General features: G+C 54.2%; 58 protein-coding genes and 1 pseudogene. 42 read left to right on the top strand and 17 right to left on the bottom strand.

Annotated elements, in window-relative coordinates; all coding sequences use genetic code 11:
* The 6 genes and pseudogenes from Q1A48_RS14030 to Q1A48_RS14005 form a co-directional block, all read left to right on the top strand.
* Positions 1–1,226, top strand: a pseudogene (locus Q1A48_RS14030) (hypothetical protein); the annotation flags it as partial.
* Between the two features lie 20 nt (positions 1,227–1,246).
* Positions 1,247–1,612 (top strand): hypothetical protein, encoded by a 366-nt coding sequence (locus Q1A48_RS14025; RefSeq protein WP_299945990.1) that lies wholly within the window; start codon positions 1,247–1,249, stop codon positions 1,610–1,612.
* Positions 1,613–1,873: 261 nt separating this feature from the next.
* Entirely contained in the window at positions 1,874–2,248 is a 375-nt protein-coding gene (locus Q1A48_RS14020; protein WP_366523419.1) for an ATP-binding cassette domain-containing protein, read from the top strand.
* A 54-nt stretch (positions 2,249–2,302) separates the two neighbouring features.
* Complete coding sequence (locus Q1A48_RS14015) at positions 2,303–2,500, top strand: hypothetical protein (protein ID WP_299945987.1); 198 nt, start codon at positions 2,303–2,305, stop codon at positions 2,498–2,500.
* A gap of 95 nt (positions 2,501–2,595) precedes the next feature.
* Positions 2,596–2,868: a hypothetical protein gene (locus tag Q1A48_RS14010; RefSeq protein WP_299945985.1), complete on the top strand. Its 273-nt coding sequence runs from the start codon at positions 2,596–2,598 to the stop codon at positions 2,866–2,868.
* 360 nt (positions 2,869–3,228) lie between these two features.
* Positions 3,229–3,468, top strand: a complete 240-nt coding sequence (locus tag Q1A48_RS14005; protein WP_299945982.1) for an HNH endonuclease — start codon at positions 3,229–3,231, stop codon at positions 3,466–3,468.
* Between the two features lie 297 nt (positions 3,469–3,765).
* On the opposite strand, the gene Q1A48_RS14000 is transcribed toward Q1A48_RS14005, so the two are convergent.
* Together Q1A48_RS14000 and Q1A48_RS13995 are read right to left on the bottom strand one after the other, a co-directional pair.
* The gene (locus Q1A48_RS14000; RefSeq protein ID WP_299945980.1) at positions 3,766–4,809 is read right to left on the bottom strand and encodes a tyrosine-type recombinase/integrase; all 1,044 of its coding nucleotides are present in this window, start codon (positions 4,807–4,809) and stop codon (positions 3,766–3,768) included.
* Positions 4,796–5,131, bottom strand: coding sequence for a helix-turn-helix transcriptional regulator (locus Q1A48_RS13995; protein WP_299945978.1), 336 nt, complete (start codon positions 5,129–5,131; stop codon positions 4,796–4,798). Before Q1A48_RS13995 ends, Q1A48_RS14000 begins: the two co-directional genes overlap by 14 nt.
* Before the next feature lie 203 nt (positions 5,132–5,334).
* On the opposite strand from Q1A48_RS13995, the gene Q1A48_RS13990 reads away from it, so the two are divergent.
* From Q1A48_RS13990 to Q1A48_RS13945, 10 genes are all read left to right on the top strand, one after another.
* Positions 5,335–5,532, top strand: coding sequence for a hypothetical protein (locus tag Q1A48_RS13990; RefSeq protein WP_299945976.1), 198 nt, complete (start codon positions 5,335–5,337; stop codon positions 5,530–5,532).
* 29 nt (positions 5,533–5,561) lie between these two features.
* Positions 5,562–8,291, top strand: a complete 2,730-nt coding sequence (locus Q1A48_RS13985) for a toprim domain-containing protein (RefSeq protein WP_299945973.1) — start codon at positions 5,562–5,564, stop codon at positions 8,289–8,291.
* 256 nt (positions 8,292–8,547) lie between these two features.
* Positions 8,548–8,823 (top strand): hypothetical protein, encoded by a 276-nt coding sequence (locus Q1A48_RS13980; RefSeq protein ID WP_299945971.1) that lies wholly within the window; start codon positions 8,548–8,550, stop codon positions 8,821–8,823.
* A complete protein-coding gene (locus Q1A48_RS13975) occupies positions 8,820–9,257 on the top strand; it encodes a hypothetical protein (protein ID WP_299945969.1) in 438 nt (145 codons plus the stop codon). The genes Q1A48_RS13980 and Q1A48_RS13975 overlap by 4 nt, the downstream gene beginning before the upstream one ends.
* Positions 9,244–9,459 (top strand): hypothetical protein, encoded by a 216-nt coding sequence (locus Q1A48_RS13970; RefSeq protein WP_299945967.1) that lies wholly within the window; start codon positions 9,244–9,246, stop codon positions 9,457–9,459. Before Q1A48_RS13975 ends, Q1A48_RS13970 begins: the two co-directional genes overlap by 14 nt.
* Before the next feature lie 13 nt (positions 9,460–9,472).
* Positions 9,473–9,688 carry a hypothetical protein gene (locus Q1A48_RS13965; RefSeq protein WP_299945965.1) on the top strand — a complete coding sequence of 72 codons (216 nt, stop codon included), beginning with the start codon at positions 9,473–9,475 and terminating at the stop codon, positions 9,686–9,688.
* Entirely contained in the window at positions 9,685–10,800 is a 1,116-nt protein-coding gene (locus Q1A48_RS13960; RefSeq protein ID WP_299945962.1) for a hypothetical protein, read from the top strand. Before Q1A48_RS13965 ends, Q1A48_RS13960 begins: the two co-directional genes overlap by 4 nt.
* A gap of 82 nt (positions 10,801–10,882) precedes the next feature.
* Entirely contained in the window at positions 10,883–11,416 is a 534-nt protein-coding gene (locus tag Q1A48_RS13955) for a hypothetical protein (protein WP_299945958.1), read from the top strand.
* A gap of 52 nt (positions 11,417–11,468) precedes the next feature.
* The gene (locus Q1A48_RS13950; protein ID WP_299945955.1) at positions 11,469–12,338 is read left to right on the top strand and encodes a DNA adenine methylase; all 870 of its coding nucleotides are present in this window, start codon (positions 11,469–11,471) and stop codon (positions 12,336–12,338) included.
* A 305-nt stretch (positions 12,339–12,643) separates the two neighbouring features.
* Positions 12,644–12,886, top strand: coding sequence for a hypothetical protein (locus Q1A48_RS13945; protein WP_299945952.1), 243 nt, complete (start codon positions 12,644–12,646; stop codon positions 12,884–12,886).
* On the opposite strand, the gene Q1A48_RS21865 is transcribed toward Q1A48_RS13945, so the two are convergent.
* The 3 genes from Q1A48_RS21865 to Q1A48_RS13935 form a co-directional block, all read right to left on the bottom strand.
* Positions 12,883–13,134 carry an ogr/Delta-like zinc finger family protein gene (locus Q1A48_RS21865; RefSeq protein ID WP_366523418.1) on the bottom strand — a complete coding sequence of 84 codons (252 nt, stop codon included), beginning with the start codon at positions 13,132–13,134 and terminating at the stop codon, positions 12,883–12,885. The genes Q1A48_RS13945 and Q1A48_RS21865 overlap by 4 nt on opposite strands.
* A 78-nt stretch (positions 13,135–13,212) precedes the next feature.
* On the bottom strand, positions 13,213–14,253 hold the full coding sequence (locus Q1A48_RS13940) for a phage portal protein (RefSeq protein WP_299945949.1): 1,041 nt from the start codon (positions 14,251–14,253) through the stop codon (positions 13,213–13,215).
* A 13-nt stretch (positions 14,254–14,266) separates the two neighbouring features.
* Positions 14,267–16,027 (bottom strand): terminase family protein, encoded by a 1,761-nt coding sequence (locus Q1A48_RS13935; RefSeq protein WP_299945946.1) that lies wholly within the window; start codon positions 16,025–16,027, stop codon positions 14,267–14,269.
* A 157-nt stretch (positions 16,028–16,184) separates the two neighbouring features.
* Between Q1A48_RS13935 and Q1A48_RS13930 the strand changes: the two genes are divergently transcribed.
* From Q1A48_RS13930 to Q1A48_RS13810, 25 genes are all read left to right on the top strand, one after another.
* Positions 16,185–17,132 (top strand): GPO family capsid scaffolding protein, encoded by a 948-nt coding sequence (locus tag Q1A48_RS13930; RefSeq protein WP_299945943.1) that lies wholly within the window; start codon positions 16,185–16,187, stop codon positions 17,130–17,132.
* 58 nt (positions 17,133–17,190) lie between these two features.
* Entirely contained in the window at positions 17,191–18,237 is a 1,047-nt protein-coding gene (locus Q1A48_RS13925) for a phage major capsid protein, P2 family (protein ID WP_299945941.1), read from the top strand.
* 83 nt (positions 18,238–18,320) lie between these two features.
* Positions 18,321–19,001: a phage terminase small subunit gene (gene gpM / locus Q1A48_RS13920; RefSeq protein ID WP_299945938.1), complete on the top strand. Its 681-nt coding sequence runs from the start codon at positions 18,321–18,323 to the stop codon at positions 18,999–19,001.
* 98 nt (positions 19,002–19,099) lie between these two features.
* Positions 19,100–19,876, top strand: coding sequence for a site-specific DNA-methyltransferase (locus tag Q1A48_RS13915; protein ID WP_299945935.1), 777 nt, complete (start codon positions 19,100–19,102; stop codon positions 19,874–19,876).
* A 3-nt stretch (positions 19,877–19,879) separates the two neighbouring features.
* Complete coding sequence (locus tag Q1A48_RS13910) at positions 19,880–20,344, top strand: head completion/stabilization protein (RefSeq protein ID WP_299945932.1); 465 nt, start codon at positions 19,880–19,882, stop codon at positions 20,342–20,344.
* Complete coding sequence (locus Q1A48_RS13905) at positions 20,344–20,832, top strand: phage tail protein (RefSeq protein ID WP_299945929.1); 489 nt, start codon at positions 20,344–20,346, stop codon at positions 20,830–20,832. The genes Q1A48_RS13910 and Q1A48_RS13905 overlap by 1 nt, the downstream gene beginning before the upstream one ends.
* Positions 20,816–21,478, top strand: a complete 663-nt coding sequence (locus Q1A48_RS13900) for a phage virion morphogenesis protein (RefSeq protein WP_299945927.1) — start codon at positions 20,816–20,818, stop codon at positions 21,476–21,478. The genes Q1A48_RS13905 and Q1A48_RS13900 overlap by 17 nt, the downstream gene beginning before the upstream one ends.
* An 82-nt stretch (positions 21,479–21,560) precedes the next feature.
* Complete coding sequence (locus Q1A48_RS13895) at positions 21,561–22,676, top strand: DUF2586 domain-containing protein (protein ID WP_299945924.1); 1,116 nt, start codon at positions 21,561–21,563, stop codon at positions 22,674–22,676.
* A gap of 368 nt (positions 22,677–23,044) precedes the next feature.
* On the top strand, positions 23,045–23,491 hold the full coding sequence (locus tag Q1A48_RS13890; RefSeq protein WP_299945922.1) for a phage protein: 447 nt from the start codon (positions 23,045–23,047) through the stop codon (positions 23,489–23,491).
* A gap of 9 nt (positions 23,492–23,500) precedes the next feature.
* A complete protein-coding gene (locus Q1A48_RS13885) occupies positions 23,501–23,710 on the top strand; it encodes a TraR/DksA C4-type zinc finger protein (RefSeq protein ID WP_299945920.1) in 210 nt (69 codons plus the stop codon).
* A 5-nt stretch (positions 23,711–23,715) separates the two neighbouring features.
* Positions 23,716–24,300, top strand: coding sequence for a hypothetical protein (locus Q1A48_RS13880; protein ID WP_299945992.1), 585 nt, complete (start codon positions 23,716–23,718; stop codon positions 24,298–24,300).
* Entirely contained in the window at positions 24,297–24,782 is a 486-nt protein-coding gene (locus tag Q1A48_RS13875; protein ID WP_299945918.1) for a hypothetical protein, read from the top strand. The genes Q1A48_RS13880 and Q1A48_RS13875 overlap by 4 nt, the downstream gene beginning before the upstream one ends.
* Positions 24,779–25,051, top strand: coding sequence for a hypothetical protein (locus tag Q1A48_RS13870; protein WP_299945916.1), 273 nt, complete (start codon positions 24,779–24,781; stop codon positions 25,049–25,051). The genes Q1A48_RS13875 and Q1A48_RS13870 overlap by 4 nt, the downstream gene beginning before the upstream one ends.
* Positions 25,052–25,091: 40 nt before the next feature.
* Positions 25,092–25,379, top strand: a complete 288-nt coding sequence (locus tag Q1A48_RS13865; RefSeq protein ID WP_299945914.1) for a putative phage tail assembly chaperone — start codon at positions 25,092–25,094, stop codon at positions 25,377–25,379.
* 181 nt (positions 25,380–25,560) lie between these two features.
* A complete protein-coding gene (locus Q1A48_RS13860; RefSeq protein WP_299945912.1) occupies positions 25,561–27,861 on the top strand; it encodes a phage tail tape measure protein in 2,301 nt (766 codons plus the stop codon).
* Positions 27,861–28,196 carry a DUF2590 family protein gene (locus Q1A48_RS13855; RefSeq protein WP_299945910.1) on the top strand — a complete coding sequence of 112 codons (336 nt, stop codon included), beginning with the start codon at positions 27,861–27,863 and terminating at the stop codon, positions 28,194–28,196. Before Q1A48_RS13860 ends, Q1A48_RS13855 begins: the two co-directional genes overlap by 1 nt.
* Positions 28,193–29,362 (top strand): baseplate J/gp47 family protein, encoded by a 1,170-nt coding sequence (locus Q1A48_RS13850; protein WP_299945908.1) that lies wholly within the window; start codon positions 28,193–28,195, stop codon positions 29,360–29,362. The genes Q1A48_RS13855 and Q1A48_RS13850 overlap by 4 nt, the downstream gene beginning before the upstream one ends.
* Positions 29,359–29,883 (top strand): phage tail protein, encoded by a 525-nt coding sequence (locus Q1A48_RS13845; RefSeq protein ID WP_299945907.1) that lies wholly within the window; start codon positions 29,359–29,361, stop codon positions 29,881–29,883. The genes Q1A48_RS13850 and Q1A48_RS13845 overlap by 4 nt, the downstream gene beginning before the upstream one ends.
* Positions 29,884–29,892: 9 nt before the next feature.
* Positions 29,893–32,070 (top strand): phage tail protein, encoded by a 2,178-nt coding sequence (locus Q1A48_RS13840; RefSeq protein WP_299945905.1) that lies wholly within the window; start codon positions 29,893–29,895, stop codon positions 32,068–32,070.
* A gap of 11 nt (positions 32,071–32,081) precedes the next feature.
* Positions 32,082–32,720, top strand: a complete 639-nt coding sequence (locus Q1A48_RS13835) for a hypothetical protein (RefSeq protein ID WP_299945903.1) — start codon at positions 32,082–32,084, stop codon at positions 32,718–32,720.
* Between the two features lie 19 nt (positions 32,721–32,739).
* Positions 32,740–32,949, top strand: coding sequence for a hypothetical protein (locus tag Q1A48_RS13830; RefSeq protein WP_299945902.1), 210 nt, complete (start codon positions 32,740–32,742; stop codon positions 32,947–32,949).
* Positions 32,950–32,955: 6 nt separating this feature from the next.
* Positions 32,956–33,864: a hypothetical protein gene (locus tag Q1A48_RS13825; protein ID WP_299945899.1), complete on the top strand. Its 909-nt coding sequence runs from the start codon at positions 32,956–32,958 to the stop codon at positions 33,862–33,864.
* Positions 33,861–34,424, top strand: coding sequence for a hypothetical protein (locus Q1A48_RS13820; RefSeq protein ID WP_299945897.1), 564 nt, complete (start codon positions 33,861–33,863; stop codon positions 34,422–34,424). Before Q1A48_RS13825 ends, Q1A48_RS13820 begins: the two co-directional genes overlap by 4 nt.
* On the top strand, positions 34,411–35,112 hold the full coding sequence (locus Q1A48_RS13815) for a hypothetical protein (RefSeq protein WP_299945895.1): 702 nt from the start codon (positions 34,411–34,413) through the stop codon (positions 35,110–35,112). Before Q1A48_RS13820 ends, Q1A48_RS13815 begins: the two co-directional genes overlap by 14 nt.
* Positions 35,097–36,074 (top strand): hypothetical protein, encoded by a 978-nt coding sequence (locus Q1A48_RS13810; protein ID WP_299945892.1) that lies wholly within the window; start codon positions 35,097–35,099, stop codon positions 36,072–36,074. The genes Q1A48_RS13815 and Q1A48_RS13810 overlap by 16 nt, the downstream gene beginning before the upstream one ends.
* A 19-nt stretch (positions 36,075–36,093) precedes the next feature.
* Here Q1A48_RS13810 and Q1A48_RS13805 read toward each other — a convergent pair whose 3' ends face one another.
* Positions 36,094–36,774, bottom strand: a complete 681-nt coding sequence (locus tag Q1A48_RS13805) for a hypothetical protein (protein ID WP_299945889.1) — start codon at positions 36,772–36,774, stop codon at positions 36,094–36,096.
* A gap of 222 nt (positions 36,775–36,996) precedes the next feature.
* Between Q1A48_RS13805 and Q1A48_RS13800 the strand changes: the two genes are divergently transcribed.
* Complete coding sequence (locus Q1A48_RS13800; RefSeq protein WP_299945887.1) at positions 36,997–37,287, top strand: hypothetical protein; 291 nt, start codon at positions 36,997–36,999, stop codon at positions 37,285–37,287.
* Here the strand turns inward: Q1A48_RS13800 and Q1A48_RS13795 are convergent.
* The 11 genes from Q1A48_RS13795 to Q1A48_RS13745 form a co-directional block, all read right to left on the bottom strand.
* A complete protein-coding gene (locus tag Q1A48_RS13795) occupies positions 37,284–38,606 on the bottom strand; it encodes a three-Cys-motif partner protein TcmP (RefSeq protein WP_299945885.1) in 1,323 nt (440 codons plus the stop codon). The genes Q1A48_RS13800 and Q1A48_RS13795 overlap by 4 nt on opposite strands.
* Before the next feature lie 21 nt (positions 38,607–38,627).
* Positions 38,628–39,410 (bottom strand): phage Gp37/Gp68 family protein, encoded by a 783-nt coding sequence (locus tag Q1A48_RS13790; RefSeq protein ID WP_299945884.1) that lies wholly within the window; start codon positions 39,408–39,410, stop codon positions 38,628–38,630.
* Between the two features lie 559 nt (positions 39,411–39,969).
* On the bottom strand, positions 39,970–40,584 hold the full coding sequence (locus Q1A48_RS13785) for a hypothetical protein (RefSeq protein WP_299945881.1): 615 nt from the start codon (positions 40,582–40,584) through the stop codon (positions 39,970–39,972).
* Positions 40,585–40,586: 2 nt separating this feature from the next.
* On the bottom strand, positions 40,587–41,168 hold the full coding sequence (locus tag Q1A48_RS13780; RefSeq protein WP_299945879.1) for an AHH domain-containing protein: 582 nt from the start codon (positions 41,166–41,168) through the stop codon (positions 40,587–40,589).
* A gap of 617 nt (positions 41,169–41,785) precedes the next feature.
* Positions 41,786–42,106, bottom strand: a complete 321-nt coding sequence (locus tag Q1A48_RS13775; protein WP_299945877.1) for a HigA family addiction module antitoxin — start codon at positions 42,104–42,106, stop codon at positions 41,786–41,788.
* Between the two features lie 46 nt (positions 42,107–42,152).
* A complete protein-coding gene (locus Q1A48_RS13770) occupies positions 42,153–42,446 on the bottom strand; it encodes a type II toxin-antitoxin system RelE/ParE family toxin (RefSeq protein WP_299945876.1) in 294 nt (97 codons plus the stop codon).
* A 263-nt stretch (positions 42,447–42,709) separates the two neighbouring features.
* Complete coding sequence (locus tag Q1A48_RS13765; protein ID WP_299945874.1) at positions 42,710–43,681, bottom strand: hypothetical protein; 972 nt, start codon at positions 43,679–43,681, stop codon at positions 42,710–42,712.
* A gap of 125 nt (positions 43,682–43,806) precedes the next feature.
* On the bottom strand, positions 43,807–44,025 hold the full coding sequence (locus tag Q1A48_RS13760; protein WP_299945872.1) for a hypothetical protein: 219 nt from the start codon (positions 44,023–44,025) through the stop codon (positions 43,807–43,809).
* Between the two features lie 51 nt (positions 44,026–44,076).
* Positions 44,077–45,180 (bottom strand): hypothetical protein, encoded by a 1,104-nt coding sequence (locus tag Q1A48_RS13755; RefSeq protein ID WP_299945870.1) that lies wholly within the window; start codon positions 45,178–45,180, stop codon positions 44,077–44,079.
* Positions 45,177–45,629: a hypothetical protein gene (locus Q1A48_RS13750; RefSeq protein ID WP_299945868.1), complete on the bottom strand. Its 453-nt coding sequence runs from the start codon at positions 45,627–45,629 to the stop codon at positions 45,177–45,179. Before Q1A48_RS13750 ends, Q1A48_RS13755 begins: the two co-directional genes overlap by 4 nt.
* Positions 45,630–46,014: 385 nt before the next feature.
* On the bottom strand, positions 46,015–46,836 hold an 822-nt coding region (locus Q1A48_RS13745), incomplete at its 5' end, for a DUF2786 domain-containing protein (RefSeq protein WP_299945866.1).

The following is a 46,836-nucleotide window of genomic DNA, read 5'->3' as shown; positions in this document are numbered from 1 at the left end:
TCGGTGGCGGTGCGGCCCGCCTTAACGACTATGTGGTAATGCACCACCGGGATAAGGTGCCCTTTGATCCCGATAAATTGTATCGGATTGAAGCCCGTGTTTATTTCTACAATCATAGCGACACCACCCGGACCCTCTACGCGGGTCTGGCCGGCTTCGATGCCAATGGTAATTATTGCAATGCCAGCGGAGCGAACAGCACCGGCAGCCAACACTATGTGCTTGCGCAAAACCTGAACCTGGTGGGGGAGTATTGGCAAAGGCTGGTGGCCTATGTAAAGGGCAATGCCAGCGGTAATGCCGAGTACAGTGTCGCTCGCGAAGGTAACCATATCGGCAACCCCGCCAAACTGCAGGCCAATGTGCGTTTTATGGCCCCGATGTTTCGTGGGAATTACTCCAACAAAGAGGGCTCAATGCTGATCGACTACGTCAAGATCGACGTAGTGGAAGTGCAGGACCAGCGCAACCTGCCGTTGATCCAGTCCGGTATCGCCAGCCTGCCCACCAGCTCCGCACTCTCCGCTGTGGATGCTGGTAGCACTGCCAGGATCAACATTGCCGCCCACTCGGTGCAGTTTGATTTTGGTTTGGTGAACTATAACGCCGGCAGTATTAGTGGCTTGTCGTTCAGCCGAAAATACTATGTCTATTGCGATGATCCAGGCCCCAAAGGCGGAGCCGTCACCTACAAGGCCACCACCATCTATTCCCAGCAGACCGCCGGTACCTGGCGCCGCTCGGTCGGCACCATCCGGACACCTGCCAATGGCGGTGGCGGCACCGTGCCGGACGATCCCTGGTGCGTGGCTGCCGGCACCTGGTTGACAGAAAAGCTGCAGGCGGATCACTGCAAAGCGGGAGATCTGATCGACTGCTGGGATATTGGTGACAGCGATACCCATCTGGGCGCGATTCAGGCAGTAAAACCCCAGGACGAAGTGCCTTGTGTACTGCTCACCATGGCAAGCGGTGCCCAGGTGATTTGCAGCTGTGAAACCCCGGTGACTGATCCACGCGGCACAGTGTACGAAGCCCAGCATTGCCAGGGGGTGACACTGGGTGTGCTGCATAAAGAGGAACCGCTCACCTGGGAAATCGTCGAGCGGGTCGAATGTGCCGGCCTGCGCACCGTGTACAAGATCAGCGTGGGTAATATCAGCTATGCCGCCGGTGTGGACAGAGCGCACCGGGTTATTACCCACAACGGAGCCCACAAGCCCTAATAGCTAATTAAGGAAGCAACATGATTGAATACATTCAAGCCACTGGCATCAGCAATGCCGGAGAAGGCGAACACTTTTACGAACTGACCAGCGGCATCTATGTCGGTGATATTGTGCGCATCTCGCAGGTACGCAATCCAATTGATCTGGACCAGGACGGCAGTCCCGACCAGTTTGCCTACAAGATGTTCGGTGCCTTCGTCACCACGGATAACCAGCTGCGCAGCAATGCTGCCGGCACCCCCTGGCAAACACCGGGCAAGGTGGAAACCCTGCAAGCTTCCGCTGTGGCCGAGGGCACGGAGAATGAAGAGGTCAACAAAGGGGCCTGGCGCATGGAGTGTATCCAGCGCACAGTGAACCTGCGGGTGGTGATTGGGGAGTGAAAGGGCTCCTGTATGAACGCCTGAAAGAAGTAACCAACTGGCGGCTAGTTTGAAGGATTTACGGCGACCGGAAAGAGCTGAGTTCAAAAATGAACACCGGAATAAACTGACTCAGCGCAGCCCGCTGAATCAAGCTTGCACCCACCCCATACAAATGCTCATTTCTTTGAGCAACCGCCATAATAGCTTGTAATTCCATTTCGTTGAAGTATGACGGATGAAATGATAAAAAGTGCGCCGTAACATAATCAGCGTGCCTAGATCATTAAGACTTCCCAAGCGGGAGTTGTTAGTAATCTGCAGGCGGTCGAGGGCCAGCAGGCACAAACTGATAGCCCGGTTTTATCCCTTGTGCCAGAAGATCACGCACTTACAGCACAATTACTGTTGCCTGTGCGCTCTGTGGGTTTTGTCAGTGCTGGTCATATGGGCACCAGCCTTAGTGGAGGGCAAAAGCAAAGAATTGTGATGACCTGCACCTTATATCGCGCACCTTGCATCCTGTTCATGGACGAAGCAACCAGTCATCTGGATATGGCGAATGAATCGCTGGTTAACCAACATATTCAACAACTCGCCATTACTCGGGTATTGGTTGCTCATAGACCGGAAACAGTCAAATCTACAGGGAGGTAGATAAATCTAGCTGACAATGTGTTGGCATAATATTTAACTTAATGAGACAATAAAATGAAAGAACTTACTATGAATGAGGTTGAGCAGATAAACGGAGGATGGGTTAATGTATTCTTGCCTGTCGCCGTTTCAGTTGGCTCAAGATTTCTATCAAGTCAACTCGCAAAACATGCACTCAGTAGTGGCTCTTTGGCTTATGGAACTTTTAGAGCTGCAGTAGGGGCTCATGAGAAAGTTTTTGAAATGCCTTAATGGTCAAGTCTATCATTCTTTGAAATAGTATGATATTTACAGCCAGGTTGTAGATATTCAGCCTGGTTTGTGCTATGCGCTTGAATGGTGTTTTTATGAAAACTTACAGACAGTGCCCAGAGTGTAAAAAAAATACAATCAATATAGCTGAGTTAAAAAAAGGAACATTTTGTTCATCTTGTGGTGCAGCTGTTTTAATTGGAGCTTTGCATTCTGGGTTGGTTAGCATTAGTTTGGCTCTAATGATATCAATATTAGTAGAAAGAGATTTTTTAGGGCTTGCTATCGTTGTATTGTTCATGCTTGCATTGAGAGCATTTTTCTTAGAGGAATTTGATGCCCGATTCCTGCCTATAAGTAAGATATAGATAAATTCAGGAATTGGCATATTTTTGGATTCAGTAAGCTCACAGCTGAGCAGACTCAATTTGTCATGGATCGGTTGAACAATAGACCAAGAGCAAGTAGAGGCGCCCGGTCACCAAATGTAGTGGCATAGTGAATTTGGCTACCTGATTTTGAGTGTATGATCACTCACCTATGACTGGGACGATCTTGGCAACCTTAAAAGCCGTGAGGAGCAAAGCGGTGATAAAAGCCTGCGCGAAGACTTTGTCTATGACGAATTAAACCGCCTCACCAGCGCCCAGCTGGCTGGCCGAGAAGCTCAGACCCTGCGCTACAACGCCATCGGCAATATCACCTATAAAGCCGGCGTGGGCAATTATGTGTATGGCCAGAACGGTGCTGGTCCCCAGAGGCAGTTTGCAGAAGACCCTGAGAACCTATGGCTGGTTGATGATGGCCGGAACCAGAGTAAAGGGGACAAAGGCCTTGATAAGTGGATGCCACCCTATGAGCCAGTGCAGGCCATCTATGTTAAGCGGTTTATGGCAATTGTTGAGAAGTATGGGCTGCGCTTTTCGGAGCAGGAATCTACACAGATTTTGGCGCGGGTGAAGGAATAAAAAGATAGGAATAGATTGGCTAATAGAGGCTGGGATGGCCAGAATGCCAAGGTTGATCTGTTATTTTTGGCATTATTTTTTGGCAACAACAAAAAAGGGCTTACGCCGATTGACGTAAGCCCTTGATCTATATGGCGCGCTCGGGAGGATTCGAACCTCCGACCGCCTGGTTCGTAGTCCAGCCACAAGGGGGTATAAAGGTCGCTAATGTGCCGGAAGCCCGCATGAAATCTAGTTTTCTATTACCAATAGACTCCTATAGTTTTGTTCCATGTGGACACTTTGTGGACACCTTGGTTAGTTCTTCATGTGCGCCAGGGGATTCCGTGTGACGGCATCTTCTAGGTGTTCGGGTGCCAAGTGCGCATAACGCATAGTCATCTTAATGTCAACATGGCCTAGTATCTCTTTTAGCGTCAGCAGGTTGCCGCCATTCATTACGAAATGGCTGGCGAAGGTATGCCGGAGTACATGGGTACACTGCCCTCGGGGCAGAATAATACTGCTCTTTTCCAGTCCACGGACAAAGGAACTATAACAGTCCTGAAATAGGGGGCCTGTGTGAGGGTTTTCAGCAAATATCTTGTCTTCCAGTTCCTTGGAGATTGGTACCGTTCGAGTTTTGCCGCTCTTGGTACCTGCATAGGTGATCCGGCAGTTCCGTATCTGCTCACTGCGCAGTCCTTCGGCTTCTCCCCATCGAGCACCAGTGGCGAGGCAAATATTGGCTACCTGGAGCACATGCTTAGACCGGCTCTTTGCCAGTGTCGATAGTAGCTTCTTGATTTGGTCCAGGCTGAGGAAAGACAATTGTGCCTGGTCGAACTTGAGAGGGCGTATTTTCGCCAAGGGGTTTTCTTTGCGCCAGTTCTCTAGGCGGATCAACTCGTTAAACATGGATTTGAAATAGCTCAGATCATGGTTGCAGGTGTTTTCCGTGCATGGCCGAGATTTTCGTTTTCCCCCGTTTATTCCCGGCGTTGTTTCAAGCCCGCCAGCCATGCGCTTTCTGCGGAATTCGGTGTAGAACTCAGAAGTGACCCTGTGAGCAATGGGATCACCCATCATTTGACACAAAGCTAGTAAGTAGTCTTGTCGCTCTTTACCCCCTTTTAGGGTATGTCCGTGCAATTTGTACCAGGTTCTCACCAGCTCGCTTAGCTGCCTTCTATCTCGTTGAGGCGGTGACCATTCTCCTTTGTCGGCAGCGGCAAGTTGGGAACGCTCCCAACGTACAGCTTCTGACTTGGTATCGAATGTGCGGCGTACCCGTTTGCTGTCGCGTCCCAGGGGTCGACAATTGGCCTGCCATCGGCCACTTTCAAGTTTATTTATCGCCATTGTTCGGTGGCTCTAGGAATGCTGGAGTAGATAAACCGATATCGATTCGTGCAGCTATCAGCTTGCACAGAGGTTTCTCGCTGTCCCGTACAGCCTCAATCTTGGTTAGGCCGCCATAGACCACCCACGGTAGCAGCTCCGGAATAGCCTTACCGATGGATGCAAATACTTCCTCGGTAATCCTGTGCCGACCGTACTCGATATTCTGAACCTGGTGGAACTTGAGTCCTAGTTTTTCGGCGAATTCCGACTGAGTGAATCCTAGTGTCTCACGGATGATTCTCAGCCGCCCTCCGGCACTGTCTTCCGTTGATTCCTTCACCTTTGCACTCCTCTATCGCTGTTTGCGCGCGAAATTTAGCCCATTGCACACAAAAATTACAAGAGAAAACGCTTATTTAACACATAACAGATGAATATCACGCCTTATAAATTGATTTAACGTAAATATGTGTTTAAATAATTTTCCAATAAGTTTTTAAAACGTACCATCGCAACGTCATCAAGAGTAATGGAGTGCAAAAAATGGCCGCAAAACTAGATCCACCACCCCTCAAGTCACCCGTAGCATCCATGGAACAGTTTGCTATTGATACCGGGCTAACCCTGCCAACTATCCGGCGTCAAGTGCAGAGGGGGTACTACCCCACAGTGAAGGTAGGCCGGTACAAGCTGATTAATGTAATCAAGCTGGCCCAGCGTTGTCTGGAAGAAAAGGAATGACAAGTCAAGCCACAACTAGGGTGCAGACAATGGACTACACCCAGATCAACCGGGATGTGGTGGCGGCGCTTGAGGGGGATCACTCCTTTCAGTTCAAGCGCCAGGAGAGGCACTTTCAGCAGGGGCGCTGCCCACAGTGTGGTAAGCGCTCCGCCTGGATCAGTGTTGAAAGTCCCATAGTGGTCCGCTGTAACCACAAAAATAATTGTGGCTATGAGGAGCCGGTACGGGACATATACCCGGATATCTTCGAGAACTTCTCCAAACGCTACCCGGCTACACCAGAAGATCCGAATGCCACAGCACGGGCCTATATGGGTCATGTACGCCAGTTTTCGTTAAGCAAAATTGGTGATTGGTTCGAGCAGGGAGCGCGGCTGCTACCGGGGGGCGGCTACGCCCCTACCGTGCGTTTCCATCTCGACGGTGGCTACTACTGGGAACGGATCATCAATAAAAACGATGAACGATCTCTGGGTGAGAAAGCCTTCTTTAAAACGGGGTTTCGTTACGCGGACGGTAAATCGTGGCAGCCGCCCGGCCAGGTGCTGGAAAAAAGTGATGTGGTGTATATCGTCGAAGGGATTTTCCACGCAATTGCACTGTGGCTGTGCGGGTTTAAAGTCGTTGCCGCTTTCAGCAGCAACAATCTTCCCTGGCAAGTAATCGAGGCCCACAAGCAGCAGGACATCACCTGGCGTCTGGCCTATGACAACGATCCCGCCGGGGAGCGCATGGGCCGGTACTTTGAGCAGCTGCAGGATAAGGGGGAGCAGGTGGATACCTGCCTGGTGAGGGGTTCCGAGGATTGGGACGATCTCTACCGCCTCGACAGGATCACGCCATCCTTTATTGAAGAGTGCCTGTATCGCGGGCGCTTGTTTACCGCCAAAAGCATCGAAGAAAAAGCCTACCACTGGTACTGCAGAAAACGCCGCAGCTATACGGTGTTGGAGTTTGACAACCGCCTGTACTCGGTTGAGGTGGAAGAGGCCCTGAGCCGGTATCTCAGCGAAGTGAGCGAACAGCTCAACCAGGATGACATTGAGGAGGGTGACAAGGAAAAGCCGGCAGTTAAAACCATTGAGGATGCCCTGGCCACCGAGCGTGGCCGCGAGCTGTTCGACCGCAGCCTAAACACCACCAGTATCAGCAACTGCCTGCCCAGGTTCCTCTACTGTGAAATCAATAAAGAAACCCGTGAGGTTGCCTACTATTTCAATATTGCCGTACCCCGTGGTATAGGGCTGCAGGTCGCCTTTACCGGTTCCCACCTGGAAAGTCCCAAATCCTTTAACAAGGCTCTGTTAAATCAGGCCCCCGGCTCCACTTTCGACGGCAGCGAGCACCAGTTAAAACTATTGAGAGACCGCTGGTTTGACGGTGGTGTCAAAACCGTGGAAACCATCAATTTCCTGGGCTATGAGAAACGCTGCCAAGTGTATGTCTTTCAGGACTTCGCCTTTCACAATGGTCGTAAACTGAAGCGCAACCGCCAGGGCTATTTCACTGCCGGCAAACAGCGTATCAAAACCAGCTTCAAGAGTTTTAAGCACTACCACAATACCGATTTCGCCCCCGCCTGGATCGGGGACTTTCACGCGGTGTTTTCTAACCCGGGCATGGTGGCTTTGGCATTCTGGTTGGGCTCCCTGTTTGCCGAGCAAATCCGTATAGAGCTGAAAGCCTTCCCGTTTTTGGAACTCACCGGTGAGCACGGCGCCGGTAAATCCACGGTGATCGAATTCCTATGGAAACTCTGCGGCCGCGATGATTACGAAGGGTTCGACCCCGGCAAGGCCACTTTTTCCAACCGCACACGCAACTTTGTGCAGGTCTCCAATCTGCCCCTGGTGCTGATCGAATCGGACCGCAATGACAAGGCCAAGAAGGGCGCCTTCGACTTTGAAGAGCTGAAGACCGCCTATAATGGGCGCTCACCCCGCGGTACCGGTGCGCGTAACAACAGCAACGACACCATCGAGCCACCGTTTAGAGGCTCCATTGTGATCGCTCAGAATGACACCGTAGACGGCAGTCCCGCGCTGCTCTCGCGAATTGTCCACTGCCATGCCACCAAAGACCATTTTTCACCGGCCACAAAACTGCTCGCACAACGTTTTGAACGTGTGCCCGTAGAGGAGGCCAGCGGGTTTCTACCGGCTGTGCTGCACAGAGAAAAAGCCATTCTGAAAAAAATCCTCGGTGATTACCCAACACTGGATGCGGAGTATGCCCACCGCGGCGAGATACACGACCAGCGTGTGGTCAAGAACCACGCCATGGTATCCGCCATGGTTGGTGTCCTGCCCCTGGTGTTTCCCGCGTTGAGTGAGGCCACGGTTAAAGACATCCAACACTATGTCTACCTGCGCGCGGTCAATCGCCAGGGCCGGCTCAGTGCCGATCACCCGGAAGTGCAGAAATTCTGGGAAATCTACGACTACCTCAATGTGCGCTTGGTGGATGATCCACAGGCCCCGTCCATATACACCGATCACAGCGGCAAAGTGGAGGCACAAACCCTCAACCACAGCAAAGATCCCACGAAAATTGCCGTCCATTTGATTCATTACAAACGCGAGTGCGAACTGGCCAAGGTGGATCACCCCGATATCAACAACCTGAAAAAACTGCTGCCAAACAGCCACCGCCGCAAGTTTCTCAGCTGCAAAAACGTCAAGTCCGCAATCGACGATGACCGCACCCGCTTTTGTTGGGTTTTTGGGAATCCAGACGCCAAAACGGGGGGCGCTTGAAAAACGGAGGGGGGTATCGGAAAGACTGAACCGAGCGCACCAATAGTAGTAACTGGCCGGAAAGCCACACGGGGCAAGGGTTTCAGAGAATGGGGCCAAACGCACCTGGGGTGAACCGGGAATGCACCAGGTTCAGTAAACAGGAAAAACAAAACTGAACTTTTTACTTTTAAAAAATGCTTGTAAATCAATTGGTTCAGTTTTCGGTTCAGTCTGGTGCGTTTTATAACCGCACCGGAAAACAGGCGTTAAGTGCATGAAAAATCGAGTTTTTTGTACAGCACTCAAGGGTGGGTTCGCTCAGTTCAGTCTTTCCGACACCCCCCTCCTTATCCGGGATCCGCAAGATCCCAGCAGCGAAGCCCACCGCCGCAACTGTCTGGCTTGGCATTTGCTCAGCACCCGTACCCGCGCCCAGATATTGGAGTGGCTCAGCAAACAGCCAGTCGCCCTGCGCGGGGATATGCGCGCACGCCTTAACCGGTTGCGCGAGCAATTCAAGGAACAGCGCAGGGAGAGTGCGCACCCATGAACCAGTACCGGCTGCGGCTTTTCCACTGCGTGAGCGAAATGCAGGTCTATCACGCCTGGCTCAACAACGCTGCCGTGCATCGCGCCTCCAGCTGGAGTGCGCTGGTCTGTGACGAAGTGCTTTTCGGTTGTCTCGCCCGCGAGGCCGCCTACACCCACCGCGGGCAAAGTCCGCGGGCATTTTCACCACTGGAGGGACACCCAATGGGAAATGAGATTGTTGTACTGGATTTGGCCCAGGTCCGGCAGATTCGCCTGGCGCTGGCCTTGTGCCGCGAGCGCATCGCCTGTCCTGCTACCACCACGGTGGTTCAGGAAGAGGCCATGCGCGAGCTGCGCGCCGCGCAGGCAATTTTTCTGGAGCACGAGGAGCGTGTGAGCCAACTGCAAACCCTGAACCGGGAACTGCTCGGAGGTGGTCATGTGCGCGCTTGATATCCATATCACCCTTTTTCCAGAGATGGCCGACAAGGTCCGCGCCTGGGTCCGCCGCCGCAAAGAGCTGGAGATGCTGGGAGAACTGGGCAAATTGTCCCTACGGGAGGCACAGGAACGCCGCCAGATTGACTTCCAACTGGCAAGATTTACTAGCGCGATGATGCAACTCGTAGAGCCGGTGCAGCCGACGCTGCATTAATGGAGGCACCACCATGAGCACTCAACTGTATGCGGCCATCCGCGAAGACTCCAGATACTTTTACCAGAACCCGCCTCAGCGGGCCTTGCCGTTCCCGGTGAAAATCCTCAACACCACGGATTGCTACCGCGTCAAGGGGAACGGCGATCAGTACCGCCTTGCCGACGTTTGCCTGTTTGTAAAAGCTGGTAACAGTTATCGGCCCCTGAATGGGGAGGCGGTGGGATGAAATTCTGGCGTTATGTGATTGGCCTGGCGGCACTGATTTTCTGCGGTACCTCGCTGGTGTTTTCCGTGGGCCTGTGGATCTCAATTCCCGCCGCGGGGGCTGGACAACTGGTGGCGGGATTAACCGCCTGTGCCCTGGAGCTGTGCAAGTTCGCATTCGCGCCTTTCGGATTGTGGCTGCGCGCCCAGGGGCGCCCGGTGGGCTACGCCTTGCTGCTGCTCTGGCCGTTGCTGGTGGTGATCAGTATCGCGGCCACGGTGGGGTTTTTGGCCGGCCATACAACCCAGCAGCAACAGTTGAACGTTCGCGGCAGCCTGGAATACCAAACGTTTAAACAGAAGCTCGCCAGTATTGAGCAGCAAATCACAAGCCTAAACGGTGTCATCAAAACCGACGCAAAGAACGGTTATCGGCAGCGGGCGTTGAAAACGGTTGAACGGTTGGCCGAACTGGAACAGCAGCGCAACCAAGTGCTGGCCCAGCTCAACACCCTGCGTGTGCCGGCCACAGACAGCGCCCAGGCCGCCTTTGCCAATCTTGCGGCGCTGATCCATATCAATCCCGCAACGCTGCAACAGGGCGGCCTGCTGGCTTTGGCCATTGTGACGGATGTGGTTGGTCTGGTTGCACTGCTTGCGTTTAATTGTTCAGGAATATTCAGCGCCCGAATTGAACGTTTAGCTCCCAGCGCTGAACGTTCAACCCCAACCCTTAAACGTTCATGCCAGACCGTTGAACGTTCAGGCTCAATTTCTAAACGTTCAGCTCAAACCGTTGAACGTTCAACCCCAACTTCTAAACGTTTAGCCCAGACCGCTGAACGTTCAGCAGTCACTGTTGACCAGAAAAAAACGGTTGTAGATAACGCCAAAAACAATTCTAGGCTTAACCCTCAACAGGTGGAACTCGCCGCCCGTATCCGGCTCGGTGAGTTCGGCCGGCAACCGGTGCTGCGCAAGATCAACCGAGCAGTACGCGGTGGCAATCTGGTGGTCAAGCCCGTGTTCGATTCCCTGCTGACCAGTGGTGAGTTGATACGCAAGGGGCGCGGCTACGCATTGGTAGCGATCCAGGGGAAAGGCGCGCAATTGAACGGTAGCAATCTTGAATAATTTTTCTCGCGCTTCGGCGCATTCATCCAGCAGTAACTACCAGGGCTGCAGGTATCGAGCCCATTTTTAAAAGGATCTGACTATGGAAATCCAACTAGAAAGCACCCAACCTCCCGTTACTACCCAGAAACCAGTACAGCCTGAAACCCCCGAATGGACAAAATTTGCAGGAAACGAGACTGGTGATCTTCCGGCAGGGATTGAAGCAGATACCCCAATCGCTATTCGCCTGCGCGAAGGTAAAGAACTGTTTGCGTTTGCTGGTGACTCGTTTGACCTGCCCCTCGGGGATTGGGATCACGACGACCATGAAAAAGACATCGTGGCCTACCGCCTGCTGTCCCCCAAAGACGCGCGAGAGTTTATCGGAGCCCAAGCTGTTATCAAATACGTCTCCAGACACCTGGAAGAAGACATTGATCACTGGGCACGTCTTACCCATGCTCTAAAAGCAAGATTCGACAATCCCCTGTTGGAATACATGCTGCCCAAGCTGGTTGCCGCCCTCCGTTCCCCTGAAGGCTGCGGACATAAAGCAGTCGCTGCAAACGTCACTCAATCCGAAGCCTGGGTTTTACAGCAAGCCATGCCGGCGTTTAGCGAACCATCCAAGTAAGAAAAGCCCCGAGCCGGTGAAAGGCCGGCACCTATTAAAGGGAGTAACGCACATGAGCGAAATTTTTAAATCAACAGTGCGGGCACCAGTGATCCGCTACCACGGGGGAAAATTTCGCCTCGCCCCCTGGATCGTAGGATTCTTCCCACCGCACCAGCTTTATACTGAGGCTTACGGGGGAGCGGCAGGGGTTCTGATGCGCAAGGTACGCAGCCACGGCGAGGTATACAACGACTTGGACGAAGACATAGCCAACCTCTTCCGCGTACTTCAGCAGCCCGATAGCAATGCCCGTCTGCGCGAACTGCTGGTGCTTACGCCCTACGCCAGGTCCGAGTTTGAATTGTCCTGGGAAGAGACAACGGATCCCGTAGAACGCGCCCGGCGCACTGTGATCCGCGCTCATCTCGGATTTGGCAGTGCAGGCGCCACCAAAAACAGTACCGGATTTCGCATAGACACCCGTCGTCGTTACTCTACCGCAATGCAGGTGTGGTCACGGTATCCCGACAATTTGGTGGGAGTCCTCGACCGCTTGCAGGGGGTGTTGATCGAGAACCGCCCGGCAATCGAAATACTGGAGCAGCATGACAGTAACGATTCCCTCCACTTTGTGGATCCACCATACCTGCACGAAACGAGGAAGATGGGCTATGGCGCCTGCTATCGACACGAAATGACAAGAGATGACCACAGGGAACTGCTCTCAGCTCTGTGCAACTTAGCTGGCATGGTGGTGCTGAATGGCTACGACTCGGATCTGTATCAAGAGGCATTACCAGATTGGCGTATGTACACCAAACAAGTCGCAGCGAGTGGTGGACGCGGCAGTGTAAGGCGCACGGAAGTGCTGTGGCTAAGTCCGGCCTGTGAAGCGAGACAGAAACAGCAGGGACTCGATTTAGTCGGGGGTGGTTTGTGAGATACGGCAGCGTGTGTAGTGGTATCGAAGCGACCAGCGTTGCGTAGGAACCACTCGGGTGGTCCCCTGAAAAAGCGCGTGAGCTTGAGGATAATTCCAATTACACTGGCTGAGGTAAGCGTAAGATTTTTTTTGATGGTTAAAATTTTTCAAAAATATTGAGGTCAAAGACTATTTGTTGCTTTTTCAAGAACTAGAAACTAAAAATTTGGTTGCAAATCAAAAATCATTTGGTAAATTGTTATCCGTTAGGATTTGCTTGTAAGTCAGAATAATTCTCTAACAGGAAACTGGAGAATAACGCCATGGATAACTTTTCTGTAATTTCTATTTCGGCATCTCAGGCTGAGCAGTTGGATTTGTGTCGAACAGATTTGATTGACGAAGTATCGACTGTACGGCTTGCTCTTGCCTCTCTAAATCTTGACTCTCCGAAGAAATCAAGTGCAGCATTCTTACAGCTGATTAACGAGAAACTGTATCGTATAGAACGGCGCATAGACAAGGAAATGAAACCAGTCACAGACTGGTATGTTAAGAATATCTAGTGATTTTTTACCGACTCCAACAGAGTCAGGCGGTCCTTTTCTGGCAGTGTCATGATCAAGCCCTTGAGCGCTGTGTACTGATCACTTTTGGGCGGGCTGATGGTATGGCAGAAACTGAGGTCACACACAAAGGTGTGGCCGCAGTCTTTGTTTTTGCAGGCGCAATATAACTGGGTGAGTTTGGGATCTATCCTGTTGCTACTGGTGATAACTGCTCTGGACTCACATTTAATACAGGTTATCAGCATGTCGGGAGATCTGGCCCTGTGAACTCTATCTTCCATTATATAACATTGGTCTAAAAAATATATCTTCCGAGTGCTCATTTATTGCTTAAATTCCGGCTTTGAAAATTGAATCCTGCGCCCCTGGGGTAAGTGTGCATTCAAGGCCAGAAACACATCCTGCATCGGCACCACCTCGTTTTCGTAGTAGACGCGGCTGATCTTTTCGATATCGCCGAAGCCGCCCACGTTTTCCGGCATCACACCGGCCAGTACGGGCTGGATGCGCCACATACTGATCACATCGTTGCGGCTTAAATTCTTGACCCGCTCGAATTCATCTCTCGTCGCAATATCCCCCACCGGGATAATCTGCACCGACTTTTCCCTGCCATCTGGAATATTCACAAACAGGGAGCGGAAATTGCCCGCTCCCTTGCTCTGGCGCACCTGTTCCTTGATCAGCTTTTCGTCTTCTTCACTCAGGTTTTTATCGGCTGTGTAGAAGACATAGCCCATATGGGCGCCGTTGCGGTAATACTTGCGTCGGAACAGGGTGCTGTCTTCATTCAGTAACACTGCCTGTACACCGCCGAGATACTGGGGCCTGCCATAGATCTGTTGCTTGGGGTCGTACTCCCTGAGCTGGATCACTTCCCCAAGGGCGAACAGCACCGGGTTGTCGCCGTTGGGTTGCAGCAAGCAGTAGCGGTCCGCTTCTTTGCGGCGGCGCATATTCAGTGCGGGCAGGTGCTGCAGGCGCAGTACCTGGCCAAAGGGGTTGAGAATTTTCTTGAAATAGCAGTGCCCGAATACCGCGTGATCAAAGCCGGCATTGGCCAGGTCTTCAGGCGGGAGAACGTCGCTGGCGATATACCACTTGCGCAACATATTGCGCTTAAAATAGGGAATGGTGCCGTGGTAGGCGCTGGCGCCAAGTAGTTTCATCAGCCCGCTCAGGGACACCGGCGGCACATAATAGTCGCCGTGGGGTTCCAGAAAGGTGCCCAGGTAATCGGCAAGATTATTATCCAGCACCGGCTCGGGATCGCCAAAATTGAAGACCCTGGAGCTGTTGCCGCCGTGTGCCGCTGGCTGTGCCGTCTTCGTCTTGCGGTGGTATCTGCGTTTGCGTTTGCTCATGGCAGGGATCCGGTTAAGCGGCGAAGGCCCAAGTAGACTTGCGCCGGTTGCGGTTCAGGGGTTCGTTGCTGAGCGCGTGCATCACCGCCCAGGCCACATCGGCATGGCCGGTGGTGCTGGTGCGGTTGGCGGCATAGGTGATCTGGTCCTTGCCGGTGGTGGTCTGGTGGATCTGCAAAAACGCCTGGGGAATATCCGTGTGTTCGGCGTCCCACTGGATACGCTGGCTTTCGATCACATCCTGGGTCTTGAGTACCAGGGCGGTTTTGGTTTCCAGACCGTAGTGAATGGGTGTGGCGCGGCGAAAGAAATTCTGTACCATCTCGAACACACCGTGACCGGGACCGGTGCAGTCGATACCGATAAACTGCACATTGTATTTTTCTGTCAGTTCCCGTATCCGGTTGGCCTGGTACTGCCAGGCGCGGTTGCGCAGGACAATTTTTTCCAATACCCGGAATTTGTCTCCCTCCTTGAGCGGCGGTGCCACCACCACAATGGCGGCGCCGTCGCCACTGCGGGAGGGGTCGTAACCGATCCAAACCGGGTGGTTGCCGTAGGGGCGTTCCTGTCGAATTTTAAAATCTGCCCAGACCTCATGGGTGTCCACTGCCGCGGCGAGCAGATCGTTGAGATTGAAAACCGATAGCCCGGCCTCCAGAAACCGGCACAGATATTTATTGTTAAAGGCGGCTTCGCTGCTGGCCTCATCCCGCAACTCGTCGATATCGAACAGGTTGCAGCCCTGCTCCTCGGCATCCGTTACGGTGATGATATTGCGCCATACCTTGTCCGGTCCCAGTTGCCCATACTTGAGTGTGGCATGGCTGAGGTCGAAGGCGATTTTTCCCTTGCGCTTTTTGGCGTAGCGCTCGCCGCTCCAAAATGGGTAGGCACCATGGGTTTTCATGGACGGCACCGAGAAATAGGTCCGCCGCCACTTTTTATGGGACGCCATACCCGAAACTGCATCGTCCAGACGCTGGAAATCCGGTATCCAGAACACCTCGTCAATATACAGGTGACCGTGGTAGCCCTGGGCGGTGCGGCCATTGGTGGAGACAAAGCGCAGTTCGGCACCATTGGACAGGGCGATAAAGTCCGCGCCCTTTAATTCAATCCCGAAGTATTGGCTGGCGAAGCGGAGAATGTAGGCTTTGAAAATCTCCGCCTGGCTGCGGCTGGCGGACAGGAATACCTGGTTGTCGCCACTGACAATCGCGTCCTCGAACGCCTCCCAGGCAAAATAATAGGTGGCGCCGATCTGGCGGCTTTTGAGGATAAAGCGGGTGCGCTGGTTTTTGTTGGCATGCCAGCGGTGCTGGTATTCAAAGAAGAGTTCCTTGCGGATTTCCTCCAGTTGCTCCGGTGTGATCTCGCTGATATCGTTTTTGAGTTTGCGTTTTTTGTGCTTGCCACCACTTTCACCACGATTGCCTGCGGCCTTTTCCCTGGCGCTGCGCGCTTTTTTCAGATCGATGCCGGCCAATTTGTCGAGCAGATTGCCGAGCTTTTCAATCTCTTTGTAATCCTCAGAGGATTTGTTGGGCTTTTCCGCCAGCACAATCAGGCGCCGCGCCGTGGCCTGCTCCACAGTTTCATGCTGCAGCAGGGTTTCCCACTGGCCCTTCTCGGCCCACTGGTACACCACCCGTACATTGTTCAGGTTCAGCTGTTCCACAATCTCTTTTGCGGACAGTCGGCGCAGCCACATCATTTTCGCAGCTGTCTTGATTTCTTGCGGGTAACTGGTCATGGGCGGCAGTGTACGCAATTCGCCGCTGTTACCGAGGGGGCAAAATTCCTAAAAATTCCTGGATCGCGAAATTAGGAATTTTCAGGAATCAAAGGGTTTGTTTCCCCCGTTTTCGGCCCTTAGTCTCGCGCCCATTGGCTGAATTCCAACAGACAACACACACGGGGAAACCTCGATGCCGCGAAAGCTCACAACCAACTGGGTCAAGGTGGCCACTAGCGGTCCCACCGTCGATGGCCGCGAGGTTCCCGCCCGGGATATTGTAGATATGGCCGAGGGCTATGACCCACAAGAGTACACCGCGAATATCTGGTATGAGCATATCCGTATTTTCGGCAACCTGGGCAAGGTGGTGGCGCTGAAGGCGAAGGTGGACGGCAAGGGCCGGCAGTGTCTGTTTGCCCGATTGGCACCCACCGATGAATTAATTTACCTCAACAACCACGGCCAGAAACTGTTTACCAGTATCGAGATCCAGCCGGAGTTTGCCGGCACCGGCAAAGCCTATCTGGCCGGCCTGGCCGTGACCGATTCCCCCGCCAGCCTGGGCACCACCGAACTGCAATTCAACCGCGTACAGAAGCCGGACAATTATTTTGCCAAGCCAATTGCGCTTTCCGCGCTGGAACTGGAAGACAGCCAGGGGCTGCTCAGCCGCCTGCTGCAATCGTTTGGCAGGGATGCCCACTCTGAACCCCAACCGCAAGAGAACAAGTCCATGGACGAGCAACAATTCAATATCCTGAAAACTACGCTGGAGAATTTGCAGGAACAATTTGCCCAGCTGGAAAACCGCTTTGCCGGTCAGCCCGAAGCCAGTGGCGGTGATCACCGTCAAGACAGCGACAATGCTGCAGATGACAGTGCCCCGGTGAGTAAAAAAGAATTCCAGTCCCTGCTTGCGCGGGTGGACGCCCTGGCAGAAAAGTTTGGCAAGGGGGGCGATCCCGCACAGGGTGCAGGGGAACCGGCCCCCGCAGCTGCAACCCAGGCCGAGTTTGCAACGCTGTCGCAACAAATTCAGACCCTGAGCGAAAAATTCAACAAGGCCCTCAACACCGAAACCCCCGGCACCAGAGTGCCCCAGGGAACGGTCGACGGCGGTAATCCTCGCGTGCTTTAAGTAGGCATCTCTCTTTTTTGAATTGGACATTCTTTTTTATTGTACGGAAACACAAGCCATGCAACCGAAAACCAAACAACTGTATACCGCTATGCTGATCGCCATGGCCACCACCTACGGCGTGGAGTCGGTGGCGGAATCCTTCAGTGTGGTGCCCACCATCGCCCAGGAACTGCAGGACAGGATCGTCGAGAGTGACGGCTTCCTGCAGGAAATCAATGTGGTGCCGGTGGACGAGATCAAAGGCCAGAAGGTGATCGGCTCCGCTGCCGGCCTGGTGCCCAAGCGCACCGATACCGACAACAACGACCGCCAGACCAGCGATGTGTTGTCCCTGGGCAGCAAGGACTATGAACTCTTTTCCACCGAGTTCGACACCCATATCAAGTGGGCCACCATTGACGCCTGGGCCAAGTTTCCCGATTTTCAGGAGCGCTACGGCAAATGGGTGCGCAAGGCCATTGCGCTGGCGCGTATCCGCGTGGGCTGGGTGGGCACCAGTGCCGCAGCGGCAACCATTCCCGCCGGCAATCCCAACGGCGAGGACGTGAACAAGGGCTGGCTGCAGCACCTGCGCGAGTATAACAGTGGCGCCCAGTGGTTCGACGGCTCCAGCGGCACTGCCACAGTGGGGGAAATTCGTATCGGTAAAAGCGGCGATTTTGAAAATCTGGACGCTGCCGTACACGCGGTAAAACAGATGATCAACCCCTTGCACCGCGGTGCCCAGGATCTGGTGGCGATTGTGGGCGAGGAACTGGTGGCGGAGGAAAAAGCGACCCTGTACAAGGCGCTGGGGCAAACCCCCACAGAAAAAGAACGCATCGAAAACGAAGTGGTGACGCGGGTCTACGCCGGCCTGCCGCTAAAAACCGATATCCCCTTTTTCCCGGCGCGGGGCATTTTAATCACCAGCCTCGACAATCTCTCCATTTATTACCAGAGCGACAGCTGGCGCAGGTCGGTTGCCGACAACCACAAGCGCAACCGCGTGGAGGATTTTAACTCGGTCAACGAAGGCTATGTGGTCGAGGACGAGGAAAAGGCCGCGGGGGTGGAATTCGCCAATGTGCGACTACCCAATGGTGAAGGGGGTTGGGCCTAAGCCAACAGGATGCTTGCGGCTTCGCTTTCCCTTGCGGGCGCCGGAGGTTTTTTTAACCAGGATCAATACCACAGGTTTGCACCATGCCGTTTATTACTTTGCAACACCAGGCGCGCGCCCGCGCCCGCACAGCAGCACAGGCCGCCGCTGCTGCCTCCACTGCCGTCGCTGTTGCCGCGCAGACCACAGTGCTGCAAAGCCCGGACCGCACCGTGATCGAAGCGGCTCTGCAGGCAGATCTGCAACTGTTGTCCGAGCGCGCGAACGTGCAGGAAAAAATCGCCCTCAAGCGCCAGTTGCTGCCCAAGTATCTGCCCCATATTCAGGATTACCGTGAAAGCGGTGCCCAGTACCCGAACCCACTGCTGGTGTACTGCCTTATTTGGCTTTTGGATGTGGAGGATATCGAGCAGGCACTGGAACTGGCGGCACTGGCCATTGCCCAGCAGCAACAGTTACCGGCGCGCTTCAATCGCGATCTGCCCACCTTTGTGGCGGAAACTCTGCACGACTGGGCCGAACGCCAGTACATGGCCAACCGCAGTGCCAGCCCCTATTACGAGCAGGTGTTGGAAAACGTGGAGCAGGGAATCTGGCCGGTCACGCAAATTATTGTGCTGGGCAAACTGTACAAATTGGCGGGGCTAATTTGCGATCAGCAGGAAGACTTTGCCAGAGCGGTGCATTGGTATGAAAAGGCAACGGCAGCGAATGATAAGGCGGGCGTGAAAACCCGCTTGGAATCTGCCAGGAAAAAATTGTAACGATCCCCCCACCCGCGCGGGCCAGTGGGGCGTCTGTCGCCCGGTGCGATCAGGCAAACCACTTGGCACCGCGTTTTTACAGTCAATCAGCAGTGGAAATGGAGGTCGGTTTTCAGATGGCGATCAAGCGATTTTCGATAGGCAATATTGTGCTGTTTCAGGGGGAAGCGCTGGAGGTATTGGGGCGACTGGGGAATCAGAGTGTCGGCGCAGTGATTACCGATCCACCCTATGCGAGTTCCGGCGTTTCGGCAATCACCAAGGCGCAGGCACCAAGCCAAAAATATCAAGGCATTCATGTAAAAAATAAACACCCGGAATTTAATGGGGAAAACCGCGATCAGCGCAGCTTTCACTTCTGGAGTTCCCTGTGGGCGTCCGAGTGCTACCGGATTGCCCGGGAGGGTGCGCCGATCTGTGTATTCAGTGACTGGCGTCAGCTGCCGACCACGACCGACTATCTGCAGTCCGGTGGTTTCACGTTTAACGGCATTGTGCCCTGGGATAAAACCGAATCCTGCCGCCCGGCAAGAGGGAAGTTCCGCTGCCAAGCGGAGTACATTGCCTGGGGCTTCAAGGGGCGCTGCCAGAGCGACAAGCACCCGGTGTATTTGAGCGGGGCCATCCGCGAGCGGGTAAACCCGAAAGAAAAACTGCATATGACAGCCAAACCTGTTGCGGTCATGGCGCACCTGATTCAGGTGGTGCCGTCGGGTGAAACGGTGCTCGATCCGTTTATGGGCAGTGGCTCAACCGGAGTGGCGGCGATCCACGCCGGGTTGCCTTTTATCGGTATCGAAGCAACCGTGGAGTATTTTGCGGTGGCCAAAAAGCGTCTGAGCTCCGCTTACAAAGCGCACCATAAAGGGCAATAGACAATGAGCTTCACCGGTAAGCCCGATCACTACCTGACAACCACACTGGAGAACAACGGGTTTTTTCCGGATCTGGTTTTAGGGGATCTGCAGAAAATGTACCGGGTACCGGCGGAATACGATCAGGCAAAAGTGGAGCACCTGCTGCGCCTGGCCATGATCGATGTGAATGACAGCCTGGCGCAACAGCAGGACACCTGGCAGCGGGTCGGATTGTCCACCCTGGCTGAAGTACCGGCACCGATCATCGGTGGCAAGCACGCGCTGCTGGTGCAATACCAGCGCGCCGTGTTCGCCCTGGTCACCGCCATGGCCTTTCGTCAGTTCGCGACGGTGACACGCCGGGAGGTGGGCGAGCACCAGGCCAAGGAAAGCCCGCACACCGAACAGCTGTACCGCGCGGAATCGGATCAGGCCCTGCGCCGCCTGCGCGGCATCACCACCAATATCACCGCGGAGCTGCTCTGATGGCTTTGGAAAAACTCACCGCTATTACCGCACACCTGCTGGCTGCCAATCTGGTGTCCGCGGAGCAATTGGACAGTTGGATGGAAAATGGCCAGATGGAGCCTGCCAGCAAGCACCTGGGCCAGGGCCTGCGGGTGTGCCGGCAGAGTTACGACGCGGTGATCCAGATTGAGCGCTATGCCGGTGATCCGGCGCTGCTGTTTGCCCTGGTGACCACCTGGCTGATGGAGCACGACAAGACACGCTTCGATCAAGACCTACCGGCACCGGATGTGGATGTGGACGTGATCGACGAGCGTGTTGCGGATGTGGAAATCACCATCCGCTTTGCCGAGGACGTGGATCTGGTGGAGGACGACAACGGCCCCATTGCCTACCGGGGCGCCCGCTGGGCGGTGGCAGCGGTGCCGGTGGACAGTGCGGACCAGGTGGCGGTGGGGGACAACAAATCCCTGCCCACAGATGCCCCCTATGCGCGCGACCCTTGATATCAGCGGGCACCTGACCCTGCGCCGGCAGCTGCAACTGCTGACGCTGAAGCCGGCCCAGCGCCGGCGGCTGGCGGCAACCCTGGGGCGCAAGGTGCGCGTGTACAGCCGCAAGCGGTTGCGGGCACAAAAAGATTTGCGCGGCCGCACCTGGGCACCGCGCACTAAACCCCGCAAGGGCGGCCGCAAACTGTTGCGGGGTATGAGCAAGCGCATGGGCCTGCACAGCGACCCCCGCGGTGCGGAGGTCGGCTACGGGGCCAACGTCACCGGCAAGATTGCCTACGCCCACCAGCACGGGGTGCCCGAAACCTGGAACGCCGCCAAGGCGCACAAGCTGCGCGGCAGGCCGGATTACGAGGCGCCGGCCACGCGGCGCCAGGCGCGGGCATTAAAGCGGGAGGGCTATGTGGTGCGCCGTAAAGGCGGCAAAAAGAAAAAGCCCACCATGCGCTGGATTACCGAGCAGATGACCCAGGGCCAGGCGGGCCTGATTTTGAAACAGATGCGCGAGGGCGGGCAGTCGAAAAAAAGCTGGGTGATCCCGCTGCCGGAGCGCAGTTTTCTCGGCGTCGACGGGCGCGAGATTGAGGCGCTGACCAATACGATTTTTGATGAAGCGTTACAGCGGATTCAACGGGTGTAAATCCTGTGTCTGCAGCGGATTTACACATAACGAATTTATCGACAGTACCTGTACGTACAACTAATTGATCGAGGGCAAGGCCATGGCACTGGGAAAAGTGACCGTCAACAACCTGAATCTGAGCCAGGGCAGTTTTGATGAAATTGAACGCAAGACCCTGTTTCTGGGTGTGGGTCATATCAGCACCGGCGCGGGTACGGTGATTGCGCTGAACAGCCAATCCGATCTGGACCAGTTGCTGGGCACGGAAGTTTCACAAATTAAAACCCAGGTAAGCGCGGCCCAGGCCAACGGCGGTGAAAACTGGCAAGCCTGGGCGCTGCCCATGGCGGTGGACGACGATTGGGGGGACGCGCTGGATCTGGCCCTGCACAGTGTGTCTCCGGAACTGGTGGCACTGTGTACGCCGGCGGCGTCGGCGGGCGATCTGGAAACCGCCTTTGCCAAAGCCGAGGCCGTGCGCACAGACCAGGGGCGTCGCCTGGCAATCCTCAGCGCTACCCCCGGTATCGATGATACCGAGCAAACCTGGAGCGATTACCTGGCGGCACAGGCCGCTATGGTGCAGCCCGTCAACGCCTATCGGGTGTCCGCGGTGCCCCTGTTGCACGGCAATAACCTGGGTGTGCTGGCGGGACGCTTGTGCAACCGCGCGGTGAGTATTGCCGACACGCCCATGCGCGTGGCCACAGGTCCGGTGCTGTCTTTGGGATCGGTGCCCAACGACAGTGCCGGCGTGGGCCTGGACAACGCCCTGCTGTCCAGTTTGGACGCGCTGCGGTTGTCTGTACCGCAAACCTATGCCGATTACCCCGGCACCTTCTGGGGCGACTGCAATTTGCTGGACGCGGAGGGCGGCGATTACCGCGTGATGGAAAACCTGCGCGTGGTGGACAAGGCCGCGCGGCAAATCCGTATATTGGCCATCAGCCGACTCGGCAACCGCCTGTTGAACAGCACCCCGATTTCCATTGCCTCCAACAAAACCTATTTCTCCCGGCCCCTGCGCGCCATGGCGCGCAGCACCAGAATCGGCACCAGCGAGTTTCCCGGTGAAATCAAGGCGCCGAAGGATGGCGATATAGAAATCGTTTGGCCAACACGGGATAAGGTCGAGGTATACCTACGGGTTACGCCTTACAACTCCCCGAAAGAAATTGAAGCAAATATTGCGCTGGACCTGACAAACGCCAGGTGATTTAGATTCGTCCGAGGAAGATAACAATGGCTGGGAGGGTTTTTAATCATGCTGGGACCAGTACAGAAAATGACAGCGCGGTGACCTGCCGCTACTGGGGCGAATTCATATTTTATAGCTGAAGAGAGGACTTTCTAATGAAAACCACACCGTTATTCCTGCTATTCCTGCTATTCCTGGGGTTAAAGCTATGTGGCGTCATCACTTGGTCATGGTGGTGGGTGACTGCACCGTTGTGGGGCGTATTCTTTCTGGCCTCTGTTTTTCTGATGTGTTGGCTCATCTACAAGATGTTAAAAGTCGCTCTCAAATAAGTGTGAAAAACGAGCGGGTTACGCTCAAGTGAAAAAAACAGTGGGGTATTAGCTATGTCCAAATTATCCGGCCGCGATATCGATGTCACCATCGGTAGCTACCGCGTCAATATCGATGAGGCCAGCCTGACCATAGAGGACGCCACCGCGGCGACAAAAAACCGCGGAGTGCCCGATGGGTTTATTGAGGGCGAGGTGTCGGCCACTGGTGAGATGAAATTCAACAGCGGCGAGCTTGCCACCATTCTGGATGCGGCCAAAGAGGCCGGCAGTTTTCGCGATCTGCCCACCTTTGATCTGGTTTTCAATGCGGAGTCTACCGACGAAAAACTGAATATCGAAGCCTTCGACTGCAAATTGCGCATTTCTGATCTGCTCAGCGCGAGCCAGAACAATGAGCGCTTGATGCACACCGTCACCTTTGAGGTCACCGGGCGCGAGTTTGTCAAAGTCAACGGCGTGCCCTATTTGCGCCAGGCGGAAATCGAGCGGTTGAACTAGGGGCTGAAAATGCCAGATCAATTGGACCGGGCTTCGCAGCTTGAAGAAGAGGATCGTAAGCGCTCCCTGAATACCCAGCGCAATCGTTCCGACCTCGACAAGCTGAGCCTGAAAAACTGTGAGGATTGCGACTGGCCCATACCACAAGCGCGGCAGGCTTTCGGGGGCGTAACCCGGTGTGTTGAGTGTCAGGCATTCTTTGAAGAAACAGGGGAGTGAAGGTGATGCGGGTACGATATGGAAACTTGCAAACGGCGCTGATTCGCAAAGGGTATCAGTTTTTTGATGACGGCGATTACAACTTGAACTTGATTGGTATTCGCACTGCTGACAATCAATCCAATTTCTTTAACGATCACTTTGCCGTTGCCTGGCGTTTTGATGGCGCACCCCATTGCCTGGTGTTTCCGGCCACCACTGACCCCGGCATCTTTTGGCGACAGAACCCGATGCACATCAGGGGCACTGCCATTTTGGTGCCTGGACAGTATCAAAGGCTATGGCAGCTAGGAATGCACCGGGGCCAGTATCACGCTCTGGTACAGCTGATGCCTGCGCGAGTATACCGAGACAATAACCGAGATTCGATTATCGATATTGATGCGCCTATTGATGATGGCCTCTTCGGTATCAACTGCCATAGAGCCAGCGGAACCCATGGAAGCCAGCGTGTTGATAAATGGAGCGCTGGTTGCCAAGTGTTGGCCAACCCTTTCGATTTTGCCTTATTAATTGCCTTGTGTGGCCGGGCGGCAAGAGAATGGGGAACCACTTTCACTTACACGCTACTGGAGGCGTCGGACCTATGAGTGCCACTGTACTGGCCGCTGCGGGAAAATTTGTACTCGGTGGTTTGCTGGATTTTTTTAAACACAAGCGCGAAGTCAAAGCGGAGCAGCGCCGGGGTGAACTGGCATTAAAAAAAGCCGCCAACAATGCCCGTATCGCGCGCACCCAGAGTGGTGACGATCACGCCGCGGCCATGGATCTGGAGAGCGCCGGGCAGCGGGGCTGGAAAGACGATTATTTATTGCTGCTCACCACCTTGCCGATGGTGTTGTTATTTGCCGCACCGCTGTTGGAACTGGTGATGGCCACGCACTACCAGCGCGGCGATTTACAGAGTGCCGTGCAGGCCGGGTTTACTGCCTTAAAAGCCACACCGGAATTTTACTGGTGGGGCCTGGGCGCGGTGTATATCGACACTTTCGGTTTCCGGCGCATGTTGCGTACGGCGGTGGAAACCTGGGCGGGAAACCGCATGTTCGGCAAAAGGCCACCGGCACCATGAACCTGAACGAACAGCAAATGGAAGCGCTGATGCGCAAGGCGGCTGGAGAATCGGCACGAGAGGCGATGGAAGACCTGCTGGAAAAGCTGGGTGTGGATACGGTTGACGTACATGAGACACAGAAAGACTTCGCCCATCTGAGAACACAGCGCAAGGCGTCGGAGCAAGTGACGGTCTGGACCCGGCGTATTCTACTGGGCATTTTCCTGGTTGGAATCGCCGGCATGTTGTGGGTCGGCTTTAAAGCGGCCCTCGGTATCAAAAGTTAAACCTTAAACAATGGATCAACCCTGTAGGAAGGAGAACACCATGGCTGCAAAAACCAACCACAACCAGAAAAACATCACGCTCAGTGCCAGCGATAATGAATTCACTTTTCAGGTGTGCCGGGAAGATTACAACAAGCTGATCAACCGGCTTAATCCCAACAACAAGACCGGCCCCATGCACAACTTTTTGGTGGCTACGGTGGAGGCGGCCCACAAGGACAAACTGCTGGAACTACTGGCGGCGCAACCCGGTGCCGAGGTGGCCCTGGGTAGTGCATTGATGGAGGAATACACCCCCGACCTGGATGTGTTGGTAAAAAAGTCCTAGCGCTGGCAGACGCCCTTGAACAGAACGGCTACAGCCGCCTGTGTGCCTATGCGCACAAGTGGCTGCCGGGGGCGCCTTTGCAGGAAGACACTCTGGCTACGGCGTTTTTTCTGGAGCGGGATTACTGGAAAAATTTAGAAGCGACCGTTGCCAACGGGATTGGTAGAGCCTGGAGACGCTGATGAACGCCAGACTGGAAAAACTGATGTTTCGCATTGGTCTGATCGACAGGGCCAGTGGACCGCTCGGCAAGCTGGATGCGCAGCTGCACAAGGTGACGCGACACGCGACCGCAGGTGGCGCCTTGCTGGCTGGTGCTGCCGCCGGCGGCTGGGCGCTGCAGCGGGCCATGTCCGGTTTGTTGGGGCCCGCGATTGAAATGGAACGGGCGCTGGCCGGGGTGCGCACCCTGGGCGTGGCAGCAAGTGCGTTGAAAGAGCTGGAACGGACTGCGCTGGCGTTCTCCGCCCGCTACGGCGAGAGTGCCACCGATTTTGTGGCAGCTTCCTACGACATCAAAAGCGCTATATCCAGTTTGCGGGACAATGAAATTCCGAAATTTACCCAAGTGGCGGCGGTGCTGGCCAGGGGCACCAAGGCCAATGTGGGCGATATCACCAGCTATATGGGAGGCATGTACAACATTTTCCAGAAAACCGCCGACCGTATCGGGCGTCATACATGGGCGGAGCAACTGGCGGGGCAGACGGCCCTGGCGGTGAAGGTATTCCGCACCGACGGGCAGAAAATGGCGAGGTTTTTTGAAAGCCTGGGGGCCACCGCCACCAACAAGGGCTGGAGCATGGCGGAGCAGATGGCGGTGGCCGGTATGCTGCAGGGACAGATGAGCGCTTCGGAAGGCGGCACTGCCGCAAAGGCGTTTATTTCCGGTTTGAGTAAAGCCCAGGAAAAGCTGGGGGTGAAATTCGAGACTGCCGAGGGACTATTAGCACCGGACCTACTGCTGGCGAAGATCAACAAGTTGACTCGGGGCATGAGCGCTTTGGAGCGCGGTGCATTTCTGGAAAAAAACTTCGGCGGACAGGAAGCGGTGCGGTTTGTCGAAGCGATGGGTACCGGTCTGGAGAAGCTGCCCGGTTACCTGGACCAGTTCGACCAGGTGCGTGGTATGGGGGTGGCACAGCAGATGGCGGCGGAAACCGTCGATGTGTTTCAGCAGTGGCAGGCCAGCAGCCGCGCGTTAATGACCCTACTGGGCAAGGCCATGTTGCCGGTGATTACCCCATTGGTGGCAACGCTAACCGCCGCCAACGAGAAAATGATGCTGTGGAGCGAGCGGTTCCCGCACCTGACCAAACTGATTGGCCTCGTGAGTAGTTATATTGCGGGGCTGATGGCGAGTTTACTTGCCCTCGTTGCTGTGGGGGGAATACTACGGCTCACCCTTGCCGGCCTGACGGGGGTTCAATTTTTGTGGACTGCCGTCACCAAAACCGCGGCCGGTGTCCAGTGGCTCTATAACAGTGCGCTCAAGGCCGGGCGTGTGGCGGTGCTGCTCTATCACCTGGCCTTTAAACCACAATTGTTGGCGGCCTGGGGTTTTGCCAGCAAAGGCGCCGCCGCCAGTCTGGCGCTGCTTGGCAACGGCATGCGTATTGCCGGCAAGGCCACGCTGCTGTTTTCCGCCGCGCTCTGGGCCAATCCCATTACCTGGGTGGTGATGGGGGTAGGGGCACTGATCGCCGGCCTGGTGCTGCTGGTGCGCCACTGGGATACGGTAAAAAGCGTTGCCCTGCAGTTTATTCAGGGAGTGATGGACCAGTGGGGCCGGCTGCGCAGTGTGATCGAGGACAACGCCTTTCTGCGCCTGCTGTTTGCGCCGTTGCTGGCGGGTGTGGATATGACTTCCCTGGTAATTCGCAGCCTGATGCGGCTGCCGGCGTGGTTCGGGCAATTTTCCGCCTGGCTCGGCACACAGGATTTATTCGGCGCGCCCGGGCGGGCACTGGACTGGCTGATGGGCAAGTGGGCAACCCTGCGCAGTGCCATCGAGGACAACGCTTTTCTGCGCCTGCTATTCGCGCCACTGCTGGCAGGTGTCGGTGTGGCCGGGCTGTTACTGCAGCAGCTGGAAAAAATACCGGCCTGGTTTACCGCGTTTAAATCCTGGCTGGGAACACTGAATCCCTTTTCCGCCCTCGGCGGCGGGCTGGACTGGTTGCACAACAAACTGCGCTTTTTACCGGGTTTTGGCCGCAACGGAGTGAATATCACACTCCCGCAAACGCCGGGCGGCGAGGTTGTGGATCGCAAGATGGCGGATCTGCAGCAGATCCGGGTGCAGCGCCCCGGCCCGCTGCCGGGCCTGCCGCAACAGCGACCCAGCGCGGTGCCCGCGGGGGGAATTGCCCAGCATTTTCAAACACACTCCCGCGGCGGCACCCATATCGAGAAAGTGGAGGTCTATAACCCGGCCAGCGGGCAGTCGTTTCTGGATGAACTGGAAATGGCGGCGGGCTGATGACGCAATCCCCGCAACATAAAAAATATCAGGACCTGCTGATTATCAACAACGATATCGCCCTCGACGGTGTCGGTGTGCCCCTGGGTATCAGTGACCGCGCATCGATTGCCCAGGATATCCAGCACCTGATCCGCGAGAGCGGCTGGCTTGTGGCCCTGGTGGGAGAGCGCCAGCGCGATACCTGGGCGATCAACCTGTCGCGATTGGAAAACCTGGTGGAGAGTGACACCCGCATCGAGCCCGGCAGTGCGGTGCTGACGCGGCTAGATAAGGAAACGATTTTAGTGCGCGCCACCACGCTGGAATACCAACACCTGGAGTTTACCCTGTGAGCGAGCAGCAGCTGTTTACCAAGTTGTTAACCGAGGGCGGGCTGCCCACCACCGAGGCGGCCGTGCGCGCGGAATTTGAAAAAGCCGTGCAGGCGGAAAACGTCGCCTTCACGAATCAGCGGGAGATATCGCCCTGGTGGCGCATGGTCACGATATTAGTGACCAAGCCAGTTATTTGGTTAATTAAAGCGCTCATCAATCGGGTGATGCCGCAAATGTATGTAAAGACGGCGAGTGGGGATTTTCTTGCATTGCATGCCGATGGAGTCAACCTGGTGCCGAAGGTAAAAACCAAAGCGCAGGGCCTGGTGCAGTTTACCCGTGCGGACAGCTCCGGTGCGCTTTCGGTAGCGGTGGATACCGCGGTGCAGAGCGCGAATATCAATGGCCGCGTCTACACCCTGCGCACCACCGCAGTGGCCACTTTCCCCGATGGGCAGGCAACCGTACTGGCGCCGGTAGAGGCGGAAGCGGCGGGCAGTGCCTATAACCTGGCCGCGGGTTACTACTCGGTGTTGCCGGTGCTGCTGCCAGGCATTATCGCGGTGAGCAATTTATCCGACTGGCTGACCCATCCGGGCACCGACGACGAAGAACCGGAGGCGTTGCGCAAGCGCATTCGCACTCAGTTTATGGCAGTCAACCAGTGGCATACGGACGCGGTCTACCGCGCATTGATTGCCGGTTTCGACGGGGTGGACGATGAGTATATTTTTTTTGACAGCGATGCCCCCCGTGGCCCCGGCACCGCCGACGCCTATGTGATGTTTGCCATCGGCAATCCGGACGCGGCATTTATTCAGCGTATCCAGCGCAGGATCACCGACGAGGGCAATCACGGCCACGGCGACGATCTGAAAATTTTCCCCATGCCGGAAACCCACCACACGGTTGCCGTGACGGTGTACACCCTCGATGGCCTGAGCGGGGATACGCGGACGGAGTTAGAGGCGGACGTGGCGCATTTTATCCGCGCCGCCTTCCGTGAAAACCGGGATTACCAGCCGACCCTGGTGCAACCCTGGAGCCGTTTTTCCTTTTCCCTGCTCGGCGGTGAACTGCACAGACAATTTGAATTGGTTCGTGGGGTGAATTTCAACCTGGAATATATCGTCAGCGAGATGGACCTGCCGCGCCTGCAAAGCCTGTCGGTGACGCTGTCATGATCCCGTTGAAATTGCCGTTTTGGCTGTCCGGGCCGCAGCTGTCGAAACTGCGCCGCGCCTGTCAGCACTTCTGGGAACAGGTGGAAACCTGGCTGTACTGGCCGGTGCGCCAACTGGACCCGCTGACCTGCACCCCCGGCGCGCTGGATTTGCTGGCCTGGCAGCGCGGGGTGCAGCGCTTCGACGGCGAGTCCATGGGCTTGTACCGCCTGCGGGTGCGCTATGCGTTTGTGAATGCCCGCGACGCGGGCAGCGTGGCCGGATTAAAGCGCATCTTTGAACGCCTGCTGATTGGTTATGTGGAAATTGAAGAGCGACTGCCGGACCGGGACTGGGATGTGATCAAACTGCATCTGTCGGACCAGCAAATGGCCGATAACCCGGAACTGCTACAGATTATTTTACGCAAATACGGCCGTATCTGTCGCCGCTATGAATTTGAGGTTTTAACACCGCTGCCCATTCAACTGCGCAGCGCTCACTGCGGCCACGACAACGGGTTTTTATCGGCTTCACTGTAGGGAAAGACCATGCCTGCAATTATTAATACCGGTGCGGCTTATATCGCGGCCAGGACCGGCGCCAGTGAACCGGTAGAGATTACCCGGTTTGTTCTGGCGCATATTCCCGGCCTCGACCACAGCCAGCCGGTCAGCCTGGACGAAACCCTGCCCGATGTGGGGGATATGGTTTACCAGGCACCCTACACCCAAAAGGGCTATCTCGCCCTGGACAAGGTGGTGTATTCCCTGGCGATGGATACCAGCGTGGGGGATTTTTCCTTTAACTGGCTGGGATTACAGGCCGACGACGGCACCCTGGTGGCAGTGGCCTACCTGCCCCTGACGGTAAAGGCCCGCACCGCCAACGGGGTACAGGGCAACAATATCACGCGCAATTTCCTCTTGCAGTTTGCCGATGCGCAAACCGCCACCGGCATTGCGGTGCCCGCGGAAACCTGGCAGATCGATCTGAGTGCCTGGCTCGATGCCATGGATGTGCGCGAGAGAGAGAGCAACCGGGATATATACGGGCGCGCAACCTTTTTGGGTTCGGGGTGGCAATTAATCAACGACGCCGGCACCTATCAATTACAGCCCGGTATCGGGTATGTGGAAGGAATCCGTATCGTCAATACCGGGCCAATCGCGGTTGATCCCGGCACCTTGCCGAAAGCCATCTATCTGGACGTGTCCCTGCAAAAAGGGGTGGGCCGGGTGGCCGCCGTGGTGACGGTACAGGCCGGTGCCGCTGATGACTATATTGATAGTGCCGGCGTAACGCACTACCTGGAAAAAATTTGTGATATCTCTGCGGGTGGCCAGCCGGACGACCGGCGCACCGCCTACGCTATTGATGCAGCGGGCCTGGTAGATTTCCTGCTCACCCGGTCGGATATTTACGTCCCCCAGGATCAGATTGCCACCACTGCCCAAAAGGGTATTGTGGAGCTGGCCACCAGTGAGGAAACTCAGGAAACCGCCGATAACGCCCGCGCGGTAACACCGCGAGGGCTCGGTGATATAGTGGTCAATAGCCTGGACTCCACCAGAACCCGGCACCCCCTCAGCGCGGCCCAGGGCCGTGCGCTGCAAAACAACAAGCTGGATAAAACCACCACCGCCACCACCACCCGTGCGGGCATTGTGGAGCTGGCCACCAGCGCGGAAACCCAGGCGGCCGCCGATACCGCCCGCGCAATAACCCCCAAGGGGCTCGGCGATACGGTGGTCGACAGCCTGACTTCCACCAGTACCCGGCGCCCCCTCAGCGCGGCTAAGGGCCGCGCGCTGCAAAACAGCAAGCTGGATAAAACCACCACCGCCACCACCACCCGCGCGGGTATTGTGGAGCGCGCGACCCAAAGCGAAGTGCTGGCAAAAACCGATGACACCCGCTATGTCTCCCCGAAACAGTTATGGGTCGCCCTGAATTATTTGTTACCGCCCAATGCGGTGATTTTCTGGCATGGCACCCTTGCCGCTATTCCCGAGGGCTGGGCGCTCTGTGATGGCCAGAACGGCAGGCCCAATGCCGTTAACCGGGTGTTTGTGTGTGCGGGCGGGGAATACCAGCCCGGTGATACCGGTGGCAGCGACACCAGGACCAGCGGTAGTAGCGGCAGCCACAGCCACGGTGCCTCTACCGGCAGCGCCGGCAGTCACGCCCACAGCGGGGAAACCGACAGCGCCGGCAGCCACGCCCACGGGGCCTCCACGGCCGATGCGGGTGGCCATTCGCACAACGCCTCCAGCGGCAGTGCCGGCAATCACGCGCACACGATTTCCGTTGCCAATCACACCCTGTCCACCTCCAGAATTCCGGCCCACGGGCACAGTATCAACGGTGTCAGGATGTTGCGTTTTCCCGGTTATGAATTTTCCAACTACGGACCGGACTATGACCCCAGCGATCGCGACGGATTAACCGTGACCGGCAAAAACGAAGGCGGTGGTGGTGCGCACAACCACAGTGCCAGCAGCAATACCACCGGTGCCCACAGCCACAGTGTGAGTGTCGCCAGCGTGGGCCACCACACGCACAGCGTGACGGTGAATAGCAGCGGAGCCCATAGCCACGATTTTTCTACCGCGAGTGCGGGCGGGCACAGCCACAGTGTGTCCATTAATTCAAGCGGCAGTCACAGCCACTCGGTGGACGTGCGCCAGCGTTACTTTGCCGCGGCGGCGATTATTCGCGTGGCATAGGAGAAAAACCGATGCGTGTATCCATTATCAACGGCGATGCGGGCGACGATACGGTGGTGATCGACGGTCGCGCCTTTGCCTTCGATCTGACCGGTTTGATCGACGAGCGTATCTGGGCGGTGCAATGGGGCCACGAAGACGGGCGAGCCAGCGGGGAAATCGAGTACCGCGACGGCCGCCACGAACCCATCGATACCCTGACCCCCTTTCAGCCGATTATTGAGCGCTGGCACGCGGAAAGGGACCGGGAGACACGGGAGGCAGCGCAACAGCAGGCGTTTTTCCACAGCCGCCAATTCGCCATCGATGTGATTAACAACACCGCCGGCAAGGCGCGCCAACGTGCCAGCACCATTGGTTATGGCATGACAGACGAATACAGCCGTGTGCAGGCCCAGGCGCAGCGCTATGCGGAGACGGGGTTTTCCGGCGCTGTGCCCCCGGTGGTGCGCACCCACGCGGAAGTGCATGGGGTAAGTCCGCAACAGGCGGCGGAGCAGATTCTGGCCGCCGCCGAACGCTGGGCACAGCGGCTGGATACCATTCGCGATCTGCGCCTGCGCGGCAACGCCGCCGTGGCTGCCCTGGCCGAGGGCGAAAATTATATGGACACCGCCAAACCATTTATTCAGCAACTGAAAGCGCTGTAAGGCGCGGGAGGCATTTGCCATGAAAAACAAAGCCGCGGAGTTTTTGCGCTGGCATATTGAGCCGCGCCACCTGTTTACCCCGGTGGCCACCACCAATGTTTTACACACGGTGGAAATTCTCCCGGAGGGACAGGGCACCATTATACGCGGTTGCACCCATGTCTTTATTTTCGGTGTGCGCGTGGCCAGCTTCCAGCGCACTGCGCCCTGGCAAAAGACCACCGGGTAAACCGGCATGTCCTGGCAACACCCGGCGATCCAATTTCCCCCCGCGGCCAAAGCCCTGCGCGACGGGATTGTCGCGGCTGCACTGTCACAGGGGCGAAGTGAAATCGACACGGCCCGGTCGCGGCTGCACAGTGTGGAAGCGGCTTTTGTCAAAAACCCCACCGCGGCAACGGCAGCGGGCAGTGCTGCGCTTGAAAATACCCTGCGCGCACTGTTCGGTGCGGACCTGCACCTGCTGGTGGTGCATCCCTACCAGGAGGGCGTGGGCCAGGGCCGCAGCTACAGCCGTCATTTGTCGGCCCCCAACGCCCTGCAGGCACTGGCGGCCAAGCTGGGGGATGCCTGGGACCGCCACAAGCCGGTCGGCGAGCTGGAGGCCGTTGCGGTGCTGTTGGCAACACAGACCCTGGGCACCTTCGCCACCGGGTTACACACCCTGTGCCAGTGGTTGCCCCTGCCGGAACTGTGCCAGGCCGAAAGGCGTGCGCAGCAGCTGCTGCGCCTGGAATCGGAAAAGTCCCAACTGCCCGGCGCGCCCCTGGGGGGCCACTGGCAGCCGCGCCGACTGACACAACTGCACACCGCCCGCAGTGTGGCACAGGTGATCGGTGCAGAGGTCGCCAGCGCCATGGGCTATGCTCTGGAAAATACCGATCCGCTGGCAGAGCTGCACACCCTGGCCGAGAAAAAACAACAACACCTGGACGCGGTGCGTGCAGCCACCGAAACCCTGGTGGCCGACCTCAACGGGCGCGGCACGACCCACTGCCTGTACGCCAGCGGTAGTCCCCGCCAGATCGCCGGGCACATCCAGGCAGCGCACCCCTTCGATCACGATCATGTATTCAACGCGGCCCTGTTGTTTGCCGCTCCGGTTGGCGCCCTCGCGCCCTTACAGGAGCTGTTCGGATTATGAGACTCAACGCCTTTACCGTGCCCGGTTCGGAACTGGTGGTGAACGGGGTACTGCGTATCGAAACGGAATCCCTCGGCGGCAACACCAGCAGCACCGACCGCGCCCAGAACGGCATCAAGGCCAAATCCCTGAGCGTTTCCCTGGTGATTCCATTTGATCAGGGGGAGGAGTTGAACGGGCTGCTGCGCCAGGCGGAATCCGTGGATGACAACGGCAAACTCACCGTGTTCGATATTGTGGACGATACCGCGCGGGCCATGAATATTCGCCAGGTGCAATTCAATGAAAGTTTTACTGCGCGGGAAATACCCGGCAAACACGCCTGGCGCGTGACCTTTACCCTGTCTGAATATTTATCCGTGCCGGAAAAAGTGGAGCAGCGCCAGCAGACCCAAACCGCCGCGCCCCAGAGCAGCGACGGCGAACCGGTTGCGCCAACCGGTGCAGCGATCCCAGCGGAGGGGGAAACCTATACCGGCTTTGAACAGGTGCTGAAATGGGCCGACGATGCCCTGGCACCGGAGCCAGACAGCGGGGACCCGAGCGGTGCGACTGCATAAATATCTCACCGTTAGCGGCAAGTCCCTGGCACTGGTGGACGACGATGTGCGCCTGGATCTGTTTACCCCAGGGCGCGCGGCCTTTACCGTGCGCAGCCGCCGACCGCTGCAGGGTTTGGTGCAGCTGGACCTGGGCTACAACCCCCAGCGCCTGCAGCGGTTTTTTACCGGTTATGTGGTGCATTGCACCGGGGTGGACAACACCCGCCAGAAACTGCACTGCCGCGAGCTGAGCGCCGCGTTGGCGCAACGGGTACCGCTGGCCCAGCGCTATGTCACCCTGGCCGCCGTGCTGGGGCTGGTGTCTGCCGTGACTGGTTTGCGGTTTGTGACCGGCACCGGTGCCTATACCCAGATCAAGGCCCCGGCCTTTTACAGTGCCGGCAGCGGCTACTGGCTGATGGATCAGTTGGCGCAGGTGTTTGGCATTCCGCAATTGTTGTGGCAACAGCAGGGCGACGGCCAGGTGTTTGTGGGCAGCTGGACCCACAGCCACTGGGCCGGCCGTGCGCTGCCACTGCCCGCGGGCTTTGCCACAGATTTTGGCATTGCCAACCGCGCCCGCGTGGCCTGTATCCCCTGGCTGCGCCCTGGGGTATTGCTCAATCAACACTATGTCACCGGAGTTGCGCTGGCCGGTAATTTTATGAATCTGACCTGGAGCGCGGACCCGTGGAAGCACAAATAAAACGGCTGCTGGAACGCGCCTACCCGGAACTGAAAAGCGGCCTGCATCTGCCGCTGCTGGCCCGCATAGTGGCCATCAGTGACCCCACGGAACAGCCGGAGCTGGCGGAAGAATTTCGGCCACGCTACGGGGTGGATGTGCAACTGTTGAACAGCGAAGGCAAGGCGGACAAGCAGATCCCTATTTTTCGCAGTGTTCCGCTGCCGCTGCACTTTGCCGGCAATGAGCGCGGGGCTTTTGGTTTTCCGCAACCGGGCACCCTGGTGGAGCTGGCCTTTGCCTATGGTCGCCCGGACCAGCCGTTTATCCGCACGGTGCTGTGCCGGGGCCTGGGGGTGCCGGCACTGGATCGCGAGGACTTAGTCTGGCAGCAGAGCGACACCGTGCGGCAAAAGGTGGATGCCCAGGCAACCTGGCACCGGGAAACCCACGGCGAGATCCGCGAGCGGGCGCTGCAGAAAACAACCGAAGCAGCCGCACTGCATACAGACTGCGACAATGAACACCGCCAGGTGCGCCAGCATTCCATGGAAGCGGTGGCAGGGATAAAACTGATTGAAGCCCTGGGTGCATTGCGGCTACTGTCTGGTGGCAGTGCCAATCTGTCTGCGCTGGATAATCTCAATCTCACTACTGCCAGTGATATCAATGTGACCGTGGGGCGGGATTTGAAAGAGCGCGTGGGCAATATTGCCGAGCGCATCGCCAAACTCAAACAGGTGATCAAGGTGGAGGCGGGTGGCACCCTCTGGCTGGGTAACACCGCGGACAATGTGCTGCAGCTGCTGAGCGACCTGATGGGCGTGGTCAAAACCCTGGCCGACGACCTGGCCACCCATACCCACCTGGGTGTCACGCCCGGCAGCGGTAAGACCCAGGCCCCGGAATCCGCTGATACTTATACCTCTGCCAGTGCGGATACCGGGGCAATAAAAAACAAGCTTGATGCAATGAAGGGGTAAACAAGTAACTCCTTTGAAGCTACTTGAATGACACAGAGTTTTGAGCACTCTCGCACTCCTTGCCTAGCAATCCTACGTTTTCGAGCTTACCCGAGTGAACCACAATTTCAAATTCACCATAATCTGTTTGATCAGAGTAGAGCACATTTTTTCTAGCATAATTTGCCACAAGAATTATTCTATCATTTTCACTAAACCAGTCTTGGGAAGAGTAATGATTGTACGCGAAACTACGTGCTATATCTATTTTTGTAGTCCAAGATTGGCCATAACATCTTGAGTTGAATTCAGAAATATTGCAGCCGCGATAAATTAAGAAGTTATCTTGCAGTGATCCAATGTCATTTGGATACAGAACTTGGGTTAATATTATTTTTGGAAACCACGCCTCATTCTCTTGGTTTACATATAGAGCGTTTAGCCCTCCTTTAGCATATCTAAAAAATGCCATACATAAATTATCTAAAACTCCATATAGATCCTCATCTTCTTCAGCATTAATTAGCTCTGTGTAAAACCATCTAATTCTACATGGATCTTCTTCAGTAATAACAAACTCACATAAACTATCAATTGCTTCACAAACTAATGATGAATATTGAACTATCTCCGGAGACTCAATTTTCTCTTGTAGGTGATTAATGTCAATGCACATATTGTCAGATAAAATTTTTATACTTTCTTTACTGATATTTAGCATATTTTTCACTGCATTTAAGTTGGCTAGTTTTTATTTCGAGCATTATAAGTCAAATTCGGAAGCGATTTTTATCTTATCCTAACGTATTGATTAAAGAGAGTAAATGTACCTGAAATTGCTCCAAGCTCCACGGGACTGGTTTGACGGGACCGAGCCGAAGTTGATACTTTAAATCGCGCAGGACTCACTTCTGATAATGGGTAGGGGTCATTGTGGAGCTGCTTGCAGCAGGATACCGGTATCTGGCCCACGCAGGCGGTTGTGATCCTGATGGATGGAACAAAGCCGTGTTGCTATGCAGTGTTGGACTTTAAAGATGCGGCGGTGCGGCTTTTTGAAGCCGACCAGTTCAACAATCTTGCCCTCTATGTAAACCTGAAGAAAAAACCGGATCGGGAAGACTGGAGAACGGTGGAATCCGTGCGCAGCGACAGCTGGAGAGACAACTTAACCTACATCCCCAGTCGGGAAGTCAGGCAGGTAGAAGTGCGCCACCTGAAGAAAAAACGCTAAATCTTATCGGACTTAGGCTTGTCGGATTCCGATGGTTTTTTCTCACTATTAGACTTTTGGGCATAGTTTGAAGAGCGTTCCTTGTCTTCAGATATCTTGAACATAGAAAACCAACTTCGTTGGCTACATACTTTCAGAGTATCAGTAACTTTTATCGTATTTGGTTTTTTGCGAGTACCACCTGCTTCAGTGATAACTTCTAGATCTGGATTTTCGATGATCATTTCATGAATGTCGTCACTATGGGCTGGTGTTTCGCTAAATGTTTCAGCATAGAAATCGTTGATCCTCATTGTATCACCGGACTTGGCAACTAGGCGTGGTATATCATCATATAAACTTTCCTTTGCTAGATGTCGAGAATCGCTATTAAATAAGTAAAGCTGGGTAGCTTCCGAAGGGTCATATGACAGCATATTCAAACCCGCTTTGCCACAGTGAGCCTGCGCCTCTCCACAATCATGAAGTACGTCGTTGTAAACTTGCCGAGCACGGTAGTTATTTGCAAAATGCATTAGCCAATATCTCCAGCCCTTTGGATTATTTATTGAAAAAGGACTTATGTATGTGGCACATCCTTTGAAACACCTAAAGACTACTATTTCCGCTTCAGATAGCCACTCTTGTTTATTTATATTTTTGTCTTCAAGGAGAAGAAAAATTTTTTCTTTTATTTCAGGCTCTAAAATATTTGAATTTTTTGATGCAGGAGATAAGTAAGTTAGCAAGCTTGCTATCATATAAGTTAGCAGGATTTCTGCAGATCTCCAAGACTGAGTTATATCTCTAATTATATTTGAGGTAACATTCGTATATCCGCATTGGTCTAGATTGAAGAATACATTATTGAATTTAGCCTGCAGCAAGCGGTTCTTTATTTTTGGATATAATTTGTCAAAATCCTCACAAAAATACTCTGTGTGAATTGTTAAATCTTGACGCTCCTCTTGTATGCCAGCCAATAGAGGTGATATATTTTCTTTTAGATGATTAATCGCAGCTTTATCTTTATCGTTTAAAATCAGAATGCATTCTATTTTTATGGGCTTCATACCCCGCCCTAACCGCGAGATATTTATTTCCCTTGTTGTATTTTTTAGCACCTCAACGAAAATTAAAGGAGATCCGAAACTATTACATGCATAGACTCCAGCTCCAGAAAAAGCATCCACGATAGAAACTCTAAATTTTTCGCATTGTGGCAATTGACAGCGAGTCAATAAATATTTTCTAAAGTACTCCTTTAGAATTTTGTGTTTTTTCTTTGTGTGATCTTCAAGGATAGCGCCGCCTTCCCAGTCATAGATCTTCTTTGCCACAATAAAATTGCCTCGCAGTGTTTAAAATGATATACACTCAATTAATGGCATATTATCCCAGGTTCTGCCTTTATACTTCCGTCCGTTAGCTTTCTTTGAACGCTTTTGATTATCTTTTCCCCAGGACCCCCATTGCTTGAAGAAAAAGGCTGTGTTATAGATTTCGCACTGCTCATGAATTTCATCAATCCATTCTTCTTTGATTGGGCGTGCTTTACATCCACTCTCCCCGCCGACAATCGCCCAGTGAATATCATTAAGGTTTACTTTTCCGACTGAGTCAATCAAAGGTTCGAAAGAGATAAATCTAATAGCTGCAGAGGTTCTTCTTAAAAAATTAATTCTCGTTTTCACATCTGCTGACTCGATAGTAGTGCCAAGCCAAACATTTGGCAAAATGTATTTCACTTTTGATGAGACAAAGTTTTTCATTCTTTCTGGTCGTTTTGTTAAAATCTGGTAATTGTGATGCGGAGTTTCCTCCATAACTCTCCAGACCTTCAGGATAAACTTGTCGCTAACTTTCTCGTGGAACAAATCACTCATTGAATTTACGAAAATTTTTCGAGGTTTCCTCCAGCGATAAGGAATTTCAAGAGATTTTTTGTCTAAACGAATAGTACCGTTCCACACCACGTTATCGTTACGTTTTTTTGTTAAACCCCTATATTTATCTACACCCATCATTTCCAGGCGTCTTGCCATTTGCATGGCATAGCAGTTCTTGCATCCGGAGCTAGCTAAAGAACAACCAGCTACTGGGTTCCATGTGGCATCTGTCCACTCTATCTGTGTCTCAGCCATGTGAATAACTCTAATCTAATGTCCGAATAGAAGTGAGCTTACTACAACTAGAATTTTGTGACGCAAAGGTTGAGTGTATTAGATGGAATATCCGCCATTTCTTATTCCAATCTTCTCTTCACCCGATCAAGCCAGGGTTTCAATTCTCTTCATCACATGACAAAGCCAGTAGCGATGCTTCACGGCACTGCCAAAACAGTGAAATCTAGATAATTCAAACACTTAACCAGAAAGATGGCGCAAAATCTTACAATTTATGAAACCTCGAAAGGGGCTGCGATCACTCCTCCCCACGCCTGCCGGTTTTGGGCTTTTGATTACCCAGTGAAATTGGAAAACACCGCAAACCTCCGCCAGCCGTGGGCTGTAGCCACTTTCTGGTTTTCACAAATTGAAAAATTTTGAAGGGTTGTGAAGAGGTTTTTCACAGGCCAAAATAGCTGAAAGCTAGTAACCACGCGGTTTTCCGCGTGGTGATTGAGCTTTGCATCTGTTTTTTTTGGCAGATAAAGCCTTATATTCACCCCTCCTCCAAGAGTCACTCTGTCGTTTCTTTGAATTAGTTCAGCTTGGTGACAAAGCTTTTATCTTCTGGAAAGATATTCACAAGATCATTAGTTATATAAAGCCCGGTAAGCCCCGTGGACTCGATAGCATCCTTCACCGACTGCTGGCAATAAAGCCGCATATAAGAAGTAAACTCAGCGCGAAAGAGGCTCCAGCCTTTCACCTTTTCTTCGCGAAAGCCGATACTCTCAACATCCCCCCATGGATTCATCCGGGTCAACTTGGTATCGAGCCCATCTGTTTTTTCCGCTACACGCAGCGGCGTGAAGATATATCCATCCCCGCCTTCGTAGACGGCGGGCAAAAGCTCCCCGTCATTTTCGATAAGTGGCCGGAGAACACCATATGCCTTCTGGTTGAGAAACAGCCGCCCCTGAAATTCAGCAATATCCGGAATGGCTTTGCTACTATCCGCTTTACCGAATTGAGGGAATAAGACTTTTAAGGAATCTGGAAATACCCCGCACCATGAGCGGGGCTGATGATTCACATCAATGCGATCACCACGCCTTTCGCCGCGGAGGCTTCCCACAATGGAGGCCACATAGTCGCTATCAATGACGACACCCAGGTAGTTTTTGGTGTCGGAGATCAGTGTGTAAAGCATAACTATCGACCTGTTTGTGGCATGACATTAGGGGGGACTGCACCACTTTGCAAACAATGTCGGGCGAAGCGCAGGGCTTGAATTAGTTGTTCGGGCGTCTTTACTGCGGCCATATTAATACGGCCACTCAGCCATCGATAATAATTATCGGTGTGAATCCGCCGATGCGGTACCCCACTTCGGAGGTAGTTCGGCATGTATGACCTGTCTTCCCAGTCCCTCGGCAACCAGCAGCCGTTGTGAGGATCATCCACCCGCATAGCCATGGCCGCCATGACCAAACGCATTAACAGAGCATCCCGGTGCCCACCGGAAATCATATGATGACAATCACATCGAGGGGAAGGGGCGGGGTCTCCGGACCGCCGCATAAAGGCTTTGAGTCGCCGCGAGCTGTGGCCCTCATTCTGCAACTCTTCATCGGTCATCTTGTTGGCTCGTGCCCGGTAACGATCAAGGTAGTCGCCAACCGACAGGCGGGTGCGAAATACCATGAAATCGGCCACCGTAGGTTTCTCTAGTTTGGAGAAATCCACCAGCAGGCGTTCGACGTGAGTCAATGGGGGTTTGATATCCGGAAACATGGGCTCCTTCCTTGAATTATTGTTTTAACTTCCTTGTCGCTCCTGTGGCATTGGGCTTTCAGCACAGGCTTATGTTTCTAGTGACGCTCTAGCTTCAACTGGTTTCGAGCATTAGTTTTTATTAATGCCAAAACTCTTTTACTTTTTGGCAACTTCGCAGGCTTTGCATTCGGCCCAACACCTATAAAAAAGTAAAAGTTCTGATAAAACTTTTTCGTGCTTCACTCCCGGCAGCAAATGAGGCGTGAGCAGCTATATTCTGGGTTTGCGTGGACACTTGGTGGACACTTCAACGAAAAAAGGCGATATCAATTTCTTGATACCGCCTTTTTGTGCTTGCAACTCAATGATTTACAAGGCTTTTTTGGCGCGCTCGGGAGGATTCGAACCTCCGACCGCCTGGTTCGTAGGCCCGCATAATTCCTAATGAAATCAATGGATTAGGCTATAATTTTGCACCGACAGCGCCTACGAAACCCCTCACTTTACCTACCTATAACTCTAATTTTGCACCATTTGGATTGTACACTTATACAGCTCCCCCGGTTCTGATTCGCTTTGGCCAATTTGACCTTTATTTTGGTCTTGACTAATTCTGTGATCTTAGGGGGTAGATTTTATGCTGGCTCTAGTGCCTGTCTACTTGCCCTGGCGACCTTTACCGGTTTTTCAGCTACACGGTTAAGGCGAGCATGATAAAGGCGGTGTTTACTCTCCACACGCATCAGTACATCTGCTGAAATATTGAACACCTCTTCAATTCTGACCGCGAGTTCATGGGATAGCGGCACCTTATCATTGAGAAGCTCGGACAGGTGCTTACGTGAGATACCTAGCCGATCAGCAATCTCTTGTTGGGTCAAGCCCAATTCTTTGAATTCCCAGTTTTTCAGGGTGGCACCGGCGGATATTGGGGCAACCTCTCTCTTGATAGCCATAGTTCTGTACCGTAATCAATTGTCCCGTGATTCAAGCAAAACCGAGCTAGTGGTAGTCCTCGTAATCAAGAATTTCGGCATCGCGTCCGTCGAAGTTGAATGTGATGCGGAAGTTACCAGTCACCCACACTGCCCAGTTGCCTGAGTTTGTTCCTTTCCTACCCTGCAAGGGATGTACGTCCTTGCCAATTTTGGTTAGCTCCTGTTCGCTTGCTACTGCGTCTAGGCGCGTCATGATTGCGATCAGCTTCTTTTGAATCGCAGGGCGTGAGTCTATTCGTCTTGATCTCCCTTTGACCCATAATTCTTCGAGCCCTTTATGCTTAAAGCTCTTGATCATTTTTTGTCCTTATCTGATAATTCAGTGTAACCTAGCAGGTTACATACGGCAAGTGCTGAATTAACATACAGTTTTTTGTGATTGTCCTCTTATTTGGTACCACATTTGGTACCACAACAAAAAAAGGCTTACACCAATTGATATAACCCTTTGATTTTATTGGCGCGCTCGGTAGGATTCGAACCTACGACCGCCTGGTTTGGTTTCAAGTGCTCTCATATAAATGGGGTTCTTAGTATTGCTCTGATAACTGTGTTTTGTAGCTATCTTGTCGCCGGAATCACTCTGGCCTTGCGATTGTAAACGGCCTCCATCTTCTTGCTCCTGTGGCCACCCTCGTTATTCTTGTGGTCGGTGATGCCCTTGGCCTTGATGTCGTGAAAGGTAAACGTTTCGGTCAGGTAGAATTTTCCGTCCACTTCGGCGGCACCATCCTCCCTTGCTTCATTAGCCAAATTTAGGGGAAGCGACCATGGGCTATCCAGCGCCTTCTTTACCAATCGCTGCCAAGCGCTATCCAGGGCGTTTTTTGTATAGGCTGTGCCGTCCTTGCGGTGCAGTAGAAAACCCCTGTCTGGTGCCTTTGGGTAGATTTGCCGACAGTTAGCTATTGCGGCCTGAAGGCGGTCACTCATGGCCGTAATCTCGTTCTTGGAACCTTTGCCGCGACGCAGATATAAGCCCTGTCGTTGAATGTCCAGCTCTGTGAATGCAAAGACCTCGCCACGGCGCGCTCGACATAAATAGGCCAGTTCCATTGCTGGGGCAAAAATTGGTGTACGCATGCTTGCCGCGACCTGATAAACCAAAGCGTATTCCCAATCCTCGATGTAGCGATCGCGCGAGGTTTCCTTGTTTCTGGTTACACCCTCACAAGGATTAAACTTGACTGGTGACAGCCGTTGACGACCCCAATTGAAAGCTGCGCAAAGATATTGAATATGTCGGTTTGCTGCAACTTTGCTCGGATAGGTGTCAAGATAGCCCCGCATGTGGCGCGAATTAAGTTTATCGAGAGGGAACTCTCCGAGAAGTCGCCCATTACTGACAGGGAAGTTGCAGATTGTTCGTTGATACCCTTCATAGGACTTGCGCGTACTGAGGGCCAGCTCGCGGTACTGTGGGCTTTTATGGTACTGCTTGAGGAGCCACAAAAGATCATGTGCTGCCTGCTTTCCGAGTATTGCTGCGAGGCGATCATAGACCAAAGCTTGTGAACCGCGTGCTTCCTCCACGGTACATATTGGAACTGGAGCGAACCACTGTCCTTTTTCGTACTTTCGATAGATGACCTTCCCGCGCTTTACTGTGCAGTGCCGAGGGAGCCATGCGAACTCTCCATTTTTTTTTCGCCCGCGAGTCATCCGCCAACCCTCACACTGTCCCATTCAGATATGGAGTCTTGTGTTTCCGCAGATTTCAGTAGGGCACCGTCAATAGCCCCTTGAGAAGTAGAGATACAGCCACCAATACCAATGACGTAGGGGATTTTTGCCTCATCCAGCAAACGGACTAAATCTCCTCGGCGTGCACAATTGAGCCAGGCTTTTAACTCTTTTTCTTGCAGTAGTGTGCTCATAATCCTTTCCAGCAAGCCATGGCGCGATCAGACCCGCGCCGATTGGTTATCCTATTGGCATCCAGCCAGGTAAAACCTCTGGCCGTCACGGGTGATTTCTCCTGTCTGTTCCAGTGCATCGAAAACGGGTTTGGCGGCTGGGTATCCACCGCGAATGCACTTGATGATGTTGCGTAACACGGGCCGGGTACCGAACTCTCCGGCGCAAATTTGGTTGGCCAGTTCAATCTGTTCCTGGCTGAGGTTAGCGTTTACAAACCGTTTAGCTGGCGTTGAAAACCGTTTAGGCCGTTTAGCTGACCGTTTACAAACCGTTGAGGATTCTTGAGTTTCCGTTGCCAACCGTTTATTTACCGTTAGCAGCTGTTTAGCGTTATTTAGCAACCGTTTAGGCTCAGTTGGCGACTGTTTAGCGTCCGTTGAGAACCGTTTAGAATCCGTTGAAAACTGTTTATCTGGCGTTGAAAACCGTTTAGACCGTTTAGCTAAACGTTTACAAACCGTTGAGGCAGCGTTAAACGCTAGTAACGCCACCAGCCCTACCACATCTGTGATGATTGCCAGGGCGAGGAATCCGGCGTGCTGTAATCGCACGGGGTCTATGTTGAGTGTGCTGGCCAGGCTGTTAAACGCTCCGTGAGTGCTGGCGCCTGGTTGGGCTTTGGATAAGTTTTCGATCAACTGGCTGCGCTGGCCTTCCAAGGCGCGCAATTGGGCGGCGGTATCAATGGCGCGCTGGCGGTAACCGTTGGCGGCATCTGTGGCGATCAGTCCGTTCAGGCTATTGATCTGCTCTTTAATGCTGTTGAGCTGCTGTTCAAGCGCTTGGTATTCCAGGCTGCCCTGGGTACTACGTTGCTGCTGCTCTTCGCTGTGGGTGGCGAGAAATCCAACGGTGGCCACAATACTGATCACCACCAGTAATGGCCAGAGCGCGAGGAGTACATGGCCACTGAGCTGTCCCTGGGAGCGCAGCCAGAGGCCCAGAGGCGCAAAACTAAACTTACACAGTTCCAGAGCAACGGCCGTAAGGCCGGCCACTACCTGGCTGCCGGTAGTGCTGGGTATAGCGATCCACAGCTGCACAGTAAAGGCGAGGCTGGTGCCGCAGAAAATGAGTGCGGCGATGCCGGTGAGGGATTGCCAGAGCCTCACCGAGTGGTCTCCACCCGCTTAAATTCAATAACCCATACCCAGGGGTTGGCATCCCAGCTCTTGGCGCTGTGAAGGGAATCCCATAGATCAGAGAAGGCGAGAACAGGGTGTGAAAACGGACCCATCTCCCCATTGCTCCAACCGCACTTGTACGGAGTTATGCCTTCCGCCTTGGCATCCTCTTCACTGATGTCCTGTAATCGCTCAACACCAATACGGGTAATCTCAAGATCGATGCGGCTGGCCCAGCGGGGCATGTGGATTGAGGGGCGCCACTTCTCCCCAACCATTGAGCAGTCTTCTCCGCACTCCTCTTCATCAAATGGGTTGTGGTTGTAGTCAGCCCTGTATGTGATTGCATTGTGATGACTCAGGTGGTGCGTTTCCCGCACCCATAGATGGTCTCCTGGTTTACCGTGGGGGCAGCGAGCATAGACATGCTCGGTCATGAACGGGTGTTCCCCTATCCCCCAGTTCGCACAGCCAATAGTCTTTCTATCCGTTGACTCAACAACCCAGCCACTCCATTTGTGATTCTTAGATGGCTGCGGCTTTATAATGCGGCGCGTCTGAGTTTTCCTACCCTCCAGAATCGCGCGAACCATTGGCCCGTTAAATAGGATTGGGCGCTCTTTTGCTATTTTATTCATGCGCATTTCCTCCATTTATTCCGCTTGCGCCTAGCCTTCTGGCTCAACCTATTGGCCCGGTCAGTGTGGTTACCGCTTGTAGCGGGCCCAATAAGGCCCTGCGATGGTGTATTGCTGCTAACCATCACCAGGGCATTGGCTATAGCGGCCAGGACTGGGAATTTCCATTTGTTCACAGGGGTTATCAAACACTACGCAGTGCCAGTGGGTCGCTACCCTCTCGCCTCATGCCCTGGTAAAACTGCACTCTCTCACCATCTTTCAATCCTTGAGAAAATGCCTCCGAGTCGTTGACCCGAAACCCTCGGTCGAGAGACTTACCGAACTTCAACTTTCCATGATTGCGAGCCTTATACACCTCGAATGCAGTTTGATTGACTTCGCTAATTTGGGAGGTAATCACTTTCAGCCCCACGGCCTTAACCCAGGCGCGAGCATATAGGTCAGCACGACGTGTCTTAGTGCTACGGCGCTGCCCAGCCAGATTCTTCAGGTACGCGGTACGGTCAAGCTTGAGCTGGCGACCCAAAACGGTCATAGCATAGCCAGCCACCTCGGCGGCACCTTCAAAGCCGATAAACTCCACGCCGCCCTCCCAGCGGCTGCCGTTATAAGTACTTCTGTATACCATCTCCACACCAAAAGCCTTACGGATCAGATTTATCAGGCCCACGATGTACACTGGTGGTTTGATTCCAGCACCGACTGACACGCAGTGACTGCATATATCTGCGGCTGAAATGTCTGACTTGCTAATTTGATGCTTTTGCATCAGTGCTTGCGCTTGGCGCAGAGCGGTAGCTGCTTCGTTTGCATTGCTAGATTTGGCCAGTGCTAGGCAGCGCTTAATTTTGCGCAAAATCTTCTCGTTCATATCTCCCCCTACAGTTATCAGATGCCGGCCTTCCACCGGCTCGGGGATTTCAATCCTTGGATGGCTCGCTAAACGCCGGCATGACTTGCTGTAAAAGCCAGGCTTGTGATTTGGAAGTGTTGGCAGTGACTG

This window comes from uncultured Microbulbifer sp., assembly GCF_947489355.1.
GTDB lineage: Bacteria > Pseudomonadota > Gammaproteobacteria > Pseudomonadales > Cellvibrionaceae > Microbulbifer.
Note: the sequence above shows the minus strand (reverse complement) of the source record. Positions and strands in the feature narration are given on the sequence as shown.

Excerpts from the sequence above, each read along its gene's own strand:
- Q1A48_RS21865 (WP_366523418.1), bottom strand. The coding sequence starts at position 13,134 with ATGCTGATAACCTGTATTAAATGTGAGTCCAGAGCAGTTATCACCAGT.
- Q1A48_RS13820 (WP_299945897.1), top strand. The coding sequence starts at position 33,861 with ATGAGACTCAACGCCTTTACCGTGCCCGGTTCGGAACTGGTGGTGAAC.
- Q1A48_RS13905 (WP_299945929.1), top strand. The coding sequence starts at position 20,344 with ATGGCTTTGGAAAAACTCACCGCTATTACCGCACACCTGCTGGCTGCC.
- Q1A48_RS13955 (WP_299945958.1), top strand. The coding sequence starts at position 10,883 with ATGGAAATCCAACTAGAAAGCACCCAACCTCCCGTTACTACCCAGAAA.
- gpM (WP_299945938.1), top strand. The coding sequence starts at position 18,321 with ATGCCGTTTATTACTTTGCAACACCAGGCGCGCGCCCGCGCCCGCACA.
- Q1A48_RS13855 (WP_299945910.1), top strand. The coding sequence starts at position 27,861 with ATGACGCAATCCCCGCAACATAAAAAATATCAGGACCTGCTGATTATC.
- Q1A48_RS13975 (WP_299945969.1), top strand. The coding sequence starts at position 8,820 with ATGAACCAGTACCGGCTGCGGCTTTTCCACTGCGTGAGCGAAATGCAG.
- Q1A48_RS13880 (WP_299945992.1), top strand. The coding sequence starts at position 23,716 with ATGCGGGTACGATATGGAAACTTGCAAACGGCGCTGATTCGCAAAGGG.
- Q1A48_RS13910 (WP_299945932.1), top strand. The coding sequence starts at position 19,880 with ATGAGCTTCACCGGTAAGCCCGATCACTACCTGACAACCACACTGGAG.
- Q1A48_RS13900 (WP_299945927.1), top strand. The coding sequence starts at position 20,816 with ATGCGCGCGACCCTTGATATCAGCGGGCACCTGACCCTGCGCCGGCAG.
- Q1A48_RS13990 (WP_299945976.1), top strand. The coding sequence starts at position 5,335 with ATGGCCGCAAAACTAGATCCACCACCCCTCAAGTCACCCGTAGCATCC.
- Q1A48_RS13775 (WP_299945877.1), bottom strand. The coding sequence starts at position 42,106 with ATGGCTATCAAGAGAGAGGTTGCCCCAATATCCGCCGGTGCCACCCTG.
- Q1A48_RS14010 (WP_299945985.1), top strand. The coding sequence starts at position 2,596 with ATGAAAACTTACAGACAGTGCCCAGAGTGTAAAAAAAATACAATCAAT.
- Q1A48_RS13805 (WP_299945889.1), bottom strand. The coding sequence starts at position 36,774 with ATGCTAAATATCAGTAAAGAAAGTATAAAAATTTTATCTGACAATATG.
- Q1A48_RS13895 (WP_299945924.1), top strand. The coding sequence starts at position 21,561 with ATGGCACTGGGAAAAGTGACCGTCAACAACCTGAATCTGAGCCAGGGC.
- Q1A48_RS13870 (WP_299945916.1), top strand. The coding sequence starts at position 24,779 with ATGAACCTGAACGAACAGCAAATGGAAGCGCTGATGCGCAAGGCGGCT.
- Q1A48_RS13790 (WP_299945884.1), bottom strand. The coding sequence starts at position 39,410 with ATGGCTGAGACACAGATAGAGTGGACAGATGCCACATGGAACCCAGTA.
- Q1A48_RS13890 (WP_299945922.1), top strand. The coding sequence starts at position 23,045 with ATGTCCAAATTATCCGGCCGCGATATCGATGTCACCATCGGTAGCTAC.
- Q1A48_RS13780 (WP_299945879.1), bottom strand. The coding sequence starts at position 41,168 with ATGTTTCCGGATATCAAACCCCCATTGACTCACGTCGAACGCCTGCTG.
- Q1A48_RS14000 (WP_299945980.1), bottom strand. The coding sequence starts at position 4,809 with ATGGCGATAAATAAACTTGAAAGTGGCCGATGGCAGGCCAATTGTCGA.
- Q1A48_RS13875 (WP_299945918.1), top strand. The coding sequence starts at position 24,297 with ATGAGTGCCACTGTACTGGCCGCTGCGGGAAAATTTGTACTCGGTGGT.
- Q1A48_RS13840 (WP_299945905.1), top strand. The coding sequence starts at position 29,893 with ATGCCTGCAATTATTAATACCGGTGCGGCTTATATCGCGGCCAGGACC.
- Q1A48_RS13760 (WP_299945872.1), bottom strand. The coding sequence starts at position 44,025 with ATGAGCACACTACTGCAAGAAAAAGAGTTAAAAGCCTGGCTCAATTGT.
- Q1A48_RS13915 (WP_299945935.1), top strand. The coding sequence starts at position 19,100 with ATGGAGGTCGGTTTTCAGATGGCGATCAAGCGATTTTCGATAGGCAAT.
- Q1A48_RS13825 (WP_299945899.1), top strand. The coding sequence starts at position 32,956 with ATGTCCTGGCAACACCCGGCGATCCAATTTCCCCCCGCGGCCAAAGCC.
- Q1A48_RS14025 (WP_299945990.1), top strand. The coding sequence starts at position 1,247 with ATGATTGAATACATTCAAGCCACTGGCATCAGCAATGCCGGAGAAGGC.
- Q1A48_RS13950 (WP_299945955.1), top strand. The coding sequence starts at position 11,469 with ATGAGCGAAATTTTTAAATCAACAGTGCGGGCACCAGTGATCCGCTAC.
- Q1A48_RS13930 (WP_299945943.1), top strand. The coding sequence starts at position 16,185 with ATGCCGCGAAAGCTCACAACCAACTGGGTCAAGGTGGCCACTAGCGGT.
- Q1A48_RS13985 (WP_299945973.1), top strand. The coding sequence starts at position 5,562 with ATGGACTACACCCAGATCAACCGGGATGTGGTGGCGGCGCTTGAGGGG.
- Q1A48_RS13860 (WP_299945912.1), top strand. The coding sequence starts at position 25,561 with ATGAACGCCAGACTGGAAAAACTGATGTTTCGCATTGGTCTGATCGAC.
- Q1A48_RS13960 (WP_299945962.1), top strand. The coding sequence starts at position 9,685 with ATGAAATTCTGGCGTTATGTGATTGGCCTGGCGGCACTGATTTTCTGC.
- Q1A48_RS13925 (WP_299945941.1), top strand. The coding sequence starts at position 17,191 with ATGCAACCGAAAACCAAACAACTGTATACCGCTATGCTGATCGCCATG.
- Q1A48_RS13750 (WP_299945868.1), bottom strand. The coding sequence starts at position 45,629 with ATGACCGAGCATGTCTATGCTCGCTGCCCCCACGGTAAACCAGGAGAC.
- Q1A48_RS13885 (WP_299945920.1), top strand. The coding sequence starts at position 23,501 with ATGCCAGATCAATTGGACCGGGCTTCGCAGCTTGAAGAAGAGGATCGT.
- Q1A48_RS13940 (WP_299945949.1), bottom strand. The coding sequence starts at position 14,253 with ATGAGCAAACGCAAACGCAGATACCACCGCAAGACGAAGACGGCACAG.
- Q1A48_RS13835 (WP_299945903.1), top strand. The coding sequence starts at position 32,082 with ATGCGTGTATCCATTATCAACGGCGATGCGGGCGACGATACGGTGGTG.
- Q1A48_RS13845 (WP_299945907.1), top strand. The coding sequence starts at position 29,359 with ATGATCCCGTTGAAATTGCCGTTTTGGCTGTCCGGGCCGCAGCTGTCG.
- Q1A48_RS13865 (WP_299945914.1), top strand. The coding sequence starts at position 25,092 with ATGGCTGCAAAAACCAACCACAACCAGAAAAACATCACGCTCAGTGCC.
- Q1A48_RS14015 (WP_299945987.1), top strand. The coding sequence starts at position 2,303 with ATGAAAGAACTTACTATGAATGAGGTTGAGCAGATAAACGGAGGATGG.
- Q1A48_RS13770 (WP_299945876.1), bottom strand. The coding sequence starts at position 42,446 with ATGATCAAGAGCTTTAAGCATAAAGGGCTCGAAGAATTATGGGTCAAA.
- Q1A48_RS13830 (WP_299945902.1), top strand. The coding sequence starts at position 32,740 with ATGAAAAACAAAGCCGCGGAGTTTTTGCGCTGGCATATTGAGCCGCGC.
- Q1A48_RS13785 (WP_299945881.1), bottom strand. The coding sequence starts at position 40,584 with ATGCTTTACACACTGATCTCCGACACCAAAAACTACCTGGGTGTCGTC.
- Q1A48_RS13965 (WP_299945965.1), top strand. The coding sequence starts at position 9,473 with ATGAGCACTCAACTGTATGCGGCCATCCGCGAAGACTCCAGATACTTT.
- Q1A48_RS13945 (WP_299945952.1), top strand. The coding sequence starts at position 12,644 with ATGGATAACTTTTCTGTAATTTCTATTTCGGCATCTCAGGCTGAGCAG.
- Q1A48_RS13970 (WP_299945967.1), top strand. The coding sequence starts at position 9,244 with ATGTGCGCGCTTGATATCCATATCACCCTTTTTCCAGAGATGGCCGAC.
- Q1A48_RS13980 (WP_299945971.1), top strand. The coding sequence starts at position 8,548 with ATGAAAAATCGAGTTTTTTGTACAGCACTCAAGGGTGGGTTCGCTCAG.